Below are 53,897 nucleotides of genomic sequence, written 5' to 3' on the forward strand. Positions count from 1 at the left end.
CCCGCCGGTGGCCGTGCGTATCGGGCTCGACCCCTTCCATTTCTTCAATCGCCACGTCATGTTCCTGGTGCCGTCGGTGATCGTGCTGATCGGGGTGTCGTTCATGACGCCGCGGCAGATCCGGCGCACCGCGCTGATCGTGTTCGCGGTCTCGATCGCACTGATCGTGGTGACGCTTCTCTTCGGTCCGGAGGTGAAGGGCTCGCGCCGCTGGATCACGCTGCTCGGCGTCAACATCCAGGCCTCCGAAGCCGCAAAGCCCGCGTTCGTGATCGTCGCAGCCTGGCTGTTTGCCGAATCGACCAAGCGGCCGGAGATGCCGGCGACCTCGATGGCGCTGGTGCTCCTGCTGATGCTGGTCACGCTGCTGGTGATGGAGCCCGATTTCGGTCAGACCATGCTGATCTTGACGGTATGGGGCGCGCTGTTCTTCATCGCGGGCATGCGGATGATCTGGGTGTTCGGGCTCGCCGGCGCCGCCGGCGCGGGCTTGTTCGGCGCCTATCTTCTGGTGCCGCACGTCGCGGGCCGCATCAAGCGCTTCATGAACCCGGCCTCAGGCGACACCTTCCAGGTCGATACCGCAATGGAAGCGTTCTGGAACGGCGGCTGGTTCGGGCTCGGGCCGGGCGAGGGCATCGCCAAACGCAGCCTGCCTGACAGCCACACCGACTTCGTGTTCGCGGTCGCGGCGGAAGAATTCGGCATCATCCTCTGCCTGATGCTGGTGGCGCTGTTCGCCTTCATCGTGATCCGCACGTTGACGCGCGCCTATGCCACCGAGGACGTGTTCGCGCGTTTCGCAGCGTCGGGACTTGCGATCCTGTTCGGCGTGCAGGCGACGATCAACATGGCGGTCAATCTGCAATTGATCCCGGCCAAGGGCATGACGCTGCCGTTCATCTCCTATGGAGGCTCCTCGTTCGTGTCGCTCGCCTACGGCGTCGGCATGATGCTGGCGCTGACCCGGCAGCGGCCTCGGACCGAAATCGAATCGATGGAAGGCGCGAGTTCCCTGCGCGCCTACGCTTAACCAGTCCTCTCGTCATTGCGAGGAGCAACGCGACGAAGCAATCCGTCTATCCGACCTGAACTGCAATGGATTGCTTCGCTTCGCTCGCAATGACGATGTAAGAGATTGCCATGGACCAAGCGCCCTTGATTCTGCTGGCGGCCGGCGGCACCGGCGGCCATCTGTTCCCCGCCGAAGCGCTCGCCGTGGAATTGCAGCGGCGTGAGCTGCGTGTCCGGCTGGCGACTGACGGCCGCGCGCTGCGCTACGGCGGCCTGTTCACCAGGGACAGCATCGATCTGGTGCCGAGCGCGACGGTGCGTGGTCGCAATCCGCTCTCGCTGGCACGGACCGCGCTGACGCTCGGCTACGGCACGCTGGTCGCAACCAATATGGTGCGCCGGTTGAAACCTACGGCCGTTGTCGGCTTCGGCGGTTACCCCACGCTGCCGCCGCTGATGGCCGCGCGCCTGCTCGGTGTGCCCGGCATCATCCACGATGCCAATGCGGTGCTCGGCCGCGCCAACCGCTTCCTCTCCAGCCGCGTCAACGCGATCGCGACCTCGCTGCCCGGTGTGCTCGATCGCGATCCCGCGCTTGCCGGCAAGGCGACCACTGTCGGCACGCCGATGCGGCCGGCGATCCTCGCTGCCGCGGCGGTGAAATATGCCTCGCCCGGAGCGAATGGACCGCTGCGCCTGCTCGTCGTCGGCGGCAGCCAAGGCGCGCGGGTGATGAGCGATATCGTGCCGCCTGCGATCGAGAAGCTCGACCCTGCATCATGGAGCCGCCTGATCATCACCCAGCAGGTGCGCGAAGAGGACATGGCGCGGGTGCGTGCCGTCTACGACCGGCTCAAGATCAATGCCGAGCTCGCGCCGTTCTTCTCCGACCTTCCGGCACGGCTGGCCTCGAGCCAGTTGGTGATCTCGCGTGCGGGCGCGGGCACCGTCGCCGAGCTCGCCGCGATCGGCCGGCCTTCGATCCTGGTGCCGCTGCCGGGCGCGATCGACCAGGATCAGTTCGCCAACGCCGGTGTGCTGGCGCAGGTCGGCGGCGCAATCCGCATCGCACAGTCCGACTTCACACCCGATCGCCTGGCGGCCGAAATCGCAGCCTTCGCCGCTGAGCCTGCGAAGCTGACCGCGATGGCGCAAGGCGCGCGCGGCGCCGGCCGGCTCGATGCCGCGGAACAGCTCGCCGATCTCGTGATGAAAGTGGCCGGGATTTGATGCGCCAATCCGGCAGGAAGCCGGGGGAGGGTTGTTCATGACGGGTCTTTTGATTCACTCCGTCTCGGAATTCTCGGACTTGATCCTGGAGGCGCTGCGCCTCGCAGACGCGCGAAGCATTGTCGAGATCGGCGCGGAGTACGGCGGCATGTCGGCGCTGCTCGCCGAGCACTGCCGCGTACAAGGCGGCCAACTCACCAGCATCGATCCGGCGCCGAAGCGCGAATTCCTCGATTGGGTGGCCGCCAATCCCAATGTGCGTCACGTGGCCAAGACCAGCCTCGATGCGTTCGGCAAGCTCGATTCCGCCGATGCCTGGATCGTCGATGGCGACCACAACTGGTACACCGTTTATCATGAGCTGCGGCAGATCGAGGCGATCAGCCACCGCGCTGGCAAGCCCGTTCTGATCTTCCTTCACGATGTCGGCTGGCCCTGCGGGCGACGCGACGCCTACTATGCGCCCGACCAGATTCCCGCCGAGTACCGTCATCCGCATAGTTATGACGGGGGCGCCACGCTGGATCGCGCAAGCCTAACGGAAGGCCGTGGCTTTCGCGGCATGGGGCAATTCGCATTCGCAACCGTCGCCGGCGGCGCGCGCAACGGCGTGATGACCGCGATCGATGATTTCCTGGCGGAGCAGCTCGGGGAGGGCAAGGAGTTCGGCTTCGCCGAGATTCCGGCTGTGTTCGGACTCGGCGTGCTGTTCGACATGAACGCTGCCTGGAGCGCGCGGCTCGCGGAGCTCGTGTTGCCCTACCACCAGAACAAGCTGCTGCGCGTGCTCGAGACCAACCGCCTGCGCAACTATCTGCGGGTGATCGACATGCAGGATGAGGCCGCGGCGCGTGTTGCGCGACCGGGAGCGGCGTAGCCGCTGGGCCGATAGGGAGATGTCCGTGATCTTCGATCACAGCCGCCGGCAGGTAGCCGATGATAGCGACATTTCCACGGCGCAGGACCGGAAAAAGCCCTTGTCACGCATGGGAAAAGCGGGGCATCCAATAATCCGCGCCGCTGATTTGAGGCGCGCACAGAAGCTGGATTGTCCGCCCCGCAGCGAAGATCGCACAGGCGGATGAGGATGTCAGGAACCGGATCATGAGACTGCCGCGCGAGATCGGACCCATTCATTTCGTCGGGATCGGCGGCATTGGCATGAGCGGCATCGCCGAGGTGCTGCTCAATCTCGGCTATACGGTGCAGGGCTCCGACGCCTCGGACAATTACAATCTCGATCGGCTGCGCAAGAAGGGCGCGAAGGTGTCGGTCGGCCACAAGGCCGAGAATGTCGACGGCGCCAATGTCGTCGTGGTCTCGACTGCGATCAAGCGCGACAATCCGGAGCTGGTGGCGGCGCGCGCGCGGCGCATTCCGGTGGTGCGCCGTGCCGAGATGCTGGCGGAACTGATGCGGCTGAAGAGCTGCGTCGCGATCGCCGGCACCCATGGCAAAACCACGACCACCACGATGGTGGCGACGCTGCTCGACGCCGGCGGGCTCGATCCGACCGTCATCAATGGCGGCATCATCAACGCCTATGGCTCCAATGCGCGGCTCGGGGCCGGCGACTGGATGGTAGTCGAGGCCGACGAGAGCGACGGCACCTTCCTGAAGCTGCCGTCCGACGTCGTCATCGTCACCAATATCGATCCCGAGCATCTCGATCACTTCAAGACCTTCGAGGCGATCCAGGACGCGTTCCGCAGTTTCGTCGAGAACGTGCCGTTCTACGGCTTTGCCGTGATGTGCATCGATCATCCCGTGGTGCAGAGCCTGGTCGGCAAGATCGAGGACCGCCGCATCATCACCTATGGCCAGAATCCGCAGGCCGATGCGCAGCTGATGGATCTCACGCCGATCGCCGGCGGATCGAAGTTCAAGGTTTCGATCCGCAACCGCAAGACCGGTGCGACGCATGAGATTGCCGATCTCGTGTTGCCAATGCCCGGCCGTCACAACGCCTCGAACGCGACGGCGGCGATCGCGGTCGCGCACGAGCTCGGAGCCTCCGACGATGCGATCCGCCAGGCCATCGTGGGTTTCGGCGGCGTCAAGCGGCGCTTCACGAAGACCGGCGAATGGAATGGCGTCACTGTGATCGACGACTACGGTCATCACCCGGTCGAAATCGCGGCGGTGCTGAAGGCTGCACGCGAGTCCTACCAGGGCAAGATCATCGCCGTGGTGCAGCCGCATCGCTTCACGCGCCTGCAGTCGCTGTTCGAGGAGTTCTGCACCTGCTTCAACGACGCCGATACGGTCGTGGTCGCGGAGGTCTATCCGGCCGGCGAGGCACCGATATCAGGCATCGACCGCGACCATTTCGCCGCTGGCCTGCGCGCCCACGGCCATCGCAGCGTGATCCCGCTGCCTGATGCCGGTGAGCTCGCCAAGATCGTCCACGGGCTCGCGAAGCCGGGCGACCTCGTCGTCTGTCTCGGTGCGGGCAACATCACGCAATGGGCCTACGCGCTGCCCGACCAATTGAAGGCGCTGGGGTGATGGAGACGCACTCCTCAATCTCGTCATGGCCGGGCTTGTCCCGGCCATCCACGTCTTTAACTTGCGATTGTGTCGAAGAGGTCGTCCCAGTCCGGGTTCGTGGCGACGATCTTACGGATCTTCCAGGCACAGGGCCAATGCTTGATATTGTGCTCGCGTTGAATGGCGTCACGGATGTCATCGAATTGTTCGAAGTAGACCAGTCGCTTCAAACCGTACCGCTTGGTGAGGCCTTCGACGAATCCGGAACGGTGTTCGAATATCCGGCGAACGAGATCGCTTGTTACACCGACGTAGAGAACGCCGTTCGGACGGTTTGTCAGAAAATAGACGTATCCACCTGCCATGCCGAGATACTGCAAGACGTGGATGGCCGGGACAAGCCCGGCCATGACGGCCTGAGAGGGTTTTCTTGACCTTTCCTGACATCACGCCCGATCTGAAAGCCGCGATGCCCGAGCTGCGCGGGCGGCTGCTCGCCAACCAGTCGCTGGCGGAGCTGACCTGGTTTCGTGTCGGTGGGCCGGCGCAGGTGCTGTTCACGCCGGCGGACGAGGATGATCTCGCGTATTTCCTGAAGCATCTGTCGAAGGAGCTGCCGGTCTATGTCATCGGCGTCGGCTCCAATCTGATCGTGCGCGACGGCGGCATGCCGGGCGTGGTGATCCGGCTCGCGCCACGCGCCTTCGGCGAGACCGGCGCGGCCGATGATATCGTCACCGCAGGCGCTGCGGCGCTCGACAAGCGGGTGGCGGAGACGGCGGCTGCAGCCGGCATCGGCGGCATGGAATTCTTCTTCGGCATTCCCGGCACGATCGGCGGCGCGCTGCGCATGAACGCCGGCGCCAATGGCGGCGAGACCAAGGACGTGCTGGTGGAGGCCACCGGCATCGGCCGCGACGGCACCAGACACATCTTCAGCAATGCCGATATGAAGTTCGTCTATCGCAACAGCGGCGTTGATCCGTCTGTGATCTTCACCTCGGCACGCTTCCGCGGGAAGGTCACCGATGCGGCCGCGATCCGCGCGCGCATGCAGGACGTGCAGACGCATCGCGAGACCGCGCAGCCGATCCGCGAGAAGACCGGTGGCTCGACCTTCAAGAATCCGCCCGGCAACAGCGCCTGGAAGCTGATCGATGCCGCCGGCTGCCGTCGGCTGAAGGTCGGCGGCGCGCAGGTCTCGGAGATGCACTGCAATTTCCTGATCAACACCGGCAACGCCACCGGGCACGACATCGAGACGCTCGGTGAGACGGTGCGTGAACGCGTCAAGCAGACCAGCGGAATCGAGCTGCACTGGGAAATCAAGCGGATCGGGATCGGGAAGAGCTGATGCAGGTCACCATTCTGTTCGGCGGCACCAACAAGGAGCGACTGGTCTCGGTGGCGAGTGCGCAGGCGTTGCACCGCGCGCTACCTGACGCAGAGCTGTGGTTCTGGGACGTCGACGACACCGTGCATGCCGTCACGTCCGAGAAGCTGCTCAATCACGCCCGTCCCTTCGAAGTCGACTTCAAGCCCGATGATCGCGGCATCAGCCTCGCGCAGGCGCTCGACAAGGCTGCGGCGGAAGCGCGCGTGCTGGTGCTCGGCCTGCATGGCGGCCGCGCCGAGAACGGCGAGCTGCAGGCGATGTGCGAGATGCGCGGCATCGCGTTCACCGGCTCCGGTTCGGCGTCGTCGCATCTAGCCTTCGACAAGCCGTCGGCGAAGCGCTTCGCAGCGATCGCAGGCGTGAACGCGCCGCAGGGCATTGCGCTCGAGCAGATCGATCGGGCCTTTGCCGAACACGGCAGACTGATCGCGAAGCCGGCAAAGGACGGATCGAGCTACGGGCTGATCTTCGTCAATGCGAAGCAGGACCTCGTCGCCGTGCGCAATGCCGCGACGACCGAAGATTATCTGATCGAGCCGTTCGTGTCGGGCGTGGAGGCGACCTGCGGCGTGCTCGAACAATCCGATGGTGGGGTGTTCGCGCTGCCGCCGATCGAGATCGTGCCGGCCGAGGGCGGCTTCGACTACACAGCCAAGTACCTCCTGAAATCGACCCGGGAGATCTGCCCCGGCCGCTTCGCGCCCGAGGTCAGCGCCGCGATCATGGACCACGCATTGCGCGCGCATCGCGCACTGTCCTGCTCCGGCTATTCGCGCAGCGATTTCATCGTGTCGGCCAAGGGACCGGTCTATCTCGAGACCAACACGCTGCCCGGGCTCACCGCGGCCTCGCTGTACCCGAAGGCCCTGAAGGCGCACGGCATCGCCTTTGCCGATTTCCTGCACGACCAGATCGAACTTGCCCGGCGGCGCGCGCGGAAGTAGCCGGATAGGGCGGGAACCCAGGGTTCCCGGCCGGAATGGAACCGGCCTGTTGCTAAAATGCTAACGAGTTCGCGGCAAAGTACTCACAGGGTTGATCAAAACACGCTCCAGGCTGCGGGCATTTACCGTTTGTTTACCAGGAAGCCCGAAGGTTAACGCTGGCGGCGCATGTAGCGCTTGGCTGCCGGGGCGTGAGCTGTCGCGGATTACCGCTTCGAGGATCGCAACCAGGGAACAGGGGGCCACTCTTATCCCACCGGTAATGCCGAGACGTCACCTGTGCCGGGACCCGCGCAGTTTGCGGGCACAACATGTGACGAGCTCGTGCAATGGATGGTGCAGGACGCCTCGCTCGATCGGTGAGATCGCTGGGGCCTCAAGCTGACCTGAGGGCAGCCGCTATTGGAGCGGCGGTGCTGCTGCGCGAGCAAGCCGGCGCCTGGCTCGCCCNCCCGCCGCAAGCGTCCCGCGAAGCAGCCGGTGATCGATCGCGAGCCACCGAATCATTTCATCCAGACGATCGAGCGCTATCTGCCGCGCCGCGTCGGCCTAGCCGCGACGCTCGCGATCCTGTTCGGCAGTGCCGGCTTCGGCATCGTCAGGGGCGGCCATGTCGACGAGTTCGTCACGGCGCTGAACGATACCCGTAACGCGCTCGCCAATGCCGCGGGTTTCCGCATCACCACGGTCGGCATCAACGGCCGCAAGCAGCTGACCCAGGACGAGGTGCTCGCGATCGGCGGCATCAATGGCCGCTCCTCGCTGCTCTTCCTCGACGCCGAGACCGTACGCGACCGGCTGAAGGCCAATCCCTGGATCGCCGACGCCACGATCCTGAAGCTCTATCCAGGCCGGCTGCAGATCGACATCGTCGAGCGCTCCGCATTCGCGCTGTGGCAGGAGGACGGCAAGCTCGCCGTCATCGCCTCCGACGGTGCGGTGCTCGAACCCTATGTCACGCGTCGTTTCCTGAAACTGCCGCTGGTGGTGGGGAAGGGCGCCGAGTCCCACGCTCATGATTTCCTCGCGCTGCTCGATCGCTATCCGCAGGTGCGTTCGGTGACCAAGGCCGCGATCTATGTCGGCGAACGGCGCTGGAACCTGCGCCTCAAGGACGGCCTCGACGTTCGCCTGCCCGAGAACGACGTCGGCAATGCGCTCGCCGCGCTCTCCAAGCTCGACAAGGACGAGAAGCTATTCTCGCGCGACATCGTCGCCATCGACATGCGCCTGCCGGATCGCCTGGTCGTGCAATTGTCCGACGACGCCGCCAAGGCGCGCGAAGAGCTGTTCAAGGACAAGAAGCCCAAGAAGAAGCCGGGTGACACCGCATGACCGGCCTCGACCGCAACCTGACCCCGAAGACCCGTCCGATGCAGAAGCGCACCGCGCTGGTGGCGTCGCTTGACGTCGGCTCCAGCAAGATCGCCTGCATGATCGCGCGGCTGAAGCCCTCGCCGCCGAACGAGGCACTGCGCGGCCGCAGCCATGCGGTGGAGCTGATCGGCTACAGCCAGATCCAGTCGCGCGGCGTCAAGGCCGGCTCCGTGGTCGATTTGACCGAATGCGAGAAGGCGGTGCGCCATGCCGTGGCGCTGGCCGAGCGCATGGCCAAGGTCCGCGTCGAGTCCGTCCTGCTGTCGGTGTCCGGCGGCCGGCTGCATGGTCAACTCGTTGAAGCCGCTGCCGATATCCGCGGCGGCTCGGTCACGTCGGACGACATCAGCCGGGTCACCTCGGCCGGCATGCGCCACGCCACCGCTGCGGGCCGCACCGTTCTGCACGCGCTGCCGGTCGGCTACGCGCTCGACGGCGTCAAGGGCATCCGCGATCCGCGCGGCATGGTGGCGCGGCAGTTCGGCGTCGACATGAACGTGGTGACGTCGGACGCCACCGTCGCCAAGAACCTGATGCTCGTGGTCGAACGGTGCCATCTCAACGTCGAAGCGATGGCGGCGAGCCCCTATGTCGCCGGCCTGTCGGTCCTGACCGACGACGAGTTCGACCTCGGTGCTGCCGTCGTCGAGATGGGCGCGGGATCGACGACGATCGCGACCTATTCCGGCGGGCGCTTCGTGCACGCGTCCGGATTTGCGCTCGGCGGGCAACACATCACGATGGATCTTGCACGCGGCATCGGAGCGTGCATTGCGGATGCCGAGCGAATCAAGACTTTATACGGCACGGTGCTGACCGGTGGTTCGGATTCGCGCGAGCTGATGTCCGTCCCGACTGCAGGCGATGATCGGGAGACTCCGCAAATCGTGTCCCGCGCCACGATCGCGAACATTGTCCGGCATCGCGCCGAGGAGATTTTTGAGATGGTCCGTGACCGGCTCGCGGATTCCCCCTTTGCGGCTGAGCCGAGGGCCGGCGTCGTGCTGAGCGGCGGCGCGTCCCAGCTCACCGGCACCGTCGAGCTTGCCACCCGCATCCTGAACCGCCAGGTCCGCATCGGCCGCCCGCTCGGCTTCGGCCGGCTGCCGAGCGAGGCGAAGGGCGCCTCGTTCTCGGTGCCCTCGGGCCTGCTGGTCTATCCGCAATACGCTCATCTTGAACATGTCGAACCGCGGCGCACGCGGCAGCTCAAGACAGGGACTGACGGTTACTTTGGAAAGGTCGGACGATGGCTTCGCGAGGGCTTCTGATGACCGCACTTCGGCTCAAGGCATTTTCACCAACTCCCGCGGCCGCCGGCCGGGGCGAACCAACGCGCGCGTAATCGAGAGAGGCAACCATGGCACTCAATCTGACCCCCCCTGACATCAGCGAGCTGAAACCGCGGATCACTGTCTTCGGCGTCGGTGGCGCGGGCGGTAACGCCGTCAACAACATGATCACCGCCGGGTTGCAGGGCGTCGACTTCGTCGTCGCCAACACCGACGCGCAGGCGCTGACCATGTCGAAGGCGCAGCGCATCATCCAGATGGGCACCCAGGTCACCCAGGGCCTCGGCGCCGGTTCGCAGCCCGATGTCGGCGCAGCCGCCGCGCAGGAAGTCATCGACGAGCTGCGCGATCATCTCACCGGCGCCAACATGGTGTTCGTCACCGCCGGCATGGGCGGCGGCACCGGCACCGGCGCTGCACCCGTGATCGCCAAGGCCGCGCGCGAGATGGGCATCCTCACGGTCGGCGTCGTGACCAAGCCGTTCCACTTCGAAGGCCAGCGCCGCATGCGCACCGCCGAGTCCGGCATCGCCGAACTGCACAAGGTGGTCGACACGCTCCTGATCATCCCGAACCAGAACCTGTTCCGGGTCGCCAACGAGAAGACCACCTTCGCGGACGCCTTCGCGATGGCCGACCAAGTGCTCTATTCGGGCGTCGCCTGCATCACCGACCTGATGGTCAAGGAGGGTCTGATCAACCTCGACTTCGCCGACGTCCGCGCCGTGATGCGCGAGATGGGCAAGGCGATGATGGGGACTGGCGAGGCCACCGGCGAGAAGCGCGCGCTGACCGCCGCCGAAGCCGCGATCGCCAACCCGCTGATCGACGACTCATCGATGAAGGGCGCCCGCGGCCTCCTGATCTCGATCACCGGCGGCAAGGACCTGACCCTGTTCGAGGTCGACGAAGCCGCCACCCGCATCCGCGAGGAGGTCGATGCCGACGCCAACATCATCGTCGGCGCCACCTTCGACGAATCGCTCGACGGCGTCATCCGCGTCTCGGTGGTTGCGACCGGCATCGAGCAGGCCGCGATCGCTTCCCGAGCCCAGGCGCCCGCACCGCAGTCGGGTGGTTCGCCGGAGAGCCGGCTGGCCGATCTCACCGCGCGCCTGCGCGCCGACAACCAGCGTCTCGCCGAGCGCGCGCAGAAGCTGGATCCGCCTACCGGCGTGACGGTTGCTCCGATTGCCGCGCCGCAGTCCGCCGCTGCACCGCAGCCGCGTCCTCCGGCCGGTAATAATGTCGAGCGTGCGGCCCTCGCAGCGATCGCTGCCGCGGTTGCCCCGGAACACCCTGCTGCGCCGATGCAGCCGGCGTCCTACGGTGACGTCACCGTGCGCCCGATCGCCCAGAAGCCGTCGCTGTTCCCCGATCACGACGTGGCCCGGGCCGAGCAGCACGAGCCGATGCCGCCCGAGACCTTCATCCCGCAAGCGGCCGAGCGTTCCCCGGTCCGCGCCCCGCGGATGCCGAAGTTCGAGGACCTTCCGATGCCGGCGCAGGCGGAACTCCGCCAGGCCCGCGGCGAGGGCGAGGAGGAACATCCGCAGAAGACCCGGTTGTCGCTGCTGCAGCGGCTCGCCAATGTCGGCCTCGGCCGTCGCGACGAAGAGACCGAGCCGCCGATCGCGGCCCGCGCCTCAGGTCCCGCGATGCCCACGATGCCGCCGCTGCCCGAGCGCAGGTCGGCCCGCAGCGTCGCGCAGCAGATCGCCCAGAACGAATCACCGGTATCGGAATATGCGAAGCGGCCCGCGCCGCAGGGATTGGACGCTCATGGGCGGCCGGCATCTGTTGCACCCGTGCCACAGGGCGACGACCATCTTGATATCCCGGCCTTCCTGCGCCGGCAGGCCAACTGAAGTTTGTTACAACCTTGACCACCAAGAAGGCCCCGGCGGGAACCGCCGGGGCCTTTGTCTTTGGGCTGAGATCGTGTCAGAGTCCGGTGATCAAACGACTGATATTAAATGATTAATTATTCTTTTCGTGGTGAGGTGGCGCGTTTCGGAAGGCCCGTTTCGCTGTCGCAATTTGGTTAACCTTGGGCGCGAATGCGGCAGAGATGGGGTAACAATCGGTAAAGAAGCGTGAGTTGGCGCGGTTTGGGCCAAACACTATGGTCTGCCCGTGACTTGGGGAGCTCAAGCGAGTCGGCCTTGGGGAAGTTGGCCACTTGATTTGAGTGAAGTCGGGTAGTGTGGGCATTATCGAATGAAATTTAGCCGCCAAACAACGCTTCGGTCGCAAGCCACCGTGACGGGCGTCGGCGTTCATTCTGGTCAACCTGTCAATCTTACCTTGGGACCCGCGCCGGTCGACGCCGGTTTCGTTTTCGTCCGCACCGGTCTTGAAGGTGCCGATCGCGAAATCCAGGCCACTGCCGACGGCGTGATCGCAACAGATTTTGCGACGGTGCTGGGTGACCGCGAAGGTCCGCTGGTTTCCACCGCTGAACATGTACTCGCCGCGCTGCGCGGCATGGGCGTCGACAACGCCATCATCGAGGTCGATGGTCCCGAAGTTCCGATCATGGACGGCAGCGCCGCGGCGTTCGTCGCAGCGATCGATCAGGCCGGCATCGTCACCCAGCCCGCCGTCCGCCGTTTCATCCAAGTGCTGAAGCCGGTGCAGGTCAAGATGGGCGAATCGGTCGGCGAGCTGCGTCCGTTTGCCGGCGGTTTCCGCGCCGAGGTCGAGATCGACTTCACCAACCCGGTGATCGGCCGCCAGAGCTTGTCCTTCGATCTCTCGCCGGAAGGCTTCCGTCGCGACATCGCACGCGCCCGGACCTTCGGCTGCGTAGCCGACACGGCCCGCCTCTGGAGCGCGGGCTTTGCGCTCGGCGCGTCCTTCGAGAATACCGTGGTGTTCGACGAAACCCGCCTGCTCAATCCCGAGGGGCTGCGCTACGCCGACGAATGCGTCCGCCACAAGGTTCTCGACGTGATCGGCGACCTCTCGCTGGCCGGCCTGCCGCTGCTCGGCATCTACCGCTCGAAGCGCGGCGGTCACAAGCTTAATAACGCGGTGCTGCGGGCGTTTCTCGCCGACCGCAGTGCGTGGCGAGTGGTCGAGGCGGAAACCGCACGGCGGCCATCCCGCAGCCACGTCGAGGCCGGCGCAGGCACGGTGGGCGGCTTGATTGCCCCGGCGTACGGCCCGGACGTGTCCTGAGCGTCACGGCCGACGTCGTTCAGGTCCAGATTTCCGCAGTCTCCACAGCAGGTCACAGGCGTGTCCGGTCGCCTTATTCCGGGCGGAATGGCTACGTATTCGGTTGGTGAACGGCCATTTTTTGGCTAAACAGGCCGGCGCCCGCGCGACACGGCGCCAATGGTACGGGGTTTTTGGTGTCCATGATCGCGGTTCATGGACGAAGTGGGCTTCGCCGTTAACCGCATCAAAGGCGTCAGGTTCTATATTTCATGTCGGCAAAGCGTATGACGCTCGAACTCGATCATTCTGACGTCTCCGGCCTGAAGCGGGCCGCCCGCGCGCTGCGTTTCGCGGCGGGCCTTGTCGTGCTTGCGCTGCCGCTCAGCGGCTGCGGCACCGGCGCGCTGTGGGACAAGTTCATGGCCAAGGACGACACGTTCGTCGATGAGCCCGCGGACAAGCTCTACAATGAGGGCTTGTACATGATGAACGAGAAGAAGGATCTGAAGGCCGCTTCGAAGAAGTTCGAGGAAGTCGACCGGCAGCATCCCTATTCAGAGTGGGCGCGCAAGTCGCTCTTGATGTCGGCCTACTCCTATTACCAGGCCGGCGACTACGATAGCTGCATCGGTTCTGCGACCCGTTACGTCACGCTGCATCCCGGCAGTCCGGACGCGGCCTACGCCCAGTACCTGATCGCAGCATCGCATTTCGACCAGATCCCGGACATCTCCCGCGACCAGGGCCGCACCGAGAAGGCGATCGCGGCGCTCGAAGAGGTGGTCCGCAAGTATCCGACCTCTGAATACGCCACCTCGGCCAAGACCAAGATCGAGGCTGCGCGCGACCAGCTCGCCGGCAAGGAAATGGCGGTCGGCCGCTACTACATGGAGAAGCGCGACTTCACCGCGGCGATCAACCGCTTCAAGACGGTGGTCACGCAGTACCAGACCACCCGCCACGTCGAAGAGGCGCTCTACCGGCTCACCGAGGCCTATATGGCGATCGGTATTGCCGGCGAGGCACAGACCGCAGCCGCCGTGCTCGGGCACAATTTTCCGGACAGCCGCTGGTACAAGGACGCCTATAATCTAGTAAAGTCCGGCGGTCTCGAGCCGAGCGAGAATCAGGGGTCCTGGATCAGCCGGACCTTCAAGAAGATAGGTCTCGGCTAGGAATTGTCCTCGCATGCTGGCGCGTCTGTCGATCCGTGACATCGTCCTGATCGAACGGCTCGATATCGAATTCTCCCGTGGCCTGGCGGTGCTGACCGGTGAAACCGGCGCCGGCAAATCCATCCTGCTCGATGCCTTTGCGCTGGCGCTCGGCGGCCGCGGCGATGCCAGTCTCGTGCGCCACGGCGCCGAGCAGGGGCAGGTCACCGCGATGTTCGACGTGCCGAAGGGACATCCGGCCGCCAGGATCCTGGCCGAGAACGGCCTCGACGACGCGAGTCAGGACGATTCTTGCGAGATGATCCTGCGCCGCGTGCAGTTGGCCGACGGCCGCACCCGTGCCTTCGTCAACGACCAGGCGATCAGCGTTCAGACCCTGAAAGCGGTCGGCGCGGCGCTGGTCGAGATCCATGGCCAGCACGACGACCGCGCCTTGGTTGACGCCTCGACACATCGCCAGCTGCTCGACGCGTTCGCCGGGCTTGAGAAGGACGTCATGGCGCTGGAAGCGCTGTGGGACGCACGCCGCACCGCCAACGCCGATCTCGACGAGCATCGCGCCGGCATGGAGCGCGCGGCGCGCGAGGCCGACTATCTGCGTCACGCCTCCCAGGAGCTGAAGACGCTGGCGCCGAAGGAGGGCGAGGAGACCGAGCTCGCCAACCGCCGCACGACGATGATGCAGGGTGAGAAGATCGCAACCGACCTGCGCGAGGCGCAGGAGGCGATCGGCGGCTCGCATTCGCCGGTGGCGACCCTGTCGGCCGCGGTGCGGCGGCTGGAGCGGCGCGCCGGCAACGCGCCCGGGCTGATCGAACCTGCTGTGAAGGCGATCGATGTTGCGATCAACGCGCTGGAAGAGGCCGACCAGCATCTCAATGCCGCGCTGGCGGCGACCGATTTCGATCCGGCCGAGCTCGAACGCATCGAGGAGCGGCTGTTCGCGCTGCGTGCCGCCTCGCGCAAATATTCGACGCCGGTCGACCTGCTCGCGGCGCTTGCGGCCCAATACGCCAACGACGTCGCGCTGATCGATGCCGGCGCCGACCGCTTGAAGAAGCTCGAGGCGGCGGCCGGTGAAGCCGACAAGCGCTACGGCGCCGCCGCCGCCAAGCTGTCGGCGGCGCGCGTCAAGTCGGCCGAGAAGCTCAACAAGGCCGTCAACGCCGAGCTCGCACCGCTCAAGCTCGAGCGTGCCAAGTTCATGACCCAGATCGAGACCAATGCGGCCTCGCCGGGTCCTCAGGGCATCGATCGCGTCGAATTCTGGGTCCAGACCAATCCGGGCACCAAGCCCGGACCGATGATGAAGGTCGCCTCCGGCGGCGAGCTGTCGCGCTTCCTGCTGGCGCTCAAGGTCGTGCTCGCCGATCGCGGCTCGGCGCCGACGCTGGTGTTTGACGAAATCGACACCGGTGTCGGCGGCGCGGTGGCGGATGCGATCGGCTCGCGGCTGTCGCGCCTCGCCGGCAAGGTGCAGGTGATGGCGGTGACCCATGCGCCGCAGGTTGCCGCGCGTGCCGGCCAGCATTTGTTGATCTCGAAGGACGCGCTCGACAAGGGCAAGCGCGTTGCCACCCGCGTCAACGCGCTCGCCGCCGACCACCGCCGCGAGGAGATCGCGCGCATGCTGGCCGGCGCCGAGATCACCGCCGAGGCGCGGGCGGCAGCCGAGCGCCTGCTGCGCGCGGCGACGGCTTAAGCGGCGGCGCGCATCCATGGCCACCAAAGCGAAGAAAGCGCTGGTCGACGTCGCCAAGCTCACCAGGGCCCAGGCCAGGGTCGAGCTGACCCGGCTGGCGCTTGAGCTCGAAGGTCACGACAAGCGCTACTACCAGGACGACGCGCCCAGCGTCACCGACGCCGAATACGATGCGCTGCGGCAGCGCTACAACGCGATCGAGAAGCGCTTTCCCGAATTCGTCACCTCGGACTCGCCGTCGCAGAAGGTCGGTGCGGCGCCGTCGGGACGCTTCAGGAAGGTCCGCCATTCCGTCCCGATGCTGTCGCTGGACAACGCGTTTGCGGAAGCGGACGTGATCGACTTCGTCGGGCGCATCACACGCTTTCTGAAATTGCCTGATGACAAGATCGATTTCTCGGCCGAGCCGAAGATCGACGGTCTGTCGATGTCGCTGCGCTATGAGGGCGGCGAGCTCGTGACCGCCGCGACGCGCGGCGACGGCGCCGAAGGCGAGGATGTCACCGCCAATATCCGCACGCTCGAGGACGTGCCCGAGAGGCTCAAGGGCCGCAACATACCCGATATCTGCGAGGTGCGCGGTGAGGTCTACATGACCAAGAAGGCGTTCCTGGCGTTGAACGAGCGGCAAAAGGCCGCCGGCGACACCATCTTCGCCAATCCTCGCAATTCGGCCGCGGGCTCATTGCGGCAGAAGGATCCGACGATTACCGCATCGCGTCCGCTCGGTTTCTTCGCCTACGCCTGGGGCGAGATGAGCGCGATGCCGGAGGAGACCCAGACCGGCATGATCCACTGGTTCGAGCGCTGCGGCTTCAAGACCAATCCGCTGACCAGGCTGTGTCGCTCGGTCGAGCAGCTGATCGCGTTCCATCGCGAGATCGAGGAGCAGCGCGCGGAGCTCGACTACGATATCGACGGTGTCGTCTACAAGGTAGACCGCATCGACTGGCAGGAACGGCTCGGCTTCGTGTCGCGCACGCCGCGCTGGGCGATCGCGCACAAATTCCCCGCCGAGCGCGCGATGACCGTGTTGCGCGATATCGAGATCCAGGTCGGCCGCACCGGCTCCTTCACCCCGGTCGGCAAGCTCGAGCCGGTCGGCGTCGGCGGCGTGATCGTGCAGAACGTCACGCTGCACAACGAGGATTACATCAAGGGCATCGGCAACAAGGGCGAGGTGCTGCGCGAGGGCCGCGACATCAGGATCGGCGACACCGTCGTGGTCCAGCGTGCCGGTGACGTGATCCCGCAGGTGGTCGATGTCGTGATCGACAAGCGGCCGAAGAACGCCAAGGAATTCCACTTCCCGAAGAAGTGCCCGTGCGAGCTGCACACCGACGTGGTGCGCGAGGAAACCGCGACCGGCGAGGAGGGCTCGCGCGCCCGCTGCAGCGGCGAGTTCGCCTGTCCCTATCAGAAGATCGAGCATCTCAAACTGTTCGTGTCGCGCCGCGCCTTCGACATCGACGGCCTCGGCGAGAAGCAGCTGCAGTATTTCTTCGACGAGGGATGGGTGACGGAACCCGCCGACATCTTCACGCTGCCGAAGCGCAATGCGAAGCTCAAGCTGGAGGAGATCGAGGGCTACGGCGAAACCTCGGTGCGCAACTTGTTCGCCGCGATCGACAGCCGCCGCAAGATCTCGCTGGAGCGCTTCATCTATGCGCTCGGCATGCGCCATGTCGGCGAGACCACGGCGCTGGCGCTGGCCCGCGGCTACGGCTCCTGGGACGCATTCCACGATGCCTGCCTCAAGGTCACCAAGGGCGATGAGGAAGCCATCGCAGAAATGGATGCGCTCGACCAGATCGGTGACACCGTGATCAAGAGCATCGCGGATTATTTCGGCGAGAGCCACAATCGCGGCATCGTCGATCGGCTGACCAAGGAGCTCGGCGAGATCGTCGACGCCGAGAAGCCGAAGAGTAATTCGGCGGTCGCCGGCAAGACGGTGGTGTTCACCGGCTCGCTCGAGAAGATGACGCGCGACGAGGCCAAGGCGACGGCCGAACGGCTTGGCGCCAAGGCGGCCGGCTCGGTGTCGAAGAAGACCGACTATGTCGTCGCGGGGCCCGGCGCCGGCTCGAAGCTCGCCGAAGCGCAGAAGCACGGCGTCCGGGTGCTGACTGAAGACGAGTGGCTGAAGCTGATCGGGGAGTGAGCGGCGCTGTCGCCTCATTCTCCGCCGCCATCACCCGCGCATGCGCATGCGGGTGATCCAGTATTCCAGAGGCACCAATGGAATACAGATCAGCCACGGCGTACTGGATCCCCGCATTCGCGGGGATGACGACGGGAGAGAGGGCTCGAGCACACCTCTCACATGATCCCGCCTTCCTCCTCCTCCGCTTGCTCGATCAGCTCCTCGCTGACCACCACGTTGCGCCGTGGCACGACGAAGATCATCGTGCAGGCACAGGCGAGCGAGATCGCGAAGATCGCTGACGTCAGCGGCAGGGTGGTGGCGGAGTGGCCGCCGAGATAGGCGCCGAATTGCGAGATCAGCGAGCCGATTCCCTGCTGCAGGAAGCCCATGGCGCCCGAGGCGGTGCCGGCGGCTTCAGGACGGATGCTGATAGCGCCGGCGGCGGAATTGGCCATCACGAAGGCATTGGCGACCATCACGATCATCTGGGTGCCGAACAGCCAGGACGGAGCCTGGTTCATGCCGGTGAAACTCAAGACCAGGTTCAACAGGCTGCCGCCGACCTGCAGCGCGAGGCCGAACCAGATCAGCTTCTCCAGCGAATGCCGCGGCGCGAACCGCACGCACAGCAGATTGCCGACGAGATAGGCAAAGCCCGTGCACGCAAACCATGCGCCGTATTCGGCGCTACTGCGGCCCATCTGCGTCACCACGATGTAGGGGCCGCCGCCGGCGAAGGCGAAGATGATCTGCGAGGCCAGCACCTGGCACAGCATGTAGCCGACGAAGGCGCGGCTGCGCATCAGCTTGCCGAGGTCGCCGCGAAAGCTGGGGCTGTCGGTGCGATCGCGGCGGGTTTCCGGCAAGGCCAGCGCGATGAAGACCGTCACCGTCAGTGACGCTGCGGTGATGAGGTAGAGGATCGCGCGCCAGCCGAACGCGGTTTCGAGAAGGCCGCCGGTCAGCGGGCTCACCATCTGCGCGATCATCAGCGCGGCGACGACGAGGCTGATCATGGCACCGACCCGCTCGCGCGGATAGAGATCGCGGATGATGGCGCGGCTGATCACCATGCCGCTGGCGCCGCCGAGCGCCTGGAAGAAGCGTGCGGCGATCAACTGCGGCAGGGTTTGGGCAAACACCGAGCCGATGCCGGCTGCGACCATCAGGCCGAGGCCGGCGAGCAGCACCGGACGGCGGCCGAACTTGTCGGACAGCGGCCCCATGATCAGCTGCGACAGCGCGATGCCGACCATGTAGAGCGACACCGTCATCTGCGCGATCGAGATGTCGCGCTCGAACGTCGTCGCCAGCACGGGCAGCGCCGGAACCAGCATGTAGAGCGAGATCGGCGCCACGCCCGTCATGACGACGAGCATCAGCAGCATGACCTTCGATGTCGCGATGTTATCCTTGATGTTGTCTTTAATGTTGTCTTGGGCCGCGCCGGGCGGCTTGCCCATCACGCCGTGCATTCAGGTCCGATCCTGTCGTCTCAATCGGACTGTAGCGATCTCGCCCGCGCGGAATACGTGTGTTTCGGCATGCGGCCATGCGATTTCGGGAGACGCGGCGAAGTGTTTCGTCCCGCGCAATTAGGTTGCTGGCGTCGGTAGCGAATTCCGCTGTCGTCCTCCGCGAAAGCGGGGGACCCAGTATCCCAGAGGCAGCAGTTTTAATCCGATGGGCCGCGGCGTACTGGATCCCCCGCATGCGCGGGGGATGACACCAAGTGTGGGGGACGATGCTTGCGCGGCTACTTCAGCGCCGCCGTCGCCTCATCGAGCCACAGTTTCGTGGGGTTGTCGTCGAGATGCGGGCGCACCACGCTGGCGACGCGGGCATGGTAGTCGTTGAGCCACTTCAGTTCGCTCTCGCTCAGCATGCTCACCTCGATCAGCCGCCGGTCGATCGGTGCCAGCGTCAGCGTCTCGAACGCATTGACCGGCTTCTCCGCACCCTTGATGTCGGTGCCGATCACGAGCTCGAGGTTCTCGATCCGGATGCCGTAGGCGTCGGTCTTGTAGTAGCCGGGCTCGTTGGACAGGATCATGCCGCGCTTCAGCGGCGTGGTGCCGAGCTTCGAGATCCGTGCCGGGCCTTCATGCACGCTGAGATAACTGCCGACGCCGTGGCCGGTGCCGTGCTCGAAATCGAGGCCGGCCTGCCAGAGATATTGCCGCGCCAGCGTATCGAGCTGCGCGCCGGTGGTGCCGTCGGGGAAGACCGCGCGGGCGATCGCGATGTGACCGCGCAGCACACGGGTGAAGCGGTCGCGCATCTCGTCGGTGGGCTGGCCGATCGCGATGGTGCGGGTGACGTCGGTGGTGCCGTCCTCATACTGCGCGCCCGAGTCGATCAGGAGCAGGTCGCCGGATTCGATCCGGCGGTTGCTCTTGCGGGTGACGCGGTAGTGCACGATGGCGCCGTTCGGCCCGGTGCCGGCAATCGTCGGGAACGAGACGTCTTTCAGCGCCGCGGTCTGGCGGCGGAACGTCTCCAGCGCCTCGACGGCGTCGATCTCGGTGAGCGAGCCCGAGGGAGCCTCGCGGTCGATCCAGGCGAGGAAACGCGTCAGCGCCACCGCGTCGCGCTGGTGCGCGGTGCGGGTGCCGTCGATCTCGGTCATGTTCTTGACCGCCTTCAACAGGCTGGTCGGATCGTTGCCACGCACCGGCTTGCCGCCGGCGCCCGTGATCAGGCGGCTCAGGGCGTCCGCCGCGGTCGCGTTGTCGAGTGCGATCGCGGCGCCGCGCTTGGCGAGCTCGGTGAGCTTCGGCGTCAGCGCCGACGGCTCCTCGACGTCTGCCGATTGCTCGAGATGGTCGCGCGTCGAATTCGACAGCTTGCGGTGATCGATGAACACCAGCGGCCGGCCCTCCTTCGGCACCAGCGCATAGGACAGCGGCAGCGGCGTATGCGAGACGTCGGCGCCGCGGATGTTGAATGTCCAGGCCACCGCGTGGCTGTCGGACAGCACCAGCGCATCGACACCGAGCTTGTTGATCTCGAGCCGGATGCGCTTGAGCTTCTCCGCCTCGATCTCGCCCGCGAACTGCGCGCCATGGATCGTGACCGGACCGAGCGGCGGTGCCGGCCGTTCGGTCCAGATCGCATCGATCGGGTTGCTGTCGACCGCGACGAACTCGGCGCCGGCCTTGGCGCAGGCGGCGGCCAGCCGTTCGGCTGCCGCAGACGTGTGCAGCCACGGATCAAATCCGAGGCGATCGCCGGCGGCGAGATGCCGCGTCACCCAGTGCTCCGGCGGCGGATCGACCAGCGGCTCGATGTCCCAGGCCTTGCGGTCGACCTGCTTGCCGGCCTGCAGGGTGTAGCGGCCGTCGACGAACAGCGCGGCCTGCTTGGTGAGCACGATCGCGAGCCCGGCCGATCCGGTGAAGCCGGTCAGCCAGGCCAGCCGCTCCTCGGACGCGGCGACATATTCGTTCTGCTGCTGGTCGGCGCGAGGAATCACGAAACCCGTCAGCTTGCGCCGCGCCAGTTCCGCGCGGAAGGTGCTTAAGCGGGCGGTCAGCGCCACGCCGCTTTCGGGTTCTTCGAATGTCTGGAAATGAGCTTCGAACATCGCCTTCGCACTCTCTTTGGATTGAGCTTGATCTCGCCGGAAAATCGGTATCCACTTTTCGCTAACAGGGCCCTTCGAGTCCGCATCACGCTCCAGGTCCGGCTGGACCGGTCCGCAATGCGGCCAGCATGCTCACAATTTGGCATAACTTGTGCTTGAATCGTGGCATCAACATTAGAAATGACGCAACGGTTCCGAGGGCAAGCCGTTCATCAAAGATAGTGGGGAGTGCCCAGGAGTGTCTCAACTCAACGGCGAGGAGATGCACGATGCCTGCGTTCAGCTTTGAGAAGATTACACCACCGGTCCACCACGGTCCGGTCGCGCCTGTCGGACAGAAGCAACGCGGTGTCATCGTCCAGTTCCTGGGCCGATTGGTCGAATCGCGCGTCAGGCGCGTGCCGAAGCAGGACAAGACCGCAATCGCTCATCGCGAACCTGCGGCATCCGAATAGCCCAACGCGCTGACGGCAATTACCGCTCCAGATTTGACGCCTTCGCTACGGTCGCATTGACGACCTTGGTACCTTCGAGTTCCCGCACGATCCGCTCATCGGGCCGACGATGCCGAGATCGAACTCGCGCTCCGGTGTCACCAGCGTCATGCGCTGACCGGCGATGACGACGACGGTCATGTCGAGCGGCTCGCCCGACACCGCCCATTCCTGTATCTCGCTTCGGAACGGCTCCTTCCGCCAGGCATCGGGGAAGCCGGGATCGCAGCGGATTTCGAGGCCGTCGTTCGACGTCGTCAGCACCAGCTTCGATTTGCCCGGCTTCCAGTGCTCCTCAAGGAGCTCATTGACGAGCCAGACGCAGGCGAAGGAGCGGCATTCCGCCGGCCGGCTCTCGTAGATCTGGCATCCGCGTCCCGGCTTGCAGTGCGGGCACCACGCGTTGACGGGCTTGGCCAGTTCCTCGATCGCCATCACCTTGCAGCAGAGCGTGCAGTCGCCGCACTGTCTGCCGGCTGCGGTCATTTTACCGCGCGCAGCAGCAGGCTGCTCCAACCTTCGATCCTTATATGGCGCAGCGGCACCAGGCCGCGCGCGCGGTAGGCGGCGATCACCGCCGGCGCCTGGTGGGTCAGCAGGCCGGAGAGAATGACCTGCGCCGACGAGGCGAGGTGCTGCGCCATCGGCCCCGCCAATTGCCGCAGCGGATTGGCCAGGATGTTGGCCAGCACCAGGTCGAACGGCCCGTCCGCGGCGAAGCGGGGATGGGCGAAGCCGGTGGCGCGGATCACGTCCACAAGGTGTCCTGTCCCGTTGAGCCGGGCGTTTTCTGCGGCAACCTGCACCGATGGCGCGTCGATGTCGCTCGCGAGCACCCGGTCCTGCAGCGCCTTGGCGGCGGCGATCGCCAGCACGCCGGTCCCGGTGCCGAGATCGAGTACGCGGCGTGGCCGATACGCCTTCAGTACATGGTCGAGCAGCAGCAGGCAGCCGCGCGTTGTGCCGTGGTGTCCGGTGCCGAACGCGAGCGCCGCCTCTATCTCGATGCCGAGCTTGTTCGGCGGTATCCGCGTCCGGTCGTGCTGGCCGTGGACGACGAAGCGGCCGGCCGGGACCGGGACCAGATCCTCGAGGCTCGCTTTCACCCAGTCCTTGGCCTCCACGGTGTCGAACGCCACGGCGGCTGCGACATCTCGTCCCACGGTCTGTCCGACCAGTTCGCGCAACAGCGCCTCGTCCGGCGCGTCGGCGAAATGGACCGTGACGTCCCAGCGTCCGTCAGGCCGCTCGAACGCCGCGAAGGCGGCCTGATCCTCGAAAAACATCTCGGAAAGCGCGTCAACCACGCGTTTGGCGGTCGATTCGTCGGGGAGGGTGACACTGGCGCGGTGCGTGGAGGGGGTCATCGAATGCCGGTAGCGCGGATTTTGTTAAAATTTCAACTTTGATTTCATTCGACTATCGCGAGATTCTACACGTAACGCGTTTAGACAACCTTAGATTTTGCCGTAGTAGTACGAACCCCGGAACAATTTCTCCGTTCCGGGCAAAAGCAACTCAAGGGCAGGGCTATTATGAGCGCTTTTATCGTTAAGTTCTTGCGGAATGAATCCGGCGCAACGGCCATCGAATACGGCCTGATCGCGACCGGCATCGCGATCGCCATTATCGCTGCGGTGAATGGCGTTGGCACGGCGCTGAGCACAACCTTCAATTCTATCAGCACCTCGTTGAAGTAAGTCGACTACCGGACGGCGTTCTCAAGCACACCGGGCGACATCTCGCCCGGTGTTTGCTTTTTTGGGGGAGCGGGAAGGGCAGGGTCCCGTCCACCGGTTGTCCACAGAACCAGCTCCATCCCATCAACAGGATATCGCGGACGTTGTGGCGAGCCTGTCGCCCGGCGTCCCACAGCCGGTCCACAGCGTTTTCCGCCGGTTCTCCCGGCCGGATGCACAGGCTTGTACAGGGCTGATCCACCGCTTCTCCACAGGCTGTCCACCGTTTGTTGTGGAGTGCCGCCCGCATGATCCGGGCGCGGGTCGCCTTACGAGAGCAGCCTGCGGTGGTCCGCCAGAATGACCCGCGCCGCGTTGTGGCCTGGAGCGCCGGTGACGCCGCCGCCGGGATGGGCACCGGAACCGCAGTGGTAGAGGCCCTTGAGCGGCCCGCGGTAGTCGGCATGGCCCAGCATCGGCCGCGCCGAGAACAGCTGGTTCAGCGTCAGCGCGCCATGGAAGATGTCGCCGCCGAGCAGGCCGAACTGCCGCTCGAGGTCGAGCGGCGACAGGATCTGGCGGCCGACCACGCTGCCCGCGAAGCCGGGGGCGTATTGATCGACCGTTGCGATCATGAGATCGGCGACCTCCTCGCGATGATCGTCCCAGGATTTGCCGTCAGGCAATTGCGGGGCGACGTGCTGGCAGAACAGGCTCGCGACGTGCTGGCCCGGCGGGCTCAAGGAATCGTCGAGCGTCGAGGGGATCAGCACTTCGACGACGGGCGCGCGGCTCCAGCCGAGGTCGCACGCATCGCGCCAGGCGCGGTCCATGTAGCCGAGGCTGGGGGCAATGATGATGCCCGCGGTGAGGTGATCGCCCGGGCCGGGCAGCGCAGTGAACGAGGGCAGGGCATCGAGCGCGACGTTCATCCTGAACGTGCCGGAGCCGTTGCGCCAGCGTGAGATGCGCGCGAGGAATTCGCCCGCCAGCGCGCCCGCTGGCATCAGGTGCGTGTAGAGCAGCTTCGGATTGACGTTGGAGGCGACATATTTGGCGCGGATGGTCTCGCCATTGTCGAGGATGACGCCGCAGGCGCGATCCTTCTCCACGATCACCTCGCGCACGCCGGCATCGGTCTCGATCTCGACGCCGTGGCCGCGCGCGGCGCGCGCCATCGCCTGCGTGATCGCGCCCATGCCGCCGATGGCGTGGCCCCAGACGCCTTTCTTGCCGTTCACCTCGCCGAACGCATGATGCAGCATCACATAGGCCGAACCGGCGGCGTAAGGGCTCGCGTAGTTGCCCACGATGGCGTCGAAGCCGAACAGCGCCTTGACGAGGTCGTGCTCGAAACGTTCGTCGAGCATCTCGCCGGCCGAGCGCGTAAACAGGTCGAGCAGATTGCGCTGCTGCTCGAGTGACAGCCGCCGCAGGATGTTGGCGGTGCCGAGCGCGTTGAAGGCTTCGCTCACCGCGCCGATGTTGAAGCCCTCGACGACGTTCGGCGGCGCGCGCAGCACGAACTGTCGCAGCACGTCGGCGATAGCCTCGAGTTCCCGGGAGAACGCATCGATCTCGACGGCGTCATGCTGGGAGAGGCGCGCCACCTGTTCCCTGGTGCGGCCTTCGCCGGTCACGAGATAGCTGCCGTCGGGGGCGGGCAGGAAGTTCTGCGCGCGGCGCTCGACGATCTTCAGTCCATGATCGGCGAGTTTCAGGTCAGACATGATTTGCGGGTTGAGCAGGCTCACCGTGTAGGCGGCGACCGAATTGCGAAAGCCCGGCGCGAACTCTTCAGTGACGGCGGCGCCGCCGACCACCTTGCGGCGCTCGACGACCCTGACCCGCAAGCCCGCCATCGCAAGATAGGCTGCGCAGGTGAGGCCGTTATGCCCCGCACCGATGATGACGACGTCGGTTTCGTTCATGTCCGCTTCAAGAGGGAGTGATCATGCTCAGAGACGAAGCGTGCTGTCGCGCCGTTGCGGCACTTCGTCAAGTCCGCGTTATCGGCGTTTCTTGTCCGTGATACTGCCATATGGTCAAGTCAAACCCTCCGGTGCGGTGTCGCCGGATCGTCCGCTCCCGGCGCCCGCCGGGTCCATGCCGGAGCATTCATGACATCTGAGCCGTCCGCCTCGCGAAACCGGCTGTTGCTGGTCGTCTACACCGCTGCGATCTTCGTCAGCGCCCTGTTGCTGTTCTCGGTGCAACCATTGTTCACCAAGATGGTGCTGCCGCGGCTCGGTGGCTCGCCGGCGGTGTGGTCGGTGGCGATGGTGTTCTTCCAGTCGCTGCTGCTCGGCGGCTATGCCTATGCGCATCTCCTGATGAAGCTGAACAGCCGCGTCGTTCCGGTAGTCGTGCATCTGGCGCTGCTTGTCATCGCGCTGCTGACGCTGCCGCTGGCGATCCGCAGCGGCTGGGGCGAGCCGCCGAATTCGGGCTACGCGTTCTGGCTGCTCGGCCTGTTCGCGGTCTCGATCGGCCTGCCGTTCTTCGCGCTCGCCGCCAACAATCCATTGCTGCAGGCGTGGTTCGTGCGCACCGGCCATCCCAATGGCCCCGATCCCTACTTCCTCTATGCGTCGTCGAACATCGGCAGCTTCCTGGCGCTTCTCTCGTACCCGGTGCTGCTGGAGCCGATGTTCACCCTGCACACCCAGGACCTGATCTGGACCGGCGGCTACGGCCTGCTGATCGTTCTGATCGCGTGCTGCGGCATTCTGCTGCTGCGATCGCCGGTAAACGCCGCCGCGCACAATCTGCAGGTTGACGATGCCGCTGCGCCCGCGCCGCCGCTTGCGCTGCGAGCACGTTGGATTTTCCTGGCCGCCGTGCCGTCGGGCCTGCTGATCGCGGTGACGGCGCATATCTCGACCGACGTTGCCGCTGCGCCCTTGCTGTGGGTGCTGCCGCTGTCGCTGTATCTCCTGACCTGGGTGCTGGTGTTCCAATCGCGCCCGCTGCTGCCGCACAACTGGATGCTGCGCGCGCAGCCGCTGGCGATCGCGGGTGTCGTCGTCCTGCTGGCGTTCGGCGGCGAGCAGAACCTGCTGCTGACACTCGGTGGCCATCAGCTGTGCTTCTTCATCATCGCGATGGCCTGCCATGGCGAGCTGGCGCGGACCCGTCCGGCCGCGAAATATCTCACCGGCTTCTACGTCGCACTGTCGTTCGGCGGCATGGTCGGCGGCCTGTTTGCGGGGCTGATCGCGCCGTTCACCTTCTCATGGGTCGCCGAATATCCGATCCTGCTGGCGCTGGCCGCGCTATGCCGCCCGTCCGGTGCCGAGCGGCTGCCGCGCTGGAGCGTCTGGTACTGGCCATTCCTCGCGGTGCTGGCCGTGGCGCTGATCGCGCCGTCCTATGCGACCGGCAAGCTCTTCAACTGGTTCGACGTCTGGCGGGTCTGGGTGATCGGCGGGGTCGGCGTGCTCTCCGCGCTGCTGGTGCTCGCGCTGAACGCCGATCGCTGGAAGATCTTCGCCACCGTCGTCGTCGCGATGGTGCTGCTGCGCGCCTATCCCTCCGATGACGGCCGCGTCGACACGGTGCGCAGTTTCTTCGGCGTGCACAAGATCGTGGTGACGTCGAACGGGCAGTATCACGTGCTGATGCACGGCACCACGATCCATGGCGCCCAGAAGTTCAGGAACGACAATGGCACGCCGGTCACCGGCCGGCCGGAGCCGATCAGCTACTATCACAAGGACGGCGGGATCGGGCGGGCGATCGCGGCGATGCGCGAGCGCAAGGGGGCGCCGCTGAAGGTGGCGGTGATCGGATTGGGCTCGGGCACGTTGACCTGTGCCTCGGCGCCCGGCGAGGACTGGAAGTTCTTCGAGATCGATCAGAGCATGGTCGATACCGCCCGTGACCCGAAATACTTCACCTACATCCAGAACTGCGAGCCGAACCTGGAGCCGGTGATCGGCGACGCGCGGCTGACCTTCGCCAAGGAGCCTGACGGCGTCTACGATCTCATCATCGTCGACGCCTATTCGTCGGATGCGATCCCGATCCACCTTGCGACCGAGGAGGCGATGGCGATCTACAAGCAGAAGCTCGCGCCGCAGGGCGCGGTGGTGATGCACGTATCCAACCGCCATCTCGAGCTTGCCAGCGTCGTGGTCGGCATCGCCGATGCCAACGACATGAAGAGCTGGGTCTACAGCGAGGATTCCGGCCGCGACAGCGAGTATATCTTCGCGACCTCGGTCGTGATCTCCGCGCGCGACGAGGCCGACGTCGGCAAGCTCGCCTCATCCGATGTCTGGATCGAGACTCCGGTCAACGAAAGCCAGCGGATCTGGACCGACGACTATTCGAACGTGCTCGGCGCAGTCTACCGCCGGCTGCGCGACGGCGATCAATAACCCCATCGTTCCTGCGGTGCCGCCAGACCCGCAGACCGAGCGAAAGCGGCGCAGGACGGCTGTCGCCGTGAGCGGTCATCTGTTGATGAGCTTGGCCGAAGATTTCTAGCGATCCGCGACCAGCAGCTTTGCCGTCTGGGCGTTGACGATTGCGACGAACAGTTCGGGATCGTTGAAAGCTCGCGCGGAGAGCATTGCACCGTGAACCGATGCCATCAGCATCTGGGCCTCATCTTCCGGCGGTCTGTCCAACTGAAACAGGTGCTGCTCCGCACCGGCCCGCAGCACCGAGGTAAGCCACCGTGCGAGACTGTGGAAATGGGCCCGGACCCGCGATGAGACTTCGTCCGGCAAGATCGGCATCTCGCCTGCGAGCATCGCACAGACGCAGAATGGCAGCGAGGCATCCCGAATGCACGTCTGCCAGAAGTTCAGATAGGACTGCAATTGCTCGGCTGGACTTGAGGAGTGCTCCTGGAGAGACTTCAGGCCCTGCTCCGCCTGCTGCCTGTAGCGATCCACCAGTGCCGAGACCAACTCGGCCTTGGTCGGAAAGTGATGGTGGATGCTCGCCTTCCTGATGCCGATCGCATCCGAAATGTCGGCATAGCTGAACGCGTTGTAGCCTCCCGCGACGATGAGAGACTGGGCGACATCGAGAATTTTCTCGGAAGTCGAAATCATCGAGCTCATATGGCCGCCTACCTTCTAGTAGGTAAGTTGTCAAGCGAACGCGAAGCTCCGGCCTCAAACGAATTCGTGTCTAGGCACCGGGTTGATCTGAGTTTACCTACCTACTAGTAGGTAAGCAAAGGAGTCCATTGATGCAGAAACAACTTTCGTCCCAATCCGCCTGGCTGCGATCCTACTATCTTGGCCGCGCCATATTCTCGATTGCCTGGGTTGCCGCCGCCGTTCTGTTCAGCGGGCAGCCCGGCCCAGCCGCGTTTCTGCTCGTGATCTACCCGGCGTGGGATGCCATCGCCAATCTGGCTGACGCCCGCGTCAATGGCGGCCTGATAGCCAACCCGTCCCAGACGTTGAATGTCGGGGTCAGCGCGATAACGGCGCTCGCCGTTATTGCTGCGATTGGCCACAGCGCATATGCCGTCCTGGCCGTATTCGGGGTTTGGGCAATCCTCGCGGGTGTATTGCAGCTGTACACGGGCGCAAGGCGCTGGCGTCAATATGGCGCGCAATGGGCGATGATCCTGAGTGGCGCGCAGTCGGCTCTCGCCGGCGGCTATATGATCAGCCGATCCATTGGCACCGTTGCGCCAACGATCCTCGACATTGCTCCCTATGCGGGGTTCGGCGCGTTCTACTTCCTGCTTTCCGCAATTTGGCTCGCCGCCATGGCCTATCGCAACGCGCATGCGTAGGCGCTGCCTGGTCGCGTTGTGGCGCGCCGGCTTTTCACTCACCTCGACAGCTATTTCTTCTCTGTCGTCGATGCGGGTTCAGACGCGGCGAGCAGCGGCGCCGTCGGCATGCTCTCGCCATCGTTCTCGTCGAGGAACTCCTGCACCGCGCCCTGGATCGACGACTTGACGCTGTCGGGGCCGCGATCGCTGAGTTGGTTGTGCTGAAACTCGGTTCTAACAACCTTGATGCCGAGCTTCTTGCACGTCTCATCGTCGGGAACGACGCCGGGGTCCGTCTTGAATTGCGGATCCTTGGAGCGGAACGAGAGTATCTTGATCTTGCCGTTGGTGACGAAGGGCACGCGCAGATTGTCCAGCGTGACGACCTTCTTCACCAGATCGGGATGCTGCCTGGCGAAGTACATCGAGATGTCGCCGCCGTTGGAATGGCCGATCAGCGTCAGGTGATGATAATCCGCGTTCGGATAGATCTTCTTGAGCTCGTCGATCGCATACATGATGTTGAGGTCGCCGCGATTGTACTGCATGCGGCGCCCGACATATTCCTCGCCGACCTTGGTCACCATCGGCGCATCGGTATCGAGATCGTGCTGAATGCTGACCACGAGGTAGCCGCGCGAGGCGAACACGTTGGTCAGGAACGAATATTCGGTGTTCTTGACGGTGTTGCCGTGGCTCAGGATCGCAACCGGCAAATCGATCATTTCGGCCAAGGCCTGCATTTCGCGATCGCGACGGACCGCGACCTCGACCGTCACGTTGCGGTCGTCGCGCAGAACGTCATGAAACGTCAGCGTCCTGTGCCGGATCGCCCATCGGTCCGTCGTGTAGTAGGCGGCCATCGCCATGACGCACAGGCAAAGGACAACGATGCCTCGTTTCATTGTGATCCCTGATCTTGCGTAGCGTGACGCGCTCTGGCTCCGCATTATTCGGGCCTCATGGGACCGAGCGGGCACTTTTGCTGCCGAATATCGGGCTATTCTAACAATCAGATGACTGCGCGACGACCGGCCACCGCCCGCGTAGGGGCGAGGGCGCATGAAGGGTCACAACCAGGTGAACGAGCGACAAAAATGGTCATAATGGCGGACAGAAAGCCAACAAGAAGATCAAACCGCCGGGGGGCCGATTCCAATGCCGGGATGGCGCATTCTCATCGCGATGGTGACGGTCATGACGCTCCAGCACCCGGCTGCTGCCGGAGACTTCCTCGCGGGCAGCAATCTCTACAAGGACGTTGCGCGCTATGCCTCGTTCGGCCTGCACCGTTTTGGCTCGCGGGGCGACCGCGCCACACCGACTGGATCGCCGGCGAATTGCAGGCCGCGGGGTTCAGTGTTGAATTCCAGCCGGTGGTGCTCGGCCGGCAGTATGTCGTGGAGCACGTGACGGTGGCGGCTGGCGGTACGCCAATTGTAGCTACGCCGTTCTGGTGGCCGCCGGAGGATAAGGCAAGCTTTCGCCTGAGCGCGCCGCTGGCGCGTGATGGCGATGTCGCCGGCAAGATCCTCTGGATCGATCTGCCGTTCGATCGCGGCGCCTATCTCGGTCCGTCCCATCGCGCGGCGATCGCGCAAGCGGCCGCGCGTGGGCCCGCCGCGATCCTCGTGACGATCGGCAATCCCGCGGATGAGCGGTTCACCTACAACGTCACGCAGGAAGACAGACCGTGGCCGGTGCCGGTGCTCGTGGTGGCGGAGAAACACGGTGGCGTGTTGGAGCAGGCGGCTGCGTCCGGCTCCGCCGTGACGCTCGACGTCGGCGGTCGCTATGAGACCAACGTTGCCGGCCGCAATGTCATTGCCCGGCTTGGCGAAGCGAGCGGCCCGGCGATCGTGGTCTCCACGCCCTTGACGGGTTGGTACGGCTGCGTGTGCGAACGCGGGCCGGGCATCGCGAATTTCCTGGCGCTGGCCCGCACCATCGCCGCGGAAAAATGGCGCGGTAACTTCATCTTCGTTGCGACCGTTGGCCACGAGATCGGCCATGGCGGCATGGAGCTGTTCCTGAAGCACGGCGCTCCGCCGCCGCAGGACACTCTGGCCTGGGTGCATTTCGGTTCATCGAATGCGTGCTACGCCTTCACCGATGGCCCGCACGGCGACGTACGCGTCGACCGGGCCGACAGTGAGCGCGTGCTGGTACTGAGCCCGTCGGCGGTTTCGCTCGCCGGTGAGTCCTTGGCTGGCATCGAGGCCAAGCGGATGGTTGCGGAGAAGCAGGCGCTCGGGGAGCTACGCGACGTGCATGCGGCGGGCTATCCGAACTTCATCGGGCTCGCCGGGCGGCATCGCACCTTTCATACCCCGGCCGACGATCTCAGTTCGACCGGACCCGAGATTCTCGAGCCGGTGGCGCGCGCCTTCGTGGACGCCGTCCGCAAGATATCCGAACGCGGCGAGCGCGCGTTCAGGTGAACGCGCGATCGTCTCAATCCTGATAGTTGTTGCCGTAGAACCCGCGCGGCTGCTGATAGGCGGGCCGCGGCTGATAGTAGGTCTGCGGCGCCGGCGCGTAGCCCTGATTGCCGTAATACTGGCCGTAGCCCTGCGCATCGTAGACGCGGCGGCTTGAGGGCGGTGCCGGATAGCGCCGGTCGGTCGAGCTGCCGTCAGCCGGATAGATGTAGCCGTCGTCGGCGCGCGCTGCCGGATACTCACGCGGCTGTGGCGTCAGCACGACCGGCTCGCCCGCGGCGCTGTATTGCTGGCCATAGTCCTGGTCCTGCGGCGCGCGACGGGCGACGGCGGTGCCGTTGCGCCCACGCGGATTACGCGCCAGCGCGACCTGGGCCGAACCGGTCAGCGTCACGGTGGTGTTGAGCACGCCTTCCTTCTCGACCAGTGCGTAGAGTGTGGAGGCGTTGTCGCGCGACAGCCGCACGCAGCCATGCGACGCCGGCGTGCCGAGACGGCTGACCGAGTCGGTGCCGTGGATCGCATGCCCGATCTTCGTGAAGAAGATCGAGTGCGGCATCGGCGCGTCGTCGAATTCCTTGGAGAAGTGATCTTCTTCCATGCGAAAGGCGCGGAAGGTGCCGTTCGGCGTTTCGCGAGACGGAATGCCGGTCGAGACCGGCCAGTGATAGCGCTGGACGCCATCGACCGCGACGGTCATCTGCTGATTGTCCTTGTCGATGGTGATATCGACCTTTGCCTGCGCGGCGCCGGCGGTGAACAGCATCACAGTGGTGAATGCAACGAGGAAGGAACGCATCTTACCTTTGGCCTCCAGGCCTGACAGCAGCGCCGTGACTCTCCGTCCCCGGCAATAAATATGCACGGAATCCGATTTTGGTTCCAGTGGCCCGCTGGCCATCGTTAATCGGGGGCACGGCGCAAACAAGGCCGGCGGCGGGCTTGCCGGTCACGGTGTCCTGACTTTTTCGCGAGCACGGCGCGATGTCGGAGCAATTTGGGGCCTTGGAGCAATTCAGTCTTGGAGCAATTTCGGTTCTGATTTGAATCAGAACTGAAGCTCCAGATTCTTGTTTTGACTCGTTTTCTTCACGCGAAGCGGTCCCGCTTCGCGCGAAAACACTCCAATTGGCCGCAAATGCGCAACCATTTGGCCGCATGGGCGTTTCACCATCCCGCCCGGCGGCGCAATCGCGTCGCGCATTAAGGAATCGAGATGAAGAACTGCAAGGTTAAGATCGCGGCCGCCGTCCCGGCCGGCCCATCCGCGCGGCTGCTGCTTGCGGCCGCCGCCGCCCTCACCCTGTCGCTGCTGGCGATCCCCCACGCCGGTCATGCCCAGGGCATAGTCCGCGGAGCCCAGGAGGGCGCTCACGAAGGTAACCGGATCGCCGGGCCGGTGGGCGGCGCGGTCGGCGGAGCCGTCGGCGCCGGCGTCGGCGGCGCCGTGGGCGCGGTCAAGGGCGTGTTCGGCATTCCCGATCGCGGTTATCACCGCGGCTACCGCTGCCGCGGCTATTACCGGCACGGCCACTTCTATTGCTATCGGTAGGATAGAGCGTCGTCATTCCGGGGCATGCGAAGCATGAACCCGGAATGATGCCGTTGAATTCGACCGGGCTACGGACCTCAGTTCTTCAGCCGGTAGCCGGTCCTGAAGATCCACGCCACGATCGCCATGCAGGCGACCAGAAAGCCCACGGTCATGCCGAGGCTCAGCGCCACGCTGACATCGGCGATCTCGTAGAAGCTCCAGCGGAAACCCGAGATCAGATAGACCACGGGATTGAGCAGCGTGACGGTGCGCCAGCCCGGCGGCAGCATGTTGACCGAATAGAAGCTGCCGCCGAGGAAGGTCAGCGGCGTCACCACCAGCATCGGGATCATCTGCAGCTTCTCGAAGCCGTCGGCCCAGATGCCGATGATGAAGCCGAACAGGCTGAAGGTGACGGCCGTCAGCACCAGGAAGGTCAGCATCCAGATCGGATGATGGATGTGCAGCGGCACGAACAGACCGGCGGTAGCGAGGATGATCAGGCCGAGGATGATCGACTTGGTGGCGGCGGCGCCGACATAGCCGATAACGATCTCGAAATAGGAGATCGGCGCCGACAGGATCTCGTAGATCGTGCCGACGAACTTCGGGAAGTAGATGCCGAACGAGGCGTTCGAAATGCTCTGCGTCAGCACCGACAGCATCACGAGCCCGGGCACGATGAAGGTGCCGTAGCTGACGCCCTCGACCTGCGTGATGCGCGAGCCGATCGCAGCGCCGAACACCACGAAATACAGCGACGTCGACACCACGGGCGAGACGATGCTCTGCAGCAGCGTGCGCCAGGTACGCGCCATTTCGAAAAGGTAGATCGCCCGGATGGCGCGGAAATTCATGGCGCCCTCACGAGGCTGACGAAGATGTCCTCGAGAGAAGATTGTGTCGTGTCGAGGTCGGAGATACGGATGCCGGCGGTCCGCAGGTCATTGAGCAGGCTGGTGATGCCGGTGCGATCGCCCTTGGTGTCGTAGTCGTAGATCAGGGTGCGGCCGTCGCCGGACAGTTCGAGATTGTAGGCGGCGAGATCGGGCGGGATCGCATCGAGCTTGCTCGGCAGCTGCAGCGTCAGATGCTTCTTGCCGAGCTTCTGCATCAACGTCGACTTGTTCTCGATCAGGATGATCTCGCCCTTGTTGATGACGCCGATGCGGTCGGCCATCTCCTCGGCTTCTTCGATGTAATGCGTGGTCAGGATGATGGTGACGCCGGAAGCCTGCAGCGCGCGCACCACCTCCCACATGCCCTTGCGCAGCTCGACGTCGACGCCGGCCGTCGGCTCGTCCAGGAACAGCACCTGTGGCTCGTGCGACAGCGCCTTGGCGATCATCACGCGGCGCTTCATGCCGCCGGACAACGTGACGATCTTGCTGTCCTTCTTGTCCCACAGCGAGAGGTCCTTCAGCACTTTCTCGATATGGGCGGGGTTCTTCGGCTTGCCGAACAGGCCGCGGCTGAAGCTGACGGTGGCCCACACCGACTCGAAGGCGTCGGTGTGCAGCTCCTGCGGAACCAGACCGATCATCGACCGCGCGGCGCGATAATCCTTGATGATGTCGTGACCATTGACCGAGATCTTGCCGTGGGTCGGATTGGCGATGCCGCAGATGATGCTGATCAGCGTGGTCTTGCCGGCGCCGTTCGGTCCCAGCAGCGCGAAGATCTCGCCTTTGGCGATATCGAGATTGATGTTGTTCAGCGCCTTGAAACCGGAGCCGTAGATTTTCGAAAGGTTGGAGACGGAGATGATCGGCGACATGGAAGAGCGGCAGCGTGAGGGAGGGGCGCGCGGATTTTAGGCCCGGGCGAGGGGCGGCGATGGGGTTACCGGCAGATAGGGACGCTCAATCCGTTCTGCAATCGCCCGATCGGACAGAAAATTTGTGCTGCGGTGTGGCCGAAAGGCCGCTCTAGTGCTTTTTCTTCGCCGGCTTCTTGGCGGCGGCGGTCGGGGCCGGGTGCGCGGGCGGCTCGGCCTGCTCGACGACCTTGGAGATGAGCACGATCTGGGTCTGGTTGTTGACCGGCGCGTTGGGATGCGCGGGGTCGAGGAGCTGCTCCTCGCCGAGCCCGACCGACTGCAGGCGCTTGGCCGAGATCTTGAAGGTGTTGACGAGGATGTCTCGGATCGCGTCGGCCCGGCGCTGGCTCAATATCGCGTTGCTCTCGCGCCTGCCGGTCGATTCGATATGGCCGACGATCAGGAAATTGTAGGGCTGCAGCGAGGCGTGCACCAGCGCATCAGCAATGCGCCCGACAGTCTGGTAGGATTCCGGCAGCACGATCGGCGTGTCGACGTCGAACTGAATGTCGGCGTTGAAGGCCGGCAGGTTGATCAAGTCAGGTGCGATCGGTGGCCGCTTTTGCGGCGGCGGCTCGTTCTTCGACCGCGAGCGCGACCGCTCGAGCACCTGCTGACGCAGTGCGGGAACGTCGATATCGGCCGCTGTCTCGAAATGATCGAGCTTGGCGATGATGTCGTCGCGTGTGGCCGCTGCCGTTTGCGCAGCCGCAGGCGCGCACGGCATCGCCGGCAGCACCAGTGCACCCAGCATCGCGATGTCGCGCAGGCCTCGCATCAGCGCGCGCATCATTGATACCCCGCGTCGTTGATGGCCTGGGCGCAATTCCGGGTCAGATTCTTCGCCGCGACGAGGCAGGGCACCGACTTGCTGGTCTCCTTGGTCGAGCCGCCGCAGATCTTGACGATCTCGTGCCGGCAGGCCCCGGCAACCGTGATGCGCGCCGCGATCCGCTTCTGGATGGCATCGAAGGTCGAGAAATAGGTTGCCTTGCAGTCGGCGGAGATCGCGTCCCGATTGCGCGACAGGCATTCCTTGAGGCGGTTGGAGTCGAGATTGACGCCGCGACAATTGGCGGTGATGTCTGCGCCGCAGGCTTTGGCAATCTGTGCCGCCGCGTCGCCAAAGCTCATCGTCTCCGCGACCGCCAGCGACGGCGCAGTAAGCGCGATGACGAAAAGCAAGAACCCTGCCCGGACCATGGGGCATCTGAACCCGTGAATTCAGCGATGGTCAAGGGCTACGAAGAGAGAAGGCCGCCAAGGAAGGCCGGCTATGTCACGCCCGCTCCACAAAGCTGTCGACGACCTTCTTCTCACCGGCCTTTTCGAAGGCGATGGTCAGCTTGTTGCCGTCGATCTTCACCACGTGGCCGTAGCCGAATTTCTGGTGAAACACCCGGTCGTCCAGCGAAAATTCCGACACCGTGCCGGTCGATTTCGCCACCAACTCGCCCTCGATCACCATTGGGCCGCGCCGGGTCTGTCCGAAGCCGCCGGACGAGGTGCCGCCGCGCGAGCCCGAGGCATCATTGCGCGAGCCGGAAAATGAGGACTGCCGCTCCTCGAACCCGCCGCGGCCCTGGCCGCTGCGGTTGCGATTCGCCTGCGCACGCTGCCAGCCCGGGGTCGTGTAGCTCGAGCCGAATGATTCGAGATTGTCGAAGCGCGAGGCGCCATAGCCGCCGCTGCCGCCCCAGCCGGAGCCGCCCTTCGATTCGGTGATCTCGACATTGTGCGCCGGCAATTCGTCGAGAAAGCGCGAGGGGATCGTGGTCGACCAGGTGCCATGGATGCGGCGGTTGGTCGCGAAATAGAGTTTGGCGCGGCGGCGGGCGCGGGTCAGTCCGACATGGGCGAGGCGGCGCTCTTCCTCGAGCCCGGCGCGGCCCTGTTCGTCGAGCGTTCGCTGGCTCGGGAACAGGCCTTCCTCCCAGCCGGGCAGGAACACGTTGTCGAATTCCAGGCCCTTGGCCGAATGCAACGTCATCAGCGACACCGCTTCTTCGCTGCCGTCGCCGCCGTCGCGGTCCATCACCAGCGAGATGTGTTCGAGGAAGCCTTGCAGGTTCTCGAACTCCTCCATCGAGCGCACGAGCTCCTTCAGGTTCTCCAGCCGGCCCGCGGCGTCCGCCGAGCGATCCTTCTGCCACATCTCGGTGTAGCCGCTCTCGTCGAGCACGATCTCGGCGAGCTCGGTGTGTGAGGTCACCTCGGACTGGGCGCGCCAGCGGTCGAACTGCATGACGAGGTCGCGCAGCGAGCCGCGCGCCTTCGGTTTCAGCTCGTCGGTCTCGACCACGGCGCGCGCCGCCTCGAACAGCGGAATGCGTTTCTTGCGGGCATGGTCGTGCAGCATCTGCACGGTGGCATCGCCAAGGCCGCGCTTCGGCACGTTGACGATACGCTCGAAGGCGAGATCGTCGGCCGGAGAATTGATGGTGCGCAAATAGGCCAGCGCATCGCGGATCTCGGCGCGCTCGTAGAATCTGGGGCCGCCGATCACGCGATAGGGCAGGCCGAGCGTGACGAAGCGATCTTCGAACTCGCGCATCTGGAACGAGGCGCGCACCAGAATCGCGACGTCGTTGAGGTTCTCGCCGGAGCGCTGCAGCTCCTCGATCTCCTCGCCGATCGCGCGCGCTTCCTCTTCGGAGTCCCACGAGCCGGTGACGGTGACCTTCTCGCCGTCGACATCCTCGGTGCGCAGCGTCTTGCCGAGCCGGCCCTCATTATGTGCGATCAGATGCGAGGCGGCGGCGAGGATGTGGCCGGTGGAGCGGTAGTTGCGCTCCAGCCGGATCACCTTGGCACCGGGAAAATCGTGCTCGAAGCGCAGGATGTTGTCGACCTCGGCGCCGCGCCAGCCGTAGATCGACTGGTCGTCGTCGCCGACGCAGCAGATGTTTTTCGGCGGGGCAGGCGTAGCGCTGTTCTCCCTCTCCCCGTTCTTTACGGGGAGGGGGTCGGGGTGAGGGGCTATCTCCGCAAGCACAATGTGCGGAGGGTCCCCCTCACCCGACGCACTTCGTGCGTCGACCTCTCCCCGCAGGCGGGGCGAGGTGGAAGATGACGGCGCCTGCGACAGCAGCCGCAGCCACAGATACTGCGCGACGTTGGTGTCCTGATATTCGTCGACCAGAATGAACTTGAAGCGGTTCTGGTACTGCCGCAGCACATCCGGGTTCTCGCGGAACAGCCGGATGTTCTCCAGCAGCAGGTCGCCGAAATCGGCGGCGTTGAGGATCTTCAGCCGCTCCTGATAGGTCGCGTAGATCTTGCCGCCCTTGCCGTTGCCGAACGAGGCGGCTTCGCCGGACGGCACCTGGCCCGGCAACAGCCCGCGATTCTTCCAGCTGTCGATCAGGCCGGCCAGCATCCGCGCCGGCCAGCGCTTGTCGTCGATGTTCTCGGCCTGCAGCAACTGCTTCAATAGCCGCACCTGATCGTCGACGTCGAGCACCGTGAAATTGGACTTGAGCTGCACCAGCTCGGCATGGGTGCGCAGGATGCGGCCGCCGATCGAGTGGAAGGTGCCGAGCCACGGCATGCCTTCGACCGCCTGACCCAGCATGTGGCCGAGCCGCACCTTCATCTCGCGCGCCGCCTTGTTGGTGAAGGTCACCGAAAGGATCTCGTGCGGCCGCGCGCGGCCCTGGCTCAGGATATGTGCGATGCGCGTGGTCAGCACCCGGGTCTTGCCGGTGCCGGCGCCGGCGAGCACCAGCACCGGGCCGTCGAGCGTCTCGACTGCCTCGCGCTGCTCCGGATTGAGGCCGTTGAGATATTGCGGACCGCCGGCCGCCGCCCGGGCACGCGCAGCGATGCCGCCAGCCGCCGGCTGGTGCTCGGGAACGCCGTGATAGGGCTGTTTGCTCGGCTCTGTCATACGCGAATCGTCTCGGCCCCACGATGGCACCGCGGGACGGTGAAGGGGAGCCTTCTTAGCAGTGATTGAAGGCCATATAGGGCCTGATCGGCCGTTTTGACAGGTTTTATCGGGCTGTCCCGGAACGGCTCCTCATCGCGTGTTTGGTTCCAGAAATCGGCGAAAATTTGCGGATTCGCGCCGAGGAACCTGCGTTTGTCCGCCGGATTGTTTCAACAGGCACGGCGCCGGGCTTTCGTCCGCGCGAGCAAGCGAAACGACATAGAGGTTTTGATCATGCTGAGTTGGGTCGTCACCTTCCTGGTCATCGCCCTGATCGCGGGCATTCTCGGCTTCGGCGGCATCGCCGGCGCCTCGATCGAGATCGCCAAAACGATCTTCTTCATCGCCGTCATCTTGTTCCTGGTGTCGGCGGTGATCGGCCTGGCGCGCGGCCGCACCAGGGTCTAGCGCGGAGCCAGAGATCGCTGCAACGGCGATGCTGAACCTCTCCCGATGGGAGAGGTAAGGAACTCGCGGCGAGAATCCTTCAAGTCTACTTCACCGAGGGCATCGCAATGTTGCGGCCGATGCCCTCGGGGCGCGGCACGCCGGCGTAGCTGTCCACGATCGCCTGGGCCCGAGCGCGGATATCGGGCGGGAAGGGGGCCACCTTGCGCGCCTGCATGTCGATGTGCAGCGTCAGGTTCTCCGAGGTCGCCGAGACCCAGCCTTCGGTGGCGTGGCGCAGCTCCTCGAACGTATGCAGCCGCTTCTCGTCGGCGCCGAGCAGGTAGACCGAGACCTGCACGGGATCGCCGAGGTGGATTTCCCGCAAGTAGCGCACGTGGCATTCGGCGGTGAAGGTCGAGCAGTGCCGCTCCTTCATGTAGGCCGGGCCGATGCCGATCTGCAGCCACATCTCGTCGATCGCGCGGTCGAACATCACATTGTAATAGGCCATGTTGAGGTGGCCGTTGTAGTCGATCCATTGCGGATCGATCTGCATCACCGAGGACAGGAACGGGGCAGGCGGAAGCGCTATGTCCTTGGCGGCGGTCACTGAAGTCATTATCCATCCCCGGCTGTTGGCGTTCGAGCATGAGCTTTGCTGTGGCTCCGGCGTCGCGTTTTTCAAGTCATGCTCTCTTGACCCCTTATACAAGCTTTGCCACGGTCGGCTAAAGCCGGGAGGAAATTTGACGTGGCGACAACGATTTCGAGCAATGTGACGCGACCTGAGCCGCAGGCCCTCAAAAGCGCGATCAACGCGTTGGCGGCGCGGTTCGGCAACCGGCTCGTGACGTCGCAGGCGGTGCGCGAGCAGCACGCGCATACCACCACATGGCTGCCGAACCAGCCGCCGGATGGCGTGGTGATGGCGCAGGAAACGTCTGACATCCAGGACGTGGTGCGGATCTGTTCCCAATACCGCGTGCCGGTGATCGCGTTCGGCACGGGAACCTCGCTCGAGGGCCAGGTCAATGCGCCGGCCGGCGGCATCTGCATCGACCTGCGCGACATGAACAAGGTGCTCGAGGTCCATGCCGAGGACCTCGATTGCGTGATCCAGCCCGGCGTCACCCGCAAGGCGCTGAACGAGCATCTGCGCGACCAGGGCCTGTTCTTCCCGATCGACCCCGGCGCCGACGCTTCGCTCGGCGGCATGACCTCGACCCGCGCCTCCGGCACCAATGCGGTGCGCTACGGCACCATGCGCGAGAACGTGCTGGCGCTGAAGGTGGTGCGCGGCGACGGCGAGATCATCACCACGGGCACGCGGGCGAAGAAGTCGTCGGCCGGCTACGACCTGACGCATCTGTTCGTCGGCGCCGAGGGCACGCTTGGCATCATCTCGGAGCTCACCATCCGCCTGCGCGGCATTCCCGACACGATCGCCGCGGCTGCTTGTTCATTCGAGACCGTGCGCGGCGCCTGCCAGGCCACGATCCTCGCGATCCAGACCGGCATCCCGGTGGCGCGGATCGAGCTGCTCAATGCCGAGCAGGTCAAGGCCTGCAACAATTATTCGAAGCTGTCGCTGCCGGAGACGCCGCTGCTGTTGCTGGAATTCCACGGCAGCGAGGTCGAGGTCGCCGAGCAGTCGAAGAATTTCCGCGACATCGCCGCCGAATGCGGCGGCGGCGACTTCTCCTGGACCACCAAGCCGGAGGACCGCACCAAGCTGTGGCAGGCCCGGCACGACGCCTATTGGTCGGTGAAGGCGATCCGTCCCGGCGACAGCATCGGCGTGGTCGCGACCGACGTCTGCGTGCCGATCTCGCGGCTCGCCGACTGCGTCACCGAGACCGAGGACGATCTGAAGCGGCTCAACCTGCTGTCGCCGATCGTCGGCCATGTCGGCGACGGCAATTTCCACTGCTCGCTGGTCTGTGACGTCGACAACAAGGACGAGATGGCGCGTGGCGAGGAGTTCATGCACCGGCTGGTCGAACGCGCCCAGGCGATGGGCGGCACCTGCACCGGCGAGCATGGCATCGGCCAGGGCAAGCAGAAATACCTCAAGGCCGAGCTCGGCCCCGAGGCGCTCGACGCAATGCGTGCGCTGAAGCGTGCACTCGATCCGCAGAACATCTTCAATCCCGGGAAGATCGTTCCGGCGGTATAGTATCCTTGGATCTTCCGGCCACAGGACGTGGCGATGGTGTCGTGGTTCAACAGGGCCAAGCCCAAGGACGTCTGGGAAGATCCCGTCGAGCAGCCGCTCGGCGACATCGAGGCCGCGCAGAGGATCCGCGCGATCTGCCGCGCGGCGGCCGACTGCGCCGAGAAGGTCGGGGCGTCCAGCGGCCGTCCGCCGCCGAAGCACCAGCCCGAACGCGACCGCTATGAGCGTGCCGCCAGGGTCGCGATGGAGATCGCGATGAAGATCTCGGACGGATTGGTGCGCGATGCCGCCGTGCGCGAGATCGTCGGGCTCTGCATGAAGGCGAAGAACATCAAGACGGCGCGGACCCTGTTCCGCGCGATCCACGCCCCATCGATCAAGGCGGACGTGCTCAAGGAGCATCCGACGCTGAGGGACGAGCGGGCTTGAGCTTCCCGCCCGGTGATGAACAACCCGGCAAGCAATTTGACGTGGAGCTCGGTTCACCTCTCCCCGGCGGGGAGAGGTCGATTTGCGCAGCAAATCGGGTGAGGGGCCGCGGCTCCAATGAGAGACCGTAATCCCTCACGCGGCGCTGCGCGCCGACCTCTCCCAAGGGAGAGGTCGATCCCGATGCTGCTCCAGTTGGCTCAATTTCACCGCACGCTCTACGCCGGCCCGCCGAGCGTGCGCAGGGCCTCGTCGACGCTGTGGAAGACGCGGTCTCGCGGCAGGACATCGTACAAGTTGAAGCGTTCGAAGGCGTCCTGCGCGCGGGTCGATTCGAGCCTCGCGATCGCGATCGTCACGCCGTCCTCGCGGCACTCACGGAACAGATCGTGCAGCGCCTGTGCGGCGGTGAAGTCGATCTCGACGATGCCGCTGGCCTCGATCACCAGGAGCCGCGGCTTCGGCGTCGACGCTCCGATCATCTTGATCACGTCGCTGTGGAAGTTCGCGGCGTTGAGGAACGACAGCGGCGCCTGCTGGCCGACGACGATAATGCCGGGCCGGGGCTCGCCGCCGACCTGCCGGCCAGCCGGCCACCAGATCGTGGTGTTGGGCACATGCACGAATTCGACCAGGCGGCCGCGCGTCGTGGTCCAGATGCCGTGCAGCAGCGACAGCGCGATACCGACCGCAACGCCTTGCTCGATCGGCAGCACGATGATCGCAGCGGCAGTGGCCACCACCAGCAGGAATTCATAGAACGACTGCCGGAAGATCATCACGATCTGCTTCAGGCGGATGATGCGCAGCGCGACGAACAGCAGGACGCCGCCGAGCGCGGCATCCGGCACGTGCTGCAGCAGCGTGGCGCCGAAGGCCAGCAGCGCGAGCACGATGCCAGCGGCGACCAGCCCGGCAAGCTGGCTGCGGCCGCCGGTCTCCGACACGATGCCGGTGCGCGGCGGGCTGGCATTGACGGGAAAGGCGCCGAACAGCCCGGACAGCACGCTGCCGGCACCGGCGCCGAGGAAGTCGCGGTCGACATCGGCCGGCTTGTCCCGGTCGGAGAGGAACGAGCGCGTCGTCGCTGCGGTCTGCACCATGACGACCACGGCGATCAAAAGCGCCAGCGACAGCAGCTTCACCCAGCGCTCCGGCGCGATATCGGGAAGCGACGGCTTCGGCAGCGTTCCGGGCACGGTGCCGACCACGTTGACGCCCTTGCTTTCGAGATGGCCGGCGATCACGGCGATGGTGGCGGCGACGAGGCCGATCAGAGCGCCGGGGATGCGGGCGCTGATCGTCTCGGAGCCGGCGACCAGCGCCAGCACGCCGAGGCCGATCGCCAGCGTGTAGAGGTTGGTCTGGCCGATGTCCTTGGCGAGCATGCCGAGCTTGTAGAGCGTCGGTCCGTCCGGCGTGTGCAGGCCGAGCACGCCGGGCAGTTGCGAGACCAGGATATGGACGGAGATGCCGGCGAGGAAGCCGACTGTCACTGGTGTCGACAGCAGATTGGCGATCCAGCCGAGCTTGAACAGGCTGCCGGCGATCATGATCACGCCGACCATCAGCGCCAGCGCCATCGCCAGCGACTGGTAGTCGGGCGAGCCGGCGGTCGCCATCACCGCCAGACCGCCGGCGAAGATCGGCGTGATGGTGGAATCGGCGCCGCAGGACAGGAAGCGGTTGGCGCCGAACATCGCAAAGCCGAGCGAGCCTGCGATGAAGGCGAAGAAGCCGATCTGCGGCGAGAAGCCGCCAAGCCGCGAGGTGGCCATCTGCTCGGGGATCGCGATCGCGGCCAGCGTCAGCCCAGCAATCAGGTCACCCGGCAGGTCGCTCGGTCGGAAGGCCTTGAGCGAACGGAAGATCGGCCAGTTGGTGTGTGTCGCGGGCGGCTGGGCCATCGGTCTCCGACTCTCCTGGCGGCGAAGGGTTCGGGAAATATTCCGATATCACATGGCCAAAAGCCAGTGGCGTCGCGCCGTGTGCAGTCGCGAGCGGCCTTCGCCAAGGCTTCGGCGGTCAAGTCGTCGCTCTGCAATGACGAAAGGTGCCGCGCTAGCCAATATTCTGCAGCGCCGGAAAGGTCTCGAGCAGCCAGACGCTGACGCTGGAGATGGCACCGGTCAGGAACCCGATGCCGGTGATCACCATCAGCACGCCCATCACGCGCTCGACGGTGTCGAGATGGTGCTTCATCCGCGCGAACAGCGAGGAGAACTGCTTGACCATGAAGGCCGCGAGCAGGAAGGGGATGCCGAGCCCGGCGGAATAGACGGCGAGCAGCCCGGCGCCCTTGGTCACGGTCGCGGTCGACGCTGCGATCGAGAGGATGGCGGCGAGGATCGGGCCGATGCACGGCGTCCAGCCGAAGGCGAAGGCCAGGCCCATGACATAGGCGCCCCACAGCCCGACCGGCTTGGGCGCGGTCAGCCGGCCCTCGCGCATCAGCAGGCCGATCCGGGTCACGCCGAGGAAGTGCAGGCCCATGATGATGATGACGATGCCGGCCAGGATCGACAGCTCGGCCGACCAGGCGCGCACCAGCCCGCCGATGACGGAAGCGCTGGCGCCGAGCGCGATGAACACGGTGGAGAAGCCGAGCACGAACATCAGCGCCGCCGTCATCACGGCGCGCTTGGAGGCCGCCGTCGCGCCGTCCTGGTTGACCTGCTCGATAGTCGCGCCGGTCAGATAGATCAGATAGGGCGGCACCAGCGGCAGCACGCAGGGCGACAGGAAGCTGACAAGGCCGGCGATCAGGGCCGCCGGGATCGAGACGTCGTGCATCAATGAACCTTCGCGGGTGGTTGTCCTCTCTTGGCGCGTACGCCGCCAACAATCCAGAAGTTTCGTCGCATGCCTCTTCAACTATGGTCACAGGCCCGTGTGCGGAGCTTGTGGCGTGGTTCGGTTGGTGAAACCGCGAGCGAATGTTCCGTGGTGCGATAATTGAACCGCGTCAACGCTGCGCGTCGCCCCGGAATGACGGAGAGGAGGGGCCCATGCCACTGAGTTGCCCGACGGCGCAAGACCCGCGTGTAAAAATATTTCTGTTTTCCAGAATATCGATTTGATGTATGAATCCGCCCATCTCACCCGATTGAGGGGCGCGTCGCGATCGTCACGAGTGTTGCGGTGAGATGCGGTGGACGCCGATTGCGCAACTGACGAGTGTGCATGAGGCGGACGGCGAAATCGTGCAGGCCTGACGCCCTAGATGTGGCAGGTGTCCTGTTGCAATTGCGTCTTGCAACAGCGGTGACAAAAGAGCCCAGTCTCGCCGGGGAGAGTACGTATAAGCCGTAAACCATCGCGCAGGGAAAGCCGGATTGCTCCGGTTACACCTGTGGTCCTACCCCTGTGCTTTTTTTCATTGCACAGGGCCCATGGGTGCGATCGGCACCCGGCTTTCCCTGCGCCCTCTGTTCTTCACGGGGGACAACGAAATGCAAAGCTCGGACGATTCATGTCGCGAGAATACTGACGCATGACTCACAAGCCGCGCCACACACTCGCTGTCGTCCCCGCGAAAGCAGGGACCCATAATCACCGATCTTCATTATTGAGCGATGTCTTAACCACGGGTCCTTCTCACAACATCCGCCGCAGAGTATGGGTCCCTGCTTTCGCAGGGACGACGCGGGGGACGGAGCGGGCGATCACAGTTACCGCTTCGCAGGACGCGCCGGCGCATCGAACTCCCGGCCCCGGATCCGCACCAGATCGTCGGCCGAGTGCTTCAGCAGCACCACCGTCGCCTCGCGCGCGGCCTCGGCATCGCCGGCGGCGATCGCATCCAGCACCGCGCGGTGCTCGACCAGGGCGCGCGGACGGTGCGAACCGGTCGCGGCGATCGTAAAGCTCTGGCGCAGGGTGATCTCGAACATCTGGGCGATCGGCCAGAAGAACTCGTTGCGGGTGGCGAAATAGATCGATTGATGAAAAGCGATATCGGCCACGACGAAATCCTCATTGGTCTTCGCCGCGGCCATGCCGTCGCAGCCGGCGCGGATGCGCGCGATGTCGTCTTCGCCGGCGTGAACAGCCGCCAACGCGGCCGCCGCCGGCTCGACCGCCGAGCGCAACTGGAACAGCTTTGCCAGATAGCGATCGGTGTTCGCGGTCTCGAGGCGCCAGCGCAGCACATCCGGATCGAGCTGGTTCCACTGTTCCGGTGGACGCACGCGCGTGCCGCTCTTCGGCCGCGACTCGATCAGGCCCTTGCCGGTGAGGGTGCGCATCGCCTCGCGCACGACGGTGCGGCTGACATCCATCATCTCGCAGATCTGCATTTCCGGCGGCAGCGTCTCGCCGACGCCAATGTCGCCGCGCACGATGCTGCTGCCGACGCGGTCGGTGACCTGGCTGTGCACATTCCGACGCAACGCGTTGGATGTCTGGAACATCGGAGAGCCTCGCTTTGGTCGCAGGTGCCGAACGAAAGGCGCCTTGCGCAACCCGGTTGCCCGCTTGCGCAACCCGGTTGCGCCGCTTGCGTAACCCGATTTGTTTTGTCATACATTATGACAAATGAACTGCCAAGCACTCCGCGATCAACGCGGAGGGCAATAATCATCCGTTCCTGGGGAGGAGCATCATGACGTCAACGCGTGTCAGCCGCCGTATCTTGTTGCAGTCGTCGGTCACTGCTGCTGCGTGGCTCGCCGCAGCGCCCGCGCTGATCGGGCGTGCGCAGGCAGCGACGATGAAGCTGCGCTGCTCCTCGTCGCTGCCCAACGATCCCAAATACGCCAACGGCCGCGTCTACTACGACAATCTGGTCAAGAGCCTGAAGGCGAACGGGCTAGGCGACAAGATCGACGTTACCTTCTTCCCTGATAACCAGCTCGGCCAGGAGATCGACGTCATCAACTCGGTGAAGCTTGGCGTGATCGACCTGATGGTGTCGGGCTCGTCGATCTCGGCCAATCTGGTGCCGTTGGTCGGCACCTTCGACCTCGGCTACCTCTTCAACAGCTTCCAGCAGCAGACCAAGGCGTTCGACGCCGGCGCGGCGAAGCCGATCGAGGATGCGCTGCTCAAGGGCGCCAACATCCACATCATCGGCTGGGCCTATAATTTCGGGGCACGCAGCGTGCTGTCCAAGAAGCCGGTGAAGACGCCGGAGGATCTCGCCGGGTTGAAGATCCGCACTCTGCCGAACCCGATCATCACGGAATGTCTGCGCCTGATGGGCGCGGCGGCGACGCCGCTGGCATTCGGCGAGATCTACACGGCGCTGCAGGCCGGCGTGCTCGACGGCCTCGAGCACGATCCGCCGACCATCCTCGCCAGCAAGTTCTACGAGACCGCCAAGCACTATGCGCTGACGCAGCACAATTTCTCGCCGCTCGCGGTCTATTTCAGCGACACCACGTTCAACCGCATGGATCCGAAGCTGCGCGAAAGTTTTCTCGATGCCGCGAAGAAGGCCGCGATCGACACCCGCGCGCACGGCCTTGCGGTGGAGAAGGAGGCGCAGGCGGCGCTGACGGAGAAGGGCGTCACCGTCGTCGAATGCGACAAGGAGGCGTTCCGTAAGCGCGTGCTGCCGCAGACCGACAATTTCATCAAGGCGCGGCCGGAGGCGAAGCCCGTCGTAGACATGATCCGTGCGACGCAGGCCTGAGGTCGCACCATGACCGTCGCCGCAGTCGCGCCCAGCCAGAGCGGCTATCGGATCACGGCGCCGCTGCTCGCCCTGAGCGATGCGATCGCGGCGATCCTGCTTGCCGCCGATCTGGTGGTGGTCTGCGTCTCGGTGCTGGCCCGCTTCCTGTTCAACGCCCCGGTCGAATGGTCCGACGACGTCGCCCGCGGCCTGATGGTCGGGTCGAGCTTCTTCGGCGCGGCGAGCGCGCTCGCACGCAGCGAGAACCTCGGCGTTGCCTTCTTCGTCAACATGCTGTCGCCGGGCGTGCGGTGCGTCGTCGATGCCGTCGGCGCGCTGCTCGTCACCGTCATCGCCGCCTATGTCGCCTACAACGCCATCAAGATGGGCTGGCTGACCACCGGGCAGACCTCCGGCTCCGGCCTGCCGCTGGAATGGACGTTCTATCCGATGGGCGTCGGCGCGACGTTCATGACGGTCTTCGCGTTCGAGCTGTTCTGCAAGCGGCCCTTGCGCGACATGCTCGCGGGCATCCTGGCGACCGCGATCATCGTCGGTCTCTATCTGGCCTGGGACGCGCTGGCGCCGTCATCGGTCCCATCGTCGCAAACGCTGATGCTGGTCGGCTTCTTTCTCACGCTGTTCGGCGGATTGCCGATCGGATTCGCGCTGGCGCTGGCGGCGCTGATCTTCATCTGGGTGGAAGGCACGCTGCCCGGCGTGATCTTCGCCCAGCAGATGGCGCGCGGCATCGACAATTTCGTGCTGCTGGCGATCCCGTTCTTCATCCTGGTCGGCTACCTCATGGAAGCCAACGGCATGTCGGTGCGGCTGATCGAGCTGCTGCAACGAGCGGTCGGGCGCATGCGCGGCGGGCTCAATGTCGTGATGGTGATGTCGATGGTGCTGTTCTCGGGCATCTCGGGCTCGAAGATGGCCGACGTCGCCGCTGTTGGTTCGGTGCTGATCCCGGCGGCGCGCCGCTCGCGGCAGAACCCAGGTGGCGCGGTGGCGCTGCTCGCCGCGTCCGCCGTGATGGCGGAGACGATTCCGCCCTGCATCAACCTGATCATCCTGGGCTTCGTCGCCAATCTCTCAATCGGCGGGCTGTTCGTCGCCGGCATGTTGCCGGCGACGCTGATGGCGGTGGCGCTGATCGCGGTGTCGATCATCTTCGGCAAGCGTCCCGCGGCGAGCGGCGACGCCGAGCCGCGTGCGGCGGTGTCCGGCCTGTGGACCGGCGCGATCGCGTCGTTCGGGCTGATCTTCATGATCTTCTTCGGCTTCAAGAGCGGCTTTGCCACCGCGACCGAGATCTCGGCATTCGCCGCGGTCTACGCGATTGCCGTGGGCAGCCTCCTGTTCCGCGAGCTCGGCATCAGGAGCCTCGCGCACTGCTTCGTGCAATCGGCGACGCGTTCGGGCCTTGTGCTGTTCATCGTGGCCGCTGCGCAGTCGCTTGCCTTCATCCTGACGCTGCAGCAGGTGCCGCATGCGGTCGGCGAGTTCATGCTGGCGATTTCGGGCAGCCATGGCGTCTGGCTGTTCATGCTGCTGTCGATCCTGGTGCTGGTGGTGATGGGCTCGGTGCTCGAGGGTGCCGCGGCGCTGATCATCTTCGGTCCCTTGCTGCTGCCGGTCGCGGTCAAGCTCGGCGTCGATCCCTTGCATTTCGGCGTGGTGCTGGTGATCGCGATGGGGCTCGGCCTGTTCGCGCCGCCGCTCGGGCTCGGGCTCTACGGCGCCTGCCTGATCGGCAACGTGCCGATCGAGCAGACCATCAAGCCGATAACAGGTTATCTTGGCCTCCTGTTGCTGTGCCTGCTTGTGATCGCCTTCGTGCCGGTCATCTCGACGGCGCTGCCGCATGCGCTGGGGTATTAGTGATGAAGGTACTGCTCGCCCACACGCCGCAGATGCGCCGCGACTATTACGGCGAACGCAGCCTGAGCGGCCTGCGCGCGGTCGGCGACGTCAAGCTGCACGAGGGTGACGTCGCGCTCGACGCGGCGTCTCTGGTGATGGCGGCAGAAGATGTCGACATCATCGTTGCCGACCGCATGACCGCGGGGCCTGGCGAGATCTTCCCACGCCTGCCGAAGCTCCGCGCCTTCGTGCGCTGCGCCGTTGACATCCGCAACATCGATGTCGCGGCGGCCTCCACCGCCGGCGTGCTGGTGACGCAGGCGAGCCCCGGCTTCGTCCAGTCGGTCGCGGAGCTCGCGCTCGGTTTCATGATCGACTTGTCGCGCGGCGTCTCGCGCGCCGCCGCCGACTATCACGCCGGCCGGAAGCCGGACATCGTGATGGGGCGGCAGCTTGCCGGCAGCACGATCGGCATCATCGGCTATGGCAGCATCGGACGCGATCTCGCGCGCATCGCCAAGGCGCTCGGCATGGAGGTGCTGGTTGCGGATCCCTTCGTCACGCCGGACGATGGGGCGATCCGGCATCTGCCGCTCGACGATCTGCTGGCACGCGCGGACTACGTTGTGTGCCTTGCGGTTGCCAACGCGCAGACCGAGAACATGATCGGGCAGCCGGCGCTGGCGCGAATGCAGCGTCACGCGTTCTTCATCAATCTGTCGCGCGGCAATCTCGTCGACGAAGCCGCGCTCGCCGCGGCGTTGCGCGACAACCGCATCGCGGGCGCGGCGATGGATGTCGGCCGCGCGCTCGACCAGATGCCGACGCCTGAGCTCGCGAAGCTCGACAACGTGATCGCGACGCCGCATATCGGCGGCCTGACGCCGCAGGCGATCGAGCATCAGTCCGCGGAAACCGTGCGTCAGGTTGCAACAATCATTGCTGGTGACATTCCTGCCGGCGCTGTGAATGGCGAGCATTGGACGCGGCGGTCGAGATCATGAGCGTTGGGGGGAGCACCAATGTCGTCCGAAGGGCTGGACAAGCCCTTCGCATCCGGCTCAAACTTGGATCCGCCAAAACCGCAGCCGACGAGCGGCGGACAACAAATGAACGGACGTTCCGCATCCAAACGACGGGCGCCGCAAGAGAAAGAGGGAGTGCATCACATGGCCATTTCACGCCGTGAAATTTTGTTGGGCAGCGCCGGCGCATTGAGCGCCGCATCGTTCTCCTTCCCAGCTCCAGCGATTGCGCAATCGGAACCGATCAAGATTGGCTGTCTCGCGGCGATCACCGGCCCGAGCTCGGCGCCGACGGTCGGCTTCAATCGCGGTGTCAACTTCGCGGTCGATGCGATCAACGGCGCCGGCGGCGTCAAGGGCCGTAAGATCGAGCTCGTGATGCGCGACACCCAAGGCGATCCGACCAAGGCAGTGAACGCGACGCAGGAGCTGATCAGTGCGGCCAAGGTTCACGCGATCTGGGGGCCGCTGAATTCGGGCGAAGCGCTGGCGACGACGCCAATCATGGCGCGCGCCAAGATGCCGGACCTGCATCCTTGCGTCGTCGAGAGCCTGATCGATCCGGTCAAGTTCCCGAATGCGTTCCGCATTGCGCCGTCCAACAGCCAGTGGGACGATGCCGTGCGCAACTATTGCCTGAAGATCCTCAAGGTGAAGAAGGTCGCCGTGATCGGCGACACCACGGGCTATGGCGTCACCGCCGTCGGCGCATCGGTCGCGGCGTTCAAGAAGGACGGCGCCGAGGTGGTCTATCAGGCCAATGTCGACTCGACCCAGCCCGACATGACACCGGACATGCTGCGCGCCAAGAACGCCGGCGCGGAGGCGATCGTGGTGTGGAGCGTCTCGACCGGCATGGAAGCGCGGATGTTCAACACCCGCGCGACGATGAACTGGGATGTTCCGTTCGTCGGGCACCCCTCGATGGCGTCGGGTGAGCTTGCCAGCCTGGTCGCCAAGCCGGAGAACTGGAAGAAGGTCTATGCGATCGGCTACAAGAGCTGCAGCTATGACAGCGCCGGCAAGCTGCCGCCGAAGAGCGAGGACCTGGTTACGCGGCTGGCCAAGGCCAACGTCGCGCTGAACGATACGTTGTTGTGGTGGGTCGCGGGCGGCATCGATTGCATCGAGCTGATCGCCAAGGCTGTCCAGGAAAGCGGTTCGACCGACAGCGCTGGGATCGTCAAATACTGGAACACGCTGTCGAGCTATCCCGGCTATTTCGGCAACTATCGTTTCTCGCCGACCGAGCACAACGGCTACCTGACCGATGAGATCGTGATGTCGGAAGCCAGCACCGCAAAGAACGGCACCTTCGCGCTGGCACCGGGGTACACGTAAGTCGCGGGCGAGGGCTGCCAATGCTCGCCTCGATCCTTGCATCCGGTCTCGCGGCAGGCGCGATCTACGCGCTGGTCGGCGTCACCTACAACACGATGTTCTCGACTTCGCGGGTGATGAGCTTCACCGCCGGCCAGCTCGCCATGCTGGGCGGCGTGTTCGGCTCGATGTTCAGCTTGAAGCTGGGGCTGCCGGTTATCGTCGGCTTCCTGCTGACGCTCGCCTGCTGCGCGGTCATCGGCATCGTCACCGAATTCGTCGCGGTGCGGCCGGTGCTGAAGAACCTCGATCAGCATCTCTACGTGCTCTCGACATTGGCGGTCGCGCTGATGATCCAGCAGGTGACGGCGATCAAATGGGGTACCGAGCCGCAACCGTTTCCACGCATCGTAGGGTTGGGTGATGGCGTCCTCGACGAGAAGTTCTGGCTGCCGGTCGCGGCCTGCGCCATCACCATCATCGGCCTCGAATATCTCTATCGTCGCACCCTGGTCGGCCGCGCGTTCCTCGCCATCGCGGAAGACAATTTCGCGGCGCGGGCGCTTGGACTGCCGGAGCGCAATCTGCGCGTCGCAAGTTATGCGCTTGCCGGCGTGGTCGGCGGCATCGCGGGCTATTCCGGCGGACAGCTGCTGCTCGCCTTCTTCGCCAACGGCGCGTTGTTGAACTTCTACGGCTTCGTGCCGGTCGCGCTCGGCGGGCTCGGCAACAATCGCGGGGCGATCATCGGCGGGCTGGCGCTCGGCCTGTTCCAGCAGGCCGCGAACTTCCTGGTCGGCGGCATCTTCTCCTCGGTCGCGGTGTTCACGCTGTTCATCGTCGTGCTGCTCGCCGCGCCGCAGGGGCTGTTCGGCGCATCGACGGCGCGGAGAGTGTGATGAGCGCCGTCACCGCAACTCCGCCCCGAACCGAAGGCGGCGCGTGGCGCACGGCGCTGCCGCATGTCGCGCCGTTCCTCGGCATCCTGGTGTTGGCCCTGCTGCTGCCGTTCGTCAGCAACGACTATTGGGCGCTGATCGCCACCCGCATGGCGATCTACTGGGTACTGGTCTCCGGTCTTAATCTGGTCGTCGGCTTCGCCGGCCATCTCGCGATCGGCTACGTCGCGCTGCTGGCGCTCGGCGCCTACGCCACCAGCGTGCTGGTCGCGGGCAATGTGATGCCGGCGCTGCCGGTGTTCGCGGCGCTGCCGATCGCCGGCCTGATCGGGGCGGTCTTCGGCGTGATCGTCGGCCTGCCGGCATTGCGCCTGCGCACCTTCTATTTCGCGATGTCGACATTGGGCTTTGCGACCATCGTGACCCAGATTGCGCTGGCATGGCAGAGCGTCACGGGCGGCGGCATCGGCATCTCCGGGCCCCAATTCCCTGCGCCGTTCGACACGCCCTGGGGCTTCTACGGGCTCTGCATCGCATTTGCGGTGGTCGCGACCTGGATGAGCGCCAACATCGCGCGCAGCCGGTTCGGTCGCGCCCTGATCGCGGTGCGCGACGCCGAGGTCGCCGCCGAAGCCACCGGCATCTCCAAGCCGAGGATGCTGATCGCGATCTTCCTGTTCGCCGGTGCGCTGGCCGCGATCGCCGGCGGGCTGTTCGCGACGCTGCAGACCTACATCACCCCCGATGCTTTCACCTTCGACCTCTCGGTGCTGTTCTTCATCGCGATCCTGATCGGCGGCCGCGGCTCGATCCTGGGGCCGATGCTCGGCACCATCATCCTGACAGTCCTGCCGGAGATTGCTGCGCCGCTGGCGTCGTGGTCGACATTCCTCTATGCGGTGCTTCTGCTCGTGATCGTGCTGGTGATGCCCGGCGGCATCGCGGCGCTGCTCGATTTCCGCAACCGCCGTCCGCTCGCCAGCAACCGCGCCATCGTGCCACGGCCGGCGG

At 65.1% G+C, this 53,897-nt stretch carries 45 protein-coding genes and 3 pseudogenes; 30 read left to right on the plus strand and 18 right to left on the minus strand.

Features of this window, described 5'->3' with window-relative positions:
- The 4 genes from AS156_RS01430 to murC all read left to right on the plus strand — a co-directional run.
- Positions 1-1,033 (plus strand): peptidoglycan glycosyltransferase FtsW (locus tag AS156_RS01430; RefSeq protein WP_245312498.1); only part of this gene is annotated, 1,033 nt, incomplete at its 5' end.
- A gap of 110 nt (positions 1,034-1,143) precedes the next feature.
- Positions 1,144-2,244, plus strand: a complete 1,101-nt coding sequence (gene murG, locus AS156_RS01435; protein ID WP_066498974.1) for an undecaprenyldiphospho-muramoylpentapeptide beta-N-acetylglucosaminyltransferase — start codon at positions 1,144-1,146, stop codon at positions 2,242-2,244.
- A gap of 37 nt (positions 2,245-2,281) precedes the next feature.
- Positions 2,282-3,121, plus strand: coding sequence for a class I SAM-dependent methyltransferase (locus AS156_RS01440; RefSeq protein ID WP_066499308.1), 840 nt, complete (start codon positions 2,282-2,284; stop codon positions 3,119-3,121).
- A 227-nt stretch (positions 3,122-3,348) separates the two neighbouring features.
- Positions 3,349-4,752, plus strand: a complete 1,404-nt coding sequence (gene murC / locus AS156_RS01445; RefSeq protein WP_066498976.1) for a UDP-N-acetylmuramate--L-alanine ligase — start codon at positions 3,349-3,351, stop codon at positions 4,750-4,752.
- Positions 4,753-4,808: 56 nt separating this feature from the next.
- On the opposite strand, the gene AS156_RS01450 is transcribed toward murC, so the two are convergent.
- Positions 4,809-5,144, minus strand: coding sequence for a GIY-YIG nuclease family protein (locus tag AS156_RS01450; protein ID WP_066498978.1), 336 nt, complete (start codon positions 5,142-5,144; stop codon positions 4,809-4,811).
- Positions 5,145-5,164: 20 nt separating this feature from the next.
- Here AS156_RS01450 and murB point away from each other — a divergent pair, with 20 nt between their 5' ends.
- The 11 genes and pseudogenes from murB to ligA all read left to right on the plus strand — a co-directional run bounded on the left by murB (position 5,165) and on the right by ligA (position 17,949).
- Positions 5,165-6,088 (plus strand): UDP-N-acetylmuramate dehydrogenase, encoded by a 924-nt coding sequence (murB, locus tag AS156_RS01455; RefSeq protein ID WP_066498981.1) that lies wholly within the window; start codon positions 5,165-5,167, stop codon positions 6,086-6,088.
- Positions 6,088-7,074, plus strand: coding sequence for a D-alanine--D-alanine ligase family protein (locus AS156_RS01460; RefSeq protein ID WP_066498985.1), 987 nt, complete (start codon positions 6,088-6,090; stop codon positions 7,072-7,074). Before murB ends, AS156_RS01460 begins: the two co-directional genes overlap by 1 nt.
- Positions 7,075-7,139: 65 nt before the next feature.
- A pseudogene (locus AS156_RS43825) lies at positions 7,140-7,437 on the plus strand (D-alanine--D-alanine ligase); the annotation flags it as partial.
- Positions 7,404-7,524, plus strand: a pseudogene (locus AS156_RS45875) (cell division protein FtsQ/DivIB); the annotation flags it as partial. The pseudogenes AS156_RS43825 and AS156_RS45875, both read left to right, overlap by 34 nt.
- Position 7,525: 1 nt before the next feature.
- Positions 7,526-8,409, plus strand: a pseudogene (locus AS156_RS01465) (cell division protein FtsQ/DivIB); the annotation flags it as partial.
- Complete coding sequence (ftsA, locus tag AS156_RS01470) at positions 8,406-9,722, plus strand: cell division protein FtsA (RefSeq protein WP_066498988.1); 1,317 nt, start codon at positions 8,406-8,408, stop codon at positions 9,720-9,722. The pseudogene AS156_RS01465 and the gene ftsA, both read left to right, overlap by 4 nt.
- An 89-nt stretch (positions 9,723-9,811) precedes the next feature.
- Positions 9,812-11,611, plus strand: a complete 1,800-nt coding sequence (gene ftsZ, locus AS156_RS01475; RefSeq protein WP_066498993.1) for a cell division protein FtsZ — start codon at positions 9,812-9,814, stop codon at positions 11,609-11,611.
- A gap of 352 nt (positions 11,612-11,963) precedes the next feature.
- Complete coding sequence (gene lpxC / locus AS156_RS01480) at positions 11,964-12,926, plus strand: UDP-3-O-acyl-N-acetylglucosamine deacetylase (protein ID WP_066498994.1); 963 nt, start codon at positions 11,964-11,966, stop codon at positions 12,924-12,926.
- Positions 12,927-13,177: 251 nt separating this feature from the next.
- Positions 13,178-14,083 carry an outer membrane protein assembly factor BamD gene (locus AS156_RS01485; RefSeq protein WP_066498996.1) on the plus strand — a complete coding sequence of 302 codons (906 nt, stop codon included), beginning with the start codon at positions 13,178-13,180 and terminating at the stop codon, positions 14,081-14,083.
- Positions 14,084-14,096: 13 nt separating this feature from the next.
- Positions 14,097-15,785, plus strand: a complete 1,689-nt coding sequence (recN, locus tag AS156_RS01490) for a DNA repair protein RecN (protein ID WP_066498999.1) — start codon at positions 14,097-14,099, stop codon at positions 15,783-15,785.
- A 16-nt stretch (positions 15,786-15,801) separates the two neighbouring features.
- The gene (ligA, locus tag AS156_RS01495; RefSeq protein ID WP_066499003.1) at positions 15,802-17,949 is read left to right on the plus strand and encodes an NAD-dependent DNA ligase LigA; all 2,148 of its coding nucleotides are present in this window, start codon (positions 15,802-15,804) and stop codon (positions 17,947-17,949) included.
- Between the two features lie 158 nt (positions 17,950-18,107).
- Here the strand turns inward: ligA and AS156_RS01500 are convergent, their stop codons facing one another.
- A complete protein-coding gene (locus tag AS156_RS01500) occupies positions 18,108-19,409 on the minus strand; it encodes a multidrug effflux MFS transporter (protein WP_066499008.1) in 1,302 nt (433 codons plus the stop codon).
- Positions 19,410-19,690: 281 nt separating this feature from the next.
- Positions 19,691-21,520: an aminopeptidase P family protein gene (locus tag AS156_RS01505; protein ID WP_066499011.1), complete on the minus strand. Its 1,830-nt coding sequence runs from the start codon at positions 21,518-21,520 to the stop codon at positions 19,691-19,693.
- Between the two features lie 269 nt (positions 21,521-21,789).
- On the opposite strand from AS156_RS01505, the gene AS156_RS01510 reads away from it, so the two are divergent.
- Complete coding sequence (locus AS156_RS01510) at positions 21,790-21,975, plus strand: hypothetical protein (protein ID WP_066499012.1); 186 nt, start codon at positions 21,790-21,792, stop codon at positions 21,973-21,975.
- Positions 21,976-22,020: 45 nt separating this feature from the next.
- Here the strand turns inward: AS156_RS01510 and AS156_RS01515 are convergent, their stop codons facing one another.
- Positions 22,021-22,500 (minus strand): hypothetical protein, encoded by a 480-nt coding sequence (locus AS156_RS01515; protein WP_245312499.1) that lies wholly within the window; start codon positions 22,498-22,500, stop codon positions 22,021-22,023.
- Positions 22,497-23,381, minus strand: coding sequence for a 50S ribosomal protein L11 methyltransferase (locus tag AS156_RS01520; RefSeq protein ID WP_066499013.1), 885 nt, complete (start codon positions 23,379-23,381; stop codon positions 22,497-22,499). Before AS156_RS01520 ends, AS156_RS01515 begins: the two co-directional genes overlap by 4 nt.
- 168 nt (positions 23,382-23,549) lie before the next feature.
- On the opposite strand from AS156_RS01520, the gene AS156_RS01525 reads away from it, so the two are divergent.
- Entirely contained in the window at positions 23,550-23,714 is a 165-nt protein-coding gene (locus AS156_RS01525) for a Flp family type IVb pilin (RefSeq protein WP_066499018.1), read from the plus strand.
- A gap of 308 nt (positions 23,715-24,022) precedes the next feature.
- On the opposite strand, the gene AS156_RS01530 is transcribed toward AS156_RS01525, so the two are convergent.
- Positions 24,023-25,624, minus strand: coding sequence for a phytoene desaturase family protein (locus AS156_RS01530; protein WP_066499019.1), 1,602 nt, complete (start codon positions 25,622-25,624; stop codon positions 24,023-24,025).
- Between the two features lie 189 nt (positions 25,625-25,813).
- Between AS156_RS01530 and AS156_RS01535 the strand changes: the two genes are divergently transcribed.
- On the plus strand, positions 25,814-28,075 hold the full coding sequence (locus AS156_RS01535; RefSeq protein WP_066499020.1) for a fused MFS/spermidine synthase: 2,262 nt from the start codon (positions 25,814-25,816) through the stop codon (positions 28,073-28,075).
- 105 nt (positions 28,076-28,180) lie between these two features.
- On the opposite strand, the gene AS156_RS01540 is transcribed toward AS156_RS01535, so the two are convergent.
- Positions 28,181-28,768, minus strand: coding sequence for a TetR/AcrR family transcriptional regulator (locus AS156_RS01540; protein ID WP_066499021.1), 588 nt, complete (start codon positions 28,766-28,768; stop codon positions 28,181-28,183).
- A gap of 131 nt (positions 28,769-28,899) precedes the next feature.
- Here AS156_RS01540 and AS156_RS01545 point away from each other — a divergent pair, with 131 nt between their 5' ends.
- The gene (locus AS156_RS01545; protein ID WP_066499022.1) at positions 28,900-29,457 is read left to right on the plus strand and encodes a DUF308 domain-containing protein; all 558 of its coding nucleotides are present in this window, start codon (positions 28,900-28,902) and stop codon (positions 29,455-29,457) included.
- Between the two features lie 50 nt (positions 29,458-29,507).
- Here the strand turns inward: AS156_RS01545 and AS156_RS01550 are convergent, their stop codons facing one another.
- On the minus strand, positions 29,508-30,344 hold the full coding sequence (locus tag AS156_RS01550) for an alpha/beta fold hydrolase (protein WP_082747270.1): 837 nt from the start codon (positions 30,342-30,344) through the stop codon (positions 29,508-29,510).
- 435 nt (positions 30,345-30,779) lie between these two features.
- Between AS156_RS01550 and AS156_RS01555 the strand changes: the two genes are divergently transcribed.
- The gene (locus AS156_RS01555; RefSeq protein ID WP_245312500.1) at positions 30,780-31,880 is read left to right on the plus strand and encodes a hypothetical protein; all 1,101 of its coding nucleotides are present in this window, start codon (positions 30,780-30,782) and stop codon (positions 31,878-31,880) included.
- A gap of 13 nt (positions 31,881-31,893) precedes the next feature.
- Here the strand turns inward: AS156_RS01555 and AS156_RS01560 are convergent, their stop codons facing one another.
- A complete protein-coding gene (locus AS156_RS01560) occupies positions 31,894-32,679 on the minus strand; it encodes a L,D-transpeptidase (RefSeq protein WP_066499311.1) in 786 nt (261 codons plus the stop codon).
- A gap of 417 nt (positions 32,680-33,096) precedes the next feature.
- Here AS156_RS01560 and AS156_RS01565 point away from each other — a divergent pair, with 417 nt between their 5' ends.
- Positions 33,097-33,432, plus strand: a complete 336-nt coding sequence (locus tag AS156_RS01565) for a hypothetical protein (protein ID WP_066499023.1) — start codon at positions 33,097-33,099, stop codon at positions 33,430-33,432.
- 77 nt (positions 33,433-33,509) lie between these two features.
- Here the strand turns inward: AS156_RS01565 and AS156_RS01570 are convergent, their stop codons facing one another.
- From AS156_RS01570 to AS156_RS01590, 5 genes are all read right to left on the minus strand, one after another.
- Complete coding sequence (locus AS156_RS01570) at positions 33,510-34,271, minus strand: ABC transporter permease (protein WP_066499024.1); 762 nt, start codon at positions 34,269-34,271, stop codon at positions 33,510-33,512.
- Positions 34,268-35,191, minus strand: a complete 924-nt coding sequence (locus AS156_RS01575) for an ABC transporter ATP-binding protein (RefSeq protein WP_066499026.1) — start codon at positions 35,189-35,191, stop codon at positions 34,268-34,270. Before AS156_RS01575 ends, AS156_RS01570 begins: the two co-directional genes overlap by 4 nt.
- A gap of 151 nt (positions 35,192-35,342) precedes the next feature.
- Positions 35,343-36,026, minus strand: coding sequence for an OmpA family protein (locus tag AS156_RS01580; protein WP_066499028.1), 684 nt, complete (start codon positions 36,024-36,026; stop codon positions 35,343-35,345).
- Positions 36,023-36,436 (minus strand): hypothetical protein, encoded by a 414-nt coding sequence (locus AS156_RS01585; protein ID WP_066499031.1) that lies wholly within the window; start codon positions 36,434-36,436, stop codon positions 36,023-36,025. The genes AS156_RS01580 and AS156_RS01585 overlap by 4 nt, the downstream gene beginning before the upstream one ends.
- A 76-nt stretch (positions 36,437-36,512) precedes the next feature.
- Positions 36,513-39,122: an ATP-dependent helicase gene (locus AS156_RS01590; RefSeq protein ID WP_066499034.1), complete on the minus strand. Its 2,610-nt coding sequence runs from the start codon at positions 39,120-39,122 to the stop codon at positions 36,513-36,515.
- Positions 39,123-39,398: 276 nt separating this feature from the next.
- Here AS156_RS01590 and AS156_RS01595 point away from each other — a divergent pair, with 276 nt between their 5' ends.
- Positions 39,399-39,572, plus strand: coding sequence for a DUF1328 domain-containing protein (locus AS156_RS01595; protein WP_082747278.1), 174 nt, complete (start codon positions 39,399-39,401; stop codon positions 39,570-39,572).
- A gap of 85 nt (positions 39,573-39,657) precedes the next feature.
- Here AS156_RS01595 and AS156_RS01600 read toward each other — a convergent pair whose 3' ends face one another.
- Entirely contained in the window at positions 39,658-40,173 is a 516-nt protein-coding gene (locus AS156_RS01600; protein ID WP_066499040.1) for a thioesterase family protein, read from the minus strand.
- Between the two features lie 132 nt (positions 40,174-40,305).
- Here AS156_RS01600 and AS156_RS01605 point away from each other — a divergent pair, with 132 nt between their 5' ends.
- Both AS156_RS01605 and AS156_RS01610 read left to right on the plus strand, forming a co-directional pair.
- On the plus strand, positions 40,306-41,730 hold the full coding sequence (locus AS156_RS01605) for an FAD-binding oxidoreductase (protein ID WP_066499041.1): 1,425 nt from the start codon (positions 40,306-40,308) through the stop codon (positions 41,728-41,730).
- 36 nt (positions 41,731-41,766) lie between these two features.
- Entirely contained in the window at positions 41,767-42,159 is a 393-nt protein-coding gene (locus tag AS156_RS01610; RefSeq protein ID WP_066499313.1) for a hypothetical protein, read from the plus strand.
- 218 nt (positions 42,160-42,377) lie between these two features.
- Here the strand turns inward: AS156_RS01610 and AS156_RS01615 are convergent, their stop codons facing one another.
- The 3 genes from AS156_RS01615 to AS156_RS01625 form a co-directional block, all read right to left on the minus strand.
- Positions 42,378-44,066, minus strand: coding sequence for a SulP family inorganic anion transporter (locus AS156_RS01615; protein ID WP_066499042.1), 1,689 nt, complete (start codon positions 44,064-44,066; stop codon positions 42,378-42,380).
- Between the two features lie 154 nt (positions 44,067-44,220).
- Positions 44,221-44,952, minus strand: a complete 732-nt coding sequence (locus AS156_RS01620; protein ID WP_136625962.1) for a cytochrome c biogenesis CcdA family protein — start codon at positions 44,950-44,952, stop codon at positions 44,221-44,223.
- A gap of 878 nt (positions 44,953-45,830) precedes the next feature.
- Entirely contained in the window at positions 45,831-46,571 is a 741-nt protein-coding gene (locus tag AS156_RS01625; RefSeq protein ID WP_082747271.1) for a FadR/GntR family transcriptional regulator, read from the minus strand.
- 191 nt (positions 46,572-46,762) lie between these two features.
- Between AS156_RS01625 and AS156_RS01630 the strand changes: the two genes are divergently transcribed.
- The 6 genes from AS156_RS01630 to AS156_RS43830 form a co-directional block, all read left to right on the plus strand.
- A complete protein-coding gene (locus AS156_RS01630; protein WP_066499051.1) occupies positions 46,763-47,794 on the plus strand; it encodes a TRAP transporter substrate-binding protein in 1,032 nt (343 codons plus the stop codon).
- A gap of 9 nt (positions 47,795-47,803) precedes the next feature.
- Entirely contained in the window at positions 47,804-49,660 is a 1,857-nt protein-coding gene (locus AS156_RS01635) for a TRAP transporter large permease (protein ID WP_066499052.1), read from the plus strand.
- A 2-nt stretch (positions 49,661-49,662) separates the two neighbouring features.
- Positions 49,663-50,646 carry an NAD(P)-dependent oxidoreductase gene (locus AS156_RS01640; RefSeq protein ID WP_066499054.1) on the plus strand — a complete coding sequence of 328 codons (984 nt, stop codon included), beginning with the start codon at positions 49,663-49,665 and terminating at the stop codon, positions 50,644-50,646.
- 165 nt (positions 50,647-50,811) lie between these two features.
- Positions 50,812-52,008, plus strand: a complete 1,197-nt coding sequence (locus AS156_RS01645) for an ABC transporter substrate-binding protein (protein WP_245312503.1) — start codon at positions 50,812-50,814, stop codon at positions 52,006-52,008.
- 20 nt (positions 52,009-52,028) lie between these two features.
- Entirely contained in the window at positions 52,029-52,886 is an 858-nt protein-coding gene (locus AS156_RS01650) for a branched-chain amino acid ABC transporter permease (protein WP_066499064.1), read from the plus strand.
- Positions 52,886-53,897 (plus strand): branched-chain amino acid ABC transporter permease (locus AS156_RS43830; RefSeq protein WP_245312504.1); only part of this gene is annotated, 1,012 nt, incomplete at its 3' end. The genes AS156_RS01650 and AS156_RS43830, both read left to right, overlap by 1 nt.

The organism is Bradyrhizobium macuxiense (assembly GCF_001542415.1).
Taxonomy (GTDB): Bacteria; Pseudomonadota; Alphaproteobacteria; order Rhizobiales; family Xanthobacteraceae; genus Bradyrhizobium; species Bradyrhizobium macuxiense.

Coding starts and splice junctions, on each gene's coding strand:
- AS156_RS01630 (WP_066499051.1), top strand. CDS start 46,763: ATGACGTCAACGCGTGTCAGCCGCCGTATCTTGTTGCAGTCGTCGGTC.
- ftsZ (WP_066498993.1), top strand. CDS start 9,812: ATGGCACTCAATCTGACCCCCCCTGACATCAGCGAGCTGAAACCGCGG.
- murC (WP_066498976.1), top strand. CDS start 3,349: ATGAGACTGCCGCGCGAGATCGGACCCATTCATTTCGTCGGGATCGGC.
- AS156_RS01570 (WP_066499024.1), bottom strand. CDS start 34,271: ATGAATTTCCGCGCCATCCGGGCGATCTACCTTTTCGAAATGGCGCGT.
- AS156_RS01640 (WP_066499054.1), top strand. CDS start 49,663: ATGAAGGTACTGCTCGCCCACACGCCGCAGATGCGCCGCGACTATTAC.
- AS156_RS01575 (WP_066499026.1), bottom strand. CDS start 35,191: ATGTCGCCGATCATCTCCGTCTCCAACCTTTCGAAAATCTACGGCTCC.
- AS156_RS01645 (WP_245312503.1), top strand. CDS start 50,812: ATGGCCATTTCACGCCGTGAAATTTTGTTGGGCAGCGCCGGCGCATTG.
- AS156_RS01550 (WP_082747270.1), bottom strand. CDS start 30,344: ATGAAACGAGGCATCGTTGTCCTTTGCCTGTGCGTCATGGCGATGGCC.
- AS156_RS01600 (WP_066499040.1), bottom strand. CDS start 40,173: ATGACTTCAGTGACCGCCGCCAAGGACATAGCGCTTCCGCCTGCCCCG.
- AS156_RS01585 (WP_066499031.1), bottom strand. CDS start 36,436: ATGGTCCGGGCAGGGTTCTTGCTTTTCGTCATCGCGCTTACTGCGCCG.
- AS156_RS01540 (WP_066499021.1), bottom strand. CDS start 28,768: ATGAGCTCGATGATTTCGACTTCCGAGAAAATTCTCGATGTCGCCCAG.
- AS156_RS01565 (WP_066499023.1), top strand. CDS start 33,097: ATGAAGAACTGCAAGGTTAAGATCGCGGCCGCCGTCCCGGCCGGCCCA.
- AS156_RS01500 (WP_066499008.1), bottom strand. CDS start 19,409: ATGCACGGCGTGATGGGCAAGCCGCCCGGCGCGGCCCAAGACAACATT.
- AS156_RS01545 (WP_066499022.1), top strand. CDS start 28,900: ATGCAGAAACAACTTTCGTCCCAATCCGCCTGGCTGCGATCCTACTAT.
- AS156_RS01625 (WP_082747271.1), bottom strand. CDS start 46,571: ATGTTCCAGACATCCAACGCGTTGCGTCGGAATGTGCACAGCCAGGTC.
- ftsA (WP_066498988.1), top strand. CDS start 8,406: ATGACCGGCCTCGACCGCAACCTGACCCCGAAGACCCGTCCGATGCAG.
- AS156_RS01530 (WP_066499019.1), bottom strand. CDS start 25,624: ATGAACGAAACCGACGTCGTCATCATCGGTGCGGGGCATAACGGCCTC.
- AS156_RS01650 (WP_066499064.1), top strand. CDS start 52,029: ATGCTCGCCTCGATCCTTGCATCCGGTCTCGCGGCAGGCGCGATCTAC.
- AS156_RS01460 (WP_066498985.1), top strand. CDS start 6,088: ATGCAGGTCACCATTCTGTTCGGCGGCACCAACAAGGAGCGACTGGTC.
- AS156_RS01620 (WP_136625962.1), bottom strand. CDS start 44,952: ATGCACGACGTCTCGATCCCGGCGGCCCTGATCGCCGGCCTTGTCAGC.
- AS156_RS01505 (WP_066499011.1), bottom strand. CDS start 21,520: ATGTTCGAAGCTCATTTCCAGACATTCGAAGAACCCGAAAGCGGCGTG.
- AS156_RS01560 (WP_066499311.1), bottom strand. CDS start 32,679: ATGCGTTCCTTCCTCGTTGCATTCACCACTGTGATGCTGTTCACCGCC.
- AS156_RS01450 (WP_066498978.1), bottom strand. CDS start 5,144: ATGGCCGGGCTTGTCCCGGCCATCCACGTCTTGCAGTATCTCGGCATG.
- AS156_RS01580 (WP_066499028.1), bottom strand. CDS start 36,026: ATGATGCGCGCGCTGATGCGAGGCCTGCGCGACATCGCGATGCTGGGT.
- AS156_RS01485 (WP_066498996.1), top strand. CDS start 13,178: ATGTCGGCAAAGCGTATGACGCTCGAACTCGATCATTCTGACGTCTCC.
- AS156_RS01615 (WP_066499042.1), bottom strand. CDS start 44,066: ATGGCCCAGCCGCCCGCGACACACACCAACTGGCCGATCTTCCGTTCG.
- AS156_RS01515 (WP_245312499.1), bottom strand. CDS start 22,500: ATGACCGCAGCCGGCAGACAGTGCGGCGACTGCACGCTCTGCTGCAAG.
- murG (WP_066498974.1), top strand. CDS start 1,144: ATGGACCAAGCGCCCTTGATTCTGCTGGCGGCCGGCGGCACCGGCGGC.
- AS156_RS01595 (WP_082747278.1), top strand. CDS start 39,399: ATGCTGAGTTGGGTCGTCACCTTCCTGGTCATCGCCCTGATCGCGGGC.
- AS156_RS01510 (WP_066499012.1), top strand. CDS start 21,790: ATGCCTGCGTTCAGCTTTGAGAAGATTACACCACCGGTCCACCACGGT.
- AS156_RS01535 (WP_066499020.1), top strand. CDS start 25,814: ATGACATCTGAGCCGTCCGCCTCGCGAAACCGGCTGTTGCTGGTCGTC.
- AS156_RS01525 (WP_066499018.1), top strand. CDS start 23,550: ATGAGCGCTTTTATCGTTAAGTTCTTGCGGAATGAATCCGGCGCAACG.
- AS156_RS01520 (WP_066499013.1), bottom strand. CDS start 23,381: ATGACCCCCTCCACGCACCGCGCCAGTGTCACCCTCCCCGACGAATCG.
- AS156_RS01440 (WP_066499308.1), top strand. CDS start 2,282: ATGACGGGTCTTTTGATTCACTCCGTCTCGGAATTCTCGGACTTGATC.
- recN (WP_066498999.1), top strand. CDS start 14,097: ATGCTGGCGCGTCTGTCGATCCGTGACATCGTCCTGATCGAACGGCTC.
- AS156_RS01590 (WP_066499034.1), bottom strand. CDS start 39,122: ATGACAGAGCCGAGCAAACAGCCCTATCACGGCGTTCCCGAGCACCAG.
- ligA (WP_066499003.1), top strand. CDS start 15,802: ATGGCCACCAAAGCGAAGAAAGCGCTGGTCGACGTCGCCAAGCTCACC.
- AS156_RS01635 (WP_066499052.1), top strand. CDS start 47,804: ATGACCGTCGCCGCAGTCGCGCCCAGCCAGAGCGGCTATCGGATCACG.
- lpxC (WP_066498994.1), top strand. CDS start 11,964: ATGAAATTTAGCCGCCAAACAACGCTTCGGTCGCAAGCCACCGTGACG.